We start from the raw sequence: 55460 nt of genomic DNA on the forward strand, positions 1-55460 counted from the left end.
CCAGCCGCTCATGGCCGCGAGTGTAGCAATGGGGGAGGGGGAGCCATTCCCCCCCGGCTCACGGTGGGGAGGGGTAGGGCCGACGGGCATGAGCGGTTAGAATGCCTAACGAGCGTTTGCTAGACAGATGGGTGGGACCTCCGCGCGGGGTCCGCGCCCCGTTCGCTCAGGAGGCCACGCATGATTCAGCCGTTCACGTCGGACCCACTGCGTTGGGTCGCTGAAGACGGCCAACCAATCGGCGAACTGCCCGCCCGCTTCACACCGGAGGTGCTGCGGCACCTGCACGGCGAGATGGTGCGTGCGCGGGAGTTCGATCGCAAACTCGTCACCCTGCTGCGGCAGGGCCGCACGACCTTCTACGCACAGTCGCGCGGCATGGAGGCGACCCAGGTCGGGCTGGCCCGGTCTATCCGCGTCGGCCACGACTGGGTGTGGCCGTATTACCGCGACCACGCCCTCGGGCTGGCGATGGGGGTGCCGCTGCTCGACCTCATCAGCCAGTGCCTCGGCACCAACTCGGACCCCAGCCGGGGACGCCAGATGCCGCATCACTTCGGGGCGGCGCGGCAGAACTTCGTGTCGGTCAGCTCCTCCATCGCCTCGCAGGTGCCGCCCGCCGCCGGAAACGCCCTGGCGCAGAAGTATCTGGGCGTGGACGAGATCACCGTCTGCACCTTCGGGGACGGGGCGACGAGTGAGGGTGACTGGCACGCCGGGGTCAACCTCGCCGCGACCGCGCAGGCCCCCTGCCTCTTCGTGTGCGAGAACAACCAGTGGGCGATCAGCACGCCCCTGCGAGCACAGACGGCGAGCGCGTCCATTCACGTCAAGGCGCACGCCTACGGCATCCCCGGCTACCTCGTGGACGGCAACGACATCGTGGCGGTGATGGAGGTCATGAGCCACGTCGCGGCGGAGGTGCGGGCGGGCCAGGGACCGGCCCTCGTGGAGTGCCTGACCTACCGGGTCGGCTCGCACTCCAACGCCGACGCCGACGCCGAGAAGAACTACCGCACCCGCGAGGAGGTGGACGCCTGGGTGGCCCGCGACCCGATCACCCGCGTGGAGCGGCTGCTGGAGCATCTGGGCGACCCCATCACCGCCGAGGAGCGTTCGGGACTGATCGCCGCCACCCACCGCGAGGTCGACGAGGCCGTGCGGCAGGCGGAGGCGACCGGGCAGCCCGACTGGCGCATCATGTTCGAGGACGTGTACGCGGACACGCCGGTTCACCTGCGCGAGCAGGCCGCCTTCCTCCGCGCTGAACAAACCGGAGCTGGGCAGACGGGGGGACGGGCATGACCGCCACGGAACCCAGACCCGGCGTGCAGGCGAGTGCGACCTCCGGCCCACGTACCCTAAACCTCATCCAGGCCATCACCGAGGCGATGCGCGAGGAACTGGCCCGTGACGAGCGTGTGGTCGTCTTCGGGCAGGACGTGGGCGCGCGGGGCGGCGTCTTCCTGGCGACGGCGGGCCTTCAGGCGGAGTTCGGGGAGCGGCGGGTCTTCGACACACCCCTCAGCGAGGCGAGCATCGTCGGCGCGGCGGTGGGAATGGCGGTGCGGGGGCTGCGGCCCATCGCCGAAATCCAGTTCGCGGACTACATGGGGCCGGGCTTCGACCAGATCGTCAGCCAGGCGGCCAAGATTCGTTACCGCTCGGGCGGGCAGTTCACGGCACCACTCGTCATCCGCACGCCGTCGGGCGGAGGGGTCAGGGGCGGACACCACCACAGCCAGAGTCCCGAGAGCTACTTCACCCACACGCCGGGCCTGAAGGTGGTGATGCCGAGCACCCCTTACGACGCGAAGGGCCTGCTCAGGGCGGCGGTGCGCGGCGGCGACCCGGTGATCTACTTCGAGCCGAAGCGGCTGTACCGGGCGGCGAAGGGGGAGGTCCCGGACGGCGACTACACCGTGGAGATCGGGAAGGGTACCGTGCGCCGGGAGGGGAGCGACCTCACGGTCATCGGGTACGGCGGCGTGATGCCCGACGTGGAGAAGGCCGCCGACGCGCTCGCCACCGAGGGCGTGCGGGCCGAGGTCATCGACCTGCGCTCCTTAATGCCGTGGGACCGCGACCTCGTGCTGCGAAGTGTGGAGAAGACGGGACGGGCCGTCCTCGTCAGCGAGGCCCCGCGCACGTCCAACTTCATGGGCGAGGTCGCCTACGTCATTCAGGAACAGATGTTCGACCAACTCCTCGCGCCCGTGATGCAGGTCGCGGGCTTCGACACGCCCTATCCCTACGTACAGGACCGGGTATATCTGCCCGGTGCCAACCGCATCGCGGCGGCCTGCGTGCGGGCGCTCCAGTATTAGCCGTGATATGAGACCCGATCTCCTGCGTCCCCTGCTCGGTGCCATCGGCATCGCCATCGGCTTTCTCGTGTACAGCCTCGCCTACCGGGCACCCGAACCCTGGCCCCGCCTCCTCGTCGGCGGCATGTTCGTCGGCCTGGGCGTGAGCGCCTGGCTCTACGCCCGTGGGGAACGCTGGATTCAGGTTCTCGGGGCAATCCTCTTCGTCTACGGCGTGCTCCGAATGCTGAGCGTCATTTAGAACATCCATACCCGAAGTGGTGGTCGTCAGGGCACCTGCTGACGGCTGACCGCTTCCCCCCGACACCGAGGTCCGAATGAAAGAAGTGCTGCTGCCCGAACTCGCCGAGAGCGTGGTGGAGGGCGAAATCCTGAAGTGGCTCGTGGCCGAGGGCGACCCCGTGGCCCTGGAGCAACCCCTGTGCGAGGTCATGACCGACAAGGTGACGGTGGAACTCCCCAGCCCCGTCGCGGGTGTGCTGCGCCGCCGCCTCGCGCAGGAGGGGGACGTGGTGGCCGTCCACGCCGTCATCGCGGAGATTGACGAGGAGGGGGCCAGCAGGGGAGGGGAGAGGCCGACTCCCGACGCGCAGACGACGAACACCCCCCTTCCCGTGCAGGCCGAGGAAGAACGCGCCCAGGTCATCGGGGACGCCGCCGACGGGGGAAGCATCGTGGAGGCGGGGCACCACGCCGCGCGCGGGGAGGACGACGCGAGCCTCTTCAAAGCGTTCGCCTCCGACGAGGTGGTGACGGTGCCCGGCCTGGGGAATCGGGGAGGGGCCGCCACGGCCACCCTCGCCCCTCCGATCCAAACTCCTCCCACCACACCTCAGAACGGGGGCCGGGTCCTCGCCGTGCCCGCCGCGCGTCAACTCGCCCGGCAACTCGGGGTAGACCTAGCCCAGGTGCGCGGCAGCGGCCCCAACGGGCGCGTGCGGGTGGAGGACGTGAACGCCCACGCTCAGGGCACGCAGGCGGCGCAGGCGAGTCAACGCATCACGCCCCCAGCTCCAGCTCAGTTCGCCGAAGTTCAGGCCCCACAAGCTCCTACCCCCGAATCCCAGCCCGTCCGTCCGCCCGCCCAGAAGGGCACCTCCGGCCTCCCCGTTCCCCCCGTCCAGTACCGCACGCCGAAGGGCTACGAGCACCTGGAGGAGCGGGTGCCGCTGCGAGGGATGCGCCGGGCCATCTCCAACCAGATGCAGGCGAGCCACCTCTACACGGTGCGGACGCTGACGGTGGACGAGGTGAATCTCACCCGGCTGGTGGAGTTCCGCGACCGGGTGAAGGGCGAGGCGCAGGCGGCGGGCGTGAGGCTCTCGTACCTCCCCTTCATCTTCAAGGCGGTCGCGGCGGCGCTGCGGAAGTACCCCAGCCTCAACTCCTCCTTCGACGAGGCGACGGGCGAGATCGTCACCAAGCGGTACTACAACCTCGGCATGGCGGTCGCCACCGACGCGGGCCTCACCGTGCCCGTGCTGCGCGACGTGAATACGCGGAGTATCTACGACCTCGCGCACGGGGTGACGGACCTCGCGGGGCGGGCGCAGGCGGGCAAGCTCACGCCCGACGAGCTGGCGGGCAGCACCTTCTCGGTCACGAACATCGGCTCTATCGGGGCGCTGTTCTCCTTCCCCATCATCAACGTGCCCGACGCGGCGATTCTGGGCGTGCACTCCATCCAGAAGCGGCCTATCGTCAATGAGCGGGACGAGATCGTCGTGGCCCACATGATGTACCTCTCGCTGAGCTTCGACCATCGCCTCGTGGACGGAGCGGAGGCCGCGCGCTTCTGCAAGGAGGTCATCCGGCTGCTGGAGAACCCCGACCGCCTGATGCTGGAGGCGATGTGATGAGGGCAGCGCCGCTGAGCTTAAATCTCTGACCAACGGGGCATCATGGGTGCGTCAGCTTGACACCCTAATGTGAACGTTCGTAGGCGTGGCCCTCTGCCGCGTCTTAGGATGAGTGACCGTGAGAAGACTGACCCTGCCCCACATCCTCGCGCTCCTGGCGCTGCTGACGCTCGCCGCCCCGGCGGGGGCGCTGAAGCTCATCGTCTGGGACCGCGAACTCCAGACGAAGCTGGGGTACGGGGAGACGACCGACAAGGGCATGACCGTGCAGCTCGTGAAGGATTACAACGGCCCGGTGGTGGCGCTGTTCTCCCGCGAGGACGACGAGAAGGCCGCCGGGCTGTTCCCCAGCGTGCAAAGCCGCTACGACGGCTTCCTCCGGGGCGGGCAGCTCACGCTGGAAACGCCGAATGGCAGCCTGAGCCTCGCCCGCTTCCTGAACGGCCTGAAACTCGACCTGCTCTCCCAGCCGAGCGGGCAGGCGCTGTCGCTGCCGGGCCTGCGCGCCGCGACCGAGCGGGCCGGGTCGGGGCCGGGCCGCCCGCTTCCCCCCCTTCCAGGAGGCCGCTGAATGCTCGCCCAGATTCTCGTCGTGGAGGACGACCCGCACCTCGGGCCGCTCCTCAAGGAATACCTCTCCGCCGACTACCTCGTGCAGCACGCCTCCACCCTGCGGGACGCGCAAGGCTGGCTGGGCACCCACTCCGCCCAGCTTATCCTCCTCGACCTCAACCTGCCCGACGGCGACGGCCTCGACCTCGTGCAGTCGCTCCGGCAGTATTCCAGCACGCCCGTGCTCGTGCTCTCGGCCAGAAGCGGCGTGCAGGAGCGGGTGGCGGGGCTGAACGCGGGGGCCGACGACTACCTCACCAAGCCCTTCGCCATGCCCGAACTCGACGCGCGGATCACGGCCCTGCTGAGACGCACCGCCGCCGGAACGGGCGTAAATCTGGGGAATACCAGCCTCTCGACGAGCAGCCTCCTGCTGACGGTGAACGACAAGAGCGTGAACCTCACGGAACACGAGGCCCGCATTCTGGAGCTGATGATGCGTACGCCGGAGCGGGTGTTCAGCCGTGCGGATATCGAGTCGCACCTGTACGGCTGGGAGACCCCCAACTCCAACTCCGTGGAGGTCCGCATCTCGCAGCTCCGCAAGAAGCTGGAGCAGGCGGCCTCGGACCTCCGCATCCGCACCATCCGCAACGTCGGGTATGTCCTGCAAGCCTGAGCCGACGTGTCCTAGACTTCGCCCATGACCCTTCTGCCCGCCCGCCCCGCGACTGACTGCCGGGGCGGGTGTGTCTTTGCTTATGGTTGGCGACTGGCGACGAGGGACCGACGACGGGGAAGTTTGAATCTACGTTCTGGGGACGCGACGCCCGCTCACCCCCTCCCAGCCTCCCCCCTCAAGGGGGAGGGGCAAAAGAACACGGCAGCCCTCTTGCCGTCTCGCTGGCGACTGGCGGCTGGCGGCTGGCCGCTCCCCGGAGCCACCCCATGACCCGCCCCGCCCCCCTCCGCACCGCCCGCGTCGCGTGGCGTCACAGCCTGCGCTTCCGGCTGGCGCTCGTCTATACCCTGGTGGCGCTGGCCCTCATCAGTGTGATCGGGCTGGGCGTGATGACGCTGCTGCTGCGGCAGATGGACACCCAGTTCCAGACGCGCCTGAACGAGCGGGCCGACAGTCTCGCCGAGGCGTTCGTGAGCCGGGGGCAGAGCCTGGGGAAGTCACCCGGCGGCACGGGCGTCTACACCATGATTGTGGACGAGGACGGGCGCGTGCTGGCCGCCACGCCCAGCCTGCGGCAGTACGAGGGGGCACCCTTTCCCTTCGAGGGGCAGGCGACGGTGCAACTCGGCGACTTCCCGGCGCGGACGACGACCCGGCTGTTGGAGGGCTTCGGGACGCTGTGGGTGGCCCTGCCCGAGGAGGCGCTGCTGGACGCCCGGCAAAGCGCCTTGAATGCCCTGCTCCTCGCGCTCCTCACCACGCCGGTCCTGATGCTCATCCTGGGATGGTGGGTGGGGCGGCGGGCGCTGGCGGACCTGGGGGGGGCCGCCGACCTCGCCGACCGGATCGATCCCACCCGCAGCCTCGCGGCGCTGCCGCTGCCCGCCCGGCAGGACGAGGTTCACCGCCTGCTCGCGGCGCTCAACCGCCTGCTGGTGCGGATCGAGGCGGGGCAGGCACGCGAGAAGCAACTGCTGGGGCAGATCGTCCACGAACTCGGCGCGCCCCTCACCGTCCTCAAGGCGAGCCTCGCGCGGGCCACCGAGCGGACGGAAGACCCCGAGGTTCTGCGGGCGGCCCTCGTCGCCGACGAGCTGACCTTCACCACGCAGGACCTGATGCAGCTCGCGCGCGGGCAACTGGAGATGAAGGTGGTCTGGCACTTCATCCCGGCGGCGACCCTGCGCGGGCGGCTCGACCGGCTGGTGCCCGGCACCACCTTCGCGGGCGACTGGGACGGCATGATCCTGTGTGACCCCGACCGGCTGACGCAGGCGCTCCGCAACCTCCTCGCCAATGCGCGCCGCGCCGCCGGGACGGAGGGGCAGGTGTCCGTCGCCCTGTGCGAGACCTCCGAGCACGTGACCTTCCGGGTGCGCGACTCTGGCCCCGGCCTGCCCCCCGAACTCGGCGAGCGCATCTTCGACCCCTTCGTGAGCGGCAGCGGCTCCAGCGGCCTCGGCCTGAGTGTGGCCCGCCAGATCGCGGCGCTGCACGGCGGCACCCTCGTCGCGGGAGGTGCGCGGGGAGGGGGGACCCTCCCCGGCGAGGCGGTCGGCGGTGCCCAGTTCACCCTCACCCTGCCCGGCGCGGCCCTCGGCGACGACGAGGAAGAGGAGTTCGGGGAGGAGCGGGAGGCGGTGGCGTCGCGGTAGGGCGAGGGTCGCCGGTCGCAGAACAGGACTTGCCAGAACAGGACTTGAAGGGGCGGAGCGTCCTCCCGATTCGGGAACGCTCTGCCGACTTCCGGAACGCCGCACCCCCCGAATCCCCCCGACGAATCTCTCCTCCCCAACGCGCCCGCCCCGTTATGCTGCCCCAGTGACCGCCGCCGTCCACACCTCCGCCTCCGAGTTGCGCGCCCTGCTCACCCTGCGCTTCACGCCACAGCTCGGACCGCGCCGCATCGAGAGCCTGCGGCGGCACTTCGGGAGCGCGGAGGCGGCGTTGCGCGCGCCCCTGACGACCCTGCGCGCGGTGCCCGGCCTGGACGCCAAGTCGCTCGCGGCCCTCGGCTCGGCGAAGGCGGGGGAACAGGCGGAGGCCGAACTGGACAAGGCGCGGGCGGAGGGTGTGACCCTGCTTGGGCGGGGGCTGGAGGGCTACCCGCCCGCGCTGGACGCCCTGGGGGACCCGCCGCCGGTCCTGTGGGTGCGCGGTGAGCTGCCCAGCTTCCCGGTCGTGCCCCGCGCCGTCGGCATCGTGGGAACGCGGGCGGCCAGCCCCCACGCCCTGAGCCTCACGCGCGCCGTGGCCGCCGACCTCGCGCGGGCGGGCGTGACCGTCGTGAGCGGCCTCGCGCGGGGCGTGGACACCGCCGCCCACGAGGCGAGCGTGGAGGCCGGGGGCGTCAGCGTCGGGGTCCTCGGCAGCGCCGTGAACCACATCTATCCGCGCGAGAACGAACGCCTCGCCGCGCGCCTCACCCTGATCAGCGAGTACCCGCTCGGCACTGGTCCGGCGCAGCACCACTTCCCGACGAGGAACCGCCTCATTGCGGCCCTGAGCGCGGGCACTCTCGTTGTGGAGGGCGAACTGAGGAGCGGCAGCCTGATCACCGCCACCCATGCCCTCGAATGCGGGCGCACCGTCTTCGCCGTGCCGGGCCGCGCCGGGGACCCCCGTGCCGCCGGTCCCCACCGCCTGCTCCGTGAGGGGGCCGTCCTCACCGAAAGCGCCGCCGACCTCCTCACCGAACTCGGCTGGGGCGAGGCTCCCGCCGCCCCCCTCCCCGACCTGCCGCCCGATCAGGCCCGCGTCCTCGCCGCGCTGACGGCCCCCGCCACCCTCGACGACCTGCACGCCGTGACGGGCCTGCCCCTGCCGGAGTTGCAGACGGCGCTGGTGATGCTGCACCTCATGGGGCTGGCCGAGGAGGTCGGGGGCCGCTGGGTGCGGCGGTAGGGGAGGGGAGACGATGCCGAGCAGCACCACCGGAACCAGCTTGGAGCGCCTCGCCGTGCGCGTCCTGCTGCGCCTTCAGGCCGAGCCGAACACGTACACCGCCCGCAGTCTCGCCCGCGTTTTGGGTGAGTCGCCCAACCGGGTCAACCGCGTCGTACAGGCCATTGAGGCGGAGATCGGCGTGGAACGCTCGGGACCGCACGGCACCCTGCGCGTCCTTCCGCCGGGGGAGGGGAGGGGCGAGGGCTAGAGCCTTCGGGCCTTTTCCTGGCGACTGGAAGCTGGCGACTGGCGACCCCTGCCCTACAAGTCGCTCGTCCCCGTCACACCGCCCCGCCCGTCCGTGATCAGGCCCTCCTCGTGCCCGCCCTCGGGGTCGAGCGGGGTGCCGGGAAGGTCGGGGGGAGTGTCACCCTCCTCGGGGGTCTCCGTGTCGTCCCCGAAGGCGGAGATGCCCTCGATGCTGCCCGCCTCGCCCGGTGCCCCCGCGTGCCCCGGCGTGTCCTCGGTGATGCCCGTCATACCGCCCGTCGCCAGCGATCCGTCGTCCGTCATCGCGCCACTCCTTTCAAAGCCGTACAACAAGTCCCTACAGTCAAGCTCCCCCAGCTTAGGGGCTGAAGGCACGCTCAGGCATGTTGGGGACCGTAATCCTTCTCCACACTGACGCGCGGCGGGCCGGGGAGTTGGACGCCCTCCCGCGCCTCGTCGAGCAGATCGTCCATCTGCCCGAGCAGCCCGACCGTCAGCGTTCCGCCCGTCCCGGTCAAGCCCGCCGCCGCCGGGTCGAGGACGACCGCCCAGCCACCACCCGGCCACTCCACCCGCGCCGTCAGCGCCTCGCCGCGTGTCAGGGCCGCGACCTCCAGATCGTCGAGGCGCACGCGGACACGACCGGAGGCGAAGCGGACCTTCAAGACGACCCTGCCATAGGGGACATGCTAGCGGCGTGGGATGCTGGGGCATGACCAAGACGACCTTGAGCGTCCTCGTGCTGGGTGGGACACAGTTTGTCGGGCGGCACATCGTGGAGGCGTTGCTGGCGGGCGGGCACCGAGTTAGCGTGTTCACGCGCGGGCGCACGCCGGACGAGTTGCCGGGCGAGGTCGAGCGGCTGCACGGCGACCGCGACGGCGGCACGGCGGGCCTCTCCGCGCTGGAGGGCCGGACCTGGGACGCCTGCGTGGACGTGAGCGGCTACATGCCCCGGCAGGTGCGCGCGAGCGCCGGGACGTTGCGGGAGCGGGTGGGCCGCTACGTGTTCGTCAGCACCGTGAGCGTGTACGCCGAGCAAAGCCGCCACCCCATCCGCGAGGACGACCCGCTCTTGCCGGAGGCCGGGGAGGACGTGACGGAGGTGACGGGCGAGACCTACGGGCCGCTCAAAGTCACCTGTGAGCGCATCGTCCGCGACACGTTCGGAGACCGCGCGACCGTCATGCGTCCGCAGATCGTGGCCGGGCCGCACGATCCCACCGGACGCTACACCCGCTGGGTGGACCGGGTGGCGGCGGGGGGTCTTTTCCTCGCGCCCGGAGACGGTTCGGACCACATGCAGGTCATCGACGCCCGCGACCTCGCCCGCTTCACCGTGACGGTGCTGGAGGAGGACGTGCCGGGCGTATTCAACCTCGCCGGGCCACGCCTGACCTGGCGCGAGTTCGTGGACGCGGCGCGGGAGGCCACTGGGTCGAACGCTCGGCCCGCCTGGGTGGACGTGGACACACTGGAAGCCCACGGCATCGGCTGGCGGGAGTTGCCCGCCTGGGTTCCTGCTAACGGTGAACAGGGCGGCCTCATGGACGTGGCGAACGAGCGGGCGCGAGCGGCGGGCCTCATCCTCACCGACCCGGTGACGACGGCACGGGACACGCGGGCCTGGAGCGCGGGCACGCCGCAGAAGACCTTTCTCACCCCCGAACGTGAGGCGGAAGTGCTGGCGGCCAGAGGCGAGGGGGCGGAGCAAGGCTGAGCCGTTTGTGGCTCTGGCATGAACCTGGGCTTCATCCCCGCTGCACGGGACCTTCGAGGAGGACGCGCGGAACGTTGATTTCCGGCGCTTAACCTGCGGGCATCAGGAAAGGCGAGCGTCGCCGACCTGCAAACCCCACCCGGAGGAGAACGACCATGACCCAGCCCCGCAAGACCGCCCTGACCACCGCCGCCCTGCTCCTGACCGCCGCGATGACCCTCGGTGCCGCCGGTGCCCAGACGATCACCGGGACGACGGGCACGGCGACCGCCCACCCGAACGTCCTCTTCCTGGCCGACACGGGCCGCGCGGGGGCGGTGGACGTGGAGGTGGACGGCACCCAGATTCAGACGAACGTGCGTGCCAGCGACCGCGCGAGCGCCCTGCGCCTGACCCCCGGCACCCACGCCATCACCGTGAAGGCGAGCGTCGGCGGCGCGACCCTGGCGACGACCACCCTGAACGTGATGGCGAACAGCCTCTACGCCGTGAGCCTCCAGAACGACGAGGACACGATGGGCTACGAACTTGCCCTCGCCAGCGGCGATACTGCGGTGAGAACGGCGGTGAACGTCCACTGAGCCGCTCCCACCCCATCCACCCCCCACCCCGTCCCGGACCACCCGAGGCGGGGCTTTTCATGTCGGCAACGGTTTATGAGGCGGATGACCTGCCCGGTCTTGAGCGGACTCTCGTGCAGGGGAGAGGAATGGGTCGCTAGGCTCTGGAGAGGCAAGCCGACCGCCCCTGGAGGAACCACCTATGCACCCACGCCCACGCCCCACCCTCGCCCCCCTCGCCCTCGGCCTCCTGACCCTGGGAACCCTGATCGGATGCGCGCCCGCGACTTCCACCCAGGCTCTCCCCGGACAGGCGTCCTCTCCCGCCGCCCGTACGGACACCGCGACCGTATTCTTCCGCTCCCAGACGCAGCGGGCGGGCGACGTGGACGTGGTGCTCGACAACCGTACGGTCCTCCTGCGGCAGGTGCGTGCCAGCGCCCCCTACCGGCCCATCAGCCTGCCCCCCGGACGCCGGACCCTCAGCGTTCAGAACTCGCTCAACGGCACCTTGCTGGCGGACATCAGCGTGGACCTTCGGGCGGGAGGCACCTACGGGCTGATCCTGGCGGTGGACGCCGTGACCAACGAGTACGTCCTGGTGTTGGAATAGGAGAGCTGGACTGGGAGAGCGGCACGGCGTCCGACCCCGTGACCTTCTCCTGACGGACCATGTACCCTCCCGTCGTCGCGCGGCCCCCTCCTCTTCGAGCGGGGCCGTTCTGCTGTTGTCTCCCAGCGGTGAGAAGGTAGGCCCGGCGGGAAAGCCCGAAAAAGGGCGGGTGGTATGCTGGCCCCCGTTCACTTGGGGGGAGGTGCCCGTTATCTCGCAGGAAATCTGGGCCGACGTGCTCGGGTACGTCCGCAAGAACATCACGGAAGTCGAATTCCACACCTGGTTCGCGCCCATGAAGAATCTGGGCGTGCAGGACGGCTCGCTGGTGCTGGGAGTCCGCAACTCCTTCGCGCAGGACTTTGTGCGGCGGCAGTATCAGGGGCTGCTGGAGGACGCATTGCGCAACCTCGGCGCGCAGAATCCGCAGGTGAGTTTTCAGGTGCTGCCCGCCGTGCAGGAGGCGATGATCCTGCCGCAGGACCCCCCACCACCACCGTCCCCGCCGGGCAGGCCCCCGCTCCGCTCCGGCGGCCCAGCAGCGCCCTCCCCCGGCGAGAACCGCAAGAGCCTCAACCCCAAGTACACCTTCGAGAACTTTGTGGTGGGGCCGAACAACAACCTCGCGCACGCGGCGGCGCTGGCGGTCGCCGAGTCACCCGGCAAGGCGTACAATCCCCTCTTCATCTACGGGGACGTGGGCCTGGGCAAGACGCACCTGATGCACGCGGTCGGGCATTACATGGCCGAGCGCTTCCCGGAAAAACGCATCGAGTACGTCTCCACCGAATCGTTCACGAACGACCTGATCAACGCCATCCGCGACGACCGGATGACCCAGTTTCGCAACCGCTACCGCTCGGTGGACCTGCTGCTCGTGGACGACATCCAGTTCCTCGCCGCGAAGGAGCGCACGCAGGAGGAGTTCTTCCACACTTTCAACGCGCTCTACGAGAGCCACAAGCAGATCATCCTGAGTTCGGACCGCCCCCCGAAGGACATCCAGACGCTCGCCGGACGCCTCCGCAGCCGCTTCGAGTGGGGACTCATCACCGACATCCAGTCGCCGGAATTCGAGACGCGGGTGGCGATCCTGAAGATGAACGCCGAGCACAACCGCATCGACATCCCGCAGGAGGTCCTCGAACTGATCGCCCGGCAGGTGACGAGCAACATCCGCGAGCTGGAGGGCGCGCTGATGCGGGTCGTGGCCTTCGCCAGCCTGAACAACGTGCCCTTCTCCCGCGCCGTCGCCGCCCGCGCGCTGAGCAACGTGTTCACGCCCCACGAGGTCAAGGTCGAGATGATGGACGTGTTGCGGCAGGTCGCCGGCCATTTCAACCTCCCGCCGGAGGTCATTCGCGGCTCCGGGCGCGTGCGCGACGTGGTGGTGCCGCGTCAGGTCGCCATGTACCTCGTCCGCGAGCTGACCAGCCACTCCCTCCCCGAGATCGGCCAGTTCTTCGGGCGCGACCACTCCACGGTGATGCACGCCGTCTCCAAAGTGACCGAACAACTGGGGCGGGATTCGGAACTGACCACCTCGGTAGATGCCCTTCGCCGCCAGATCAAAGGTGAGTCAGATGAGGAAAACTTTGCGTAGTTTCATACTTTTTTCCTGTCAGAACAAAATAAGTTCCAAAATCCGTTCCAAACACCTGTGCAAAGTTTCACGATCTGTGGATAACCCTGTGGATAACCTGTGGATAAGTGCCGTTTTCCTGTGGATAACCCTGTGGAAAACTAGGCCACTTATCCACAGGCTCCGGAGCCTGTGGATAACCCCCCGAGTTATCCACAGGTTATCCACAGGTTTTGGGGGTTATCCACAGCCCCCCTGTGGAAAACTTTTCGGCTCTGGGAGCGGATGAAAGCGACTTATCCACAGTTTCCACAGGACCTACTACTATTACTACTATCTTTTTATCTTTTACAAAACAGTTAAAAGATAAAAGATAGGAACCCACCCGGAGAGGGAAGCAGGAGAGAGGAAAGATGAGAGCGCACGTCACCAAGAAGACCCTGAGCGAGGGACTCGGCCTGCTGGAACGGGTCGTCCCCAGCCGCAGCAGCAATCCCCTCCTGACCTCGCTGAAGGTGGAGGCGTCCGACGCCGGACTGACCCTGAGCGGCACGAACCTGGAAATCGACCTGTCGTGCTTCGTGCCCGCCGAGGTGCAGGAGCCGCAAAGCTTCGTGGTGCCCGCCCACCTGTTCGCGCAGATCGTCCGCAGTCTCGGCGGCGAACTCGTGGAGTTGGAGATCACCGGAGCCGAACTCGCCGTGCGCGCGGGCGGCAGCGACTTCAAGCTCCAGACGGGGGACCTCGACGCCTACCCGCCCCTGAGCTTTCCCACCCACGCCGACGTGAGCCTCGACGCCGCCGAACTCGCCCGCGCCTTCGGGAGCGTGCGCTACGCGGCGAGCAACGAGGCGTTTCAGGCGGTCTTCCGGGGCATCAAACTCGAACACCGCGCCTCCGGTGCCCGCGTCGTCGCCTCGGACGGCTACCGGGTCGCCATCCGCGACTTCCCGGCGAACGGCGACGGCAGGAGCCTGATCGTGCCCGCCCGCAGCGCCGACGAACTCATCCGGGTCCTCAAGGACGGCGAGGCCCGCTTCACCTACGGCGAGGGGATGCTCAGCGTCACCACCGACCGGGTGAGGATGAACCTCAAGCTTCTCGACGGCGACTTCCCCGACTACGAGCGGGTGATCCCGAAGGACATCAAGCTTCAGGTCACGCTGCCCGCCACGACGCTCAAGGAGGCCGTGAACCGCGTGGCCGTCCTCGCCGACAAGAACGCGAACAACCGGGTGGAATTCCTCGTCTCCGAGGGCAAGCTCCGGCTCGCCGCCGAGGGCGACTACGGGCGGGCGCAGGACACGGTGGACGTGGTGCAGGGCGGCACCGAACCCGCGATGAGCCTCGCCTTCAACGCCCGGCATGTGCTCGACGCCCTCGGCCCCATCGAGGGAGAGGCCGAGCTTCTCTTCTCCGGCTCCACAAGCCCCGCCATCTTCCGCGCGAGCGGGGGAGGCGGCTACATGGCCGTCATGGTCACGCTGCGCGTCTAAGGGGCCAGCCAGGGGCAAGGAGGGGCATGTTTGCCCGTGGGTCTTGTGGAGGCTGGCACCTGCCGCCGGGAAGCACCCCGTTAGACTGGGTGTAAGCACTGCCGCGCTGAGGGCGCTTATAGTCTTCGGGGAACAGAGCGGCACAAGCCCGGCGGTTTGAACTCAGGGGAGGAAGGCAGCCATGAACATCGAGAGAGTGATCGCCCGTGAAGTGCTCGACTCGCGCGGAAACCCGACGGTGGAGGCCGAGGTCCACCTCGACAGCGGCTTTTCGGGGCGGGCCATCGTGCCCTCCGGGGCGAGTACGGGCACCCACGAGGCGCTGGAGCTGCGAGACGGTGACAAGCGGTACGGCGGCAAGGGTGTCCTCAAGGCCGTCCAGAACGTGAACGAGGCCCTCGGCCCAGCCGTGGTGGGGCTGGACGCCTCCGAGCAGGGTCTGGTGGACGCCGCGATGCTAGCGCTGGACGGAACGGGCAACAAGGGCCGACTCGGCGGGAACGCGGTTCTCGCCGTCAGCCTCGCCACCGCCCGCGCCGCCGCAAACGAGCTGGGCGTCCCCCTGTACCGCTACCTCGGCGGCAGCAACGCCAAGACGCTCCCTGTCCCGATGATGAACGTCATCAACGGCGGTGCCCACGCCGACAACTCGGTGGACTTTCAGGAGTTCATGGTGATGCCCGTGGGCGCGTCCTCCTTCCGCGAGGGGCTGCGCTACGGGGCCGAGACCTTCCACGCGCTGAAAAAGGTGTTGAGCGGGCGCGGGTACAACACGAACGTGGGCGACGAGGGCGGCTTCGCGCCGGACCTCAAGAGCAACGAGGAGGCGCTGGAGGTCCTGCTGGAAGCCATCCAGAAGGCCGGGTACGAGCCGGGCAAGGACATCTGCATCGCGCTCGATCCCGCCGTCACCGAGCTGTACAAAGGCGGCCAGTACCACCTGGAGAGCGAGGGGCGCACCCTCTCGACCGCCGAGATGGTGGACTTCTGGGCTGACTGGAGCAGCCGTTATCCCATTATCTCCATCGAGGACGGGCTGGCGGAGGACGACTGGGACGGCTGGCAGATGCTGACCCAGCGCATCGGCGACCGGGTGCAGCTCGTCGGCGACGACCTGTTCGTGACCAACCCGGAGCGGCTGCAACGCGGTATCGAGACGGGCGTGGGCAACGCGATTCTCGTCAAGGTGAACCAGATCGGCTCGCTCACCGAGTCGATGGACGCCATCGAACTCGCCAAGCGCAACCGCTACGGCACGATCATCAGCCACCGCTCCGGGGAGTCCGAGGACGCCTTCATCGCCGACCTCGCCGTCGCCACGAACGCCGGGCAGATCAAGACGGGCAGCGCCAGCCGCTCGGACCGTATCGCCAAGTACAACCAACTGCTGCGAATCGAGGACGCGTTGGGCGACGCGGCGGTGTATCTGGGACGCAAGGCGTTGAGATAGGGGGGGTAGGATTTAGGGATTGGGGGTTAGGAACATCTTTTCCTTAACCTCTAATCCCTAACCCCTTGCCCCGCGTGGAATCAATTCCAATTCAGGAAGACAGGTATCCCCACATGAAACACTTTGATAGGGCCACCAAGATCGTCGCCACCATCGGCCCGGCGAGCCGCAACCCGGAGACGCTGGGGCGGATGATGGACGCGGGGCTGAACGTGGTCCGCATGAACTTCAGCCACGGCGACCCGGAGGACCACCGCCAGACGTATACGATGGTGCGCGAACTCGCCGCCGAGAAGGGCCGGGCTGTCGGCATCCTGCAAGACCTTCAGGGACCGAAGATTCGGGTGGGCCGCTTCCGTGAGGGGGCGGTCACGCTGGAGACGGGGCAGCCGTTCACGATCACGATGGACGACGTGGAGGGCGACGCGCAGCGGGTGGGCAGCACGTACAAGGGGCTGGCGATGGACGTGCAGCCGGGCATGCTGCTGCTGCTCGACGACGGCAACCTCGCCCTGCGGGTAACGACGGTGCGTGGCAACGACGTGAATACCACCGTCGTGACCGGCGGCGTGCTGAAGAACAACAAGGGCATCAACGTGCCGCAGGCCGAGCTGACCGTGCCCGCCCTATCGGAAAAGGACGTGCAGGACATGGAGTTCGGGGCTGGGCTGGGGGTGGACTGGGTGGCCTTGTCGTTTGTGCGCTCGCGGGACGACCTGCTCCTCGCCCGGCACTACCTCGCGCGCTTCGGCAGCCGGTCCAAGCTGATGGCGAAGATCGAGAAGCCGCAGGCGGTGGACCGCTTCGAGGACATCCTGCGCGAGGTGGACGGCATCATGGTGGCGCGCGGCGACCTCGGCGTGGAGATGCGGGCCGAGCAGGTGCCGACGATCCAGAAGCGCCTGATCCGCCTGTGCCGCGAGGCGGGCAAGCCCGTCATCACCGCCACGCAGATGCTGGAGAGCATGATCAGCCTCCCCAGGCCCACCCGCGCCGAGGCGTCGGACGTGGCGAACGCGATCTACGACGGCACCGACGCTGTGATGCTCTCGGCGGAGTCGGCGGCGGGGCAGTACCCGGTCGAGGCTGTCGCCATGATGGACCGCATCGCCCGCGAGGCCGAGGGGAGCGAACACTACAAGCTCCTCCAGCAGCAACTCGTGATCGACACCGAACTCGCGCAGGACTCCATCGCCTATGCCGCGTGTTCCATCGGCGAGAAGCTGGAGATGCCCGCCATCGTCACCTTCACCAGTACGGGCGGTGCCGCGACCCGCATCGCCAAGAACCGCCCGCCGCTCGCCATCCTGGCCCTGACGCCCAACGAGCAGACCCGCAATCAACTCGCGCTCTCGTGGGGCATCGTGCCCATGCTCAGCGAGGACCCCCACGACACCGACGACATGGTGCGGATCGCCAACGACGAGCTGAAGAAGAGCGGCCTCGCCGACGTGGGCGACCGTTACGTGATCACGGCGGGCGTGCCCTTCGGCGTGCGCGGCACGACCAACATGCTGCGCGTGGAGAGATTGCGCGAGGAGGACCTGAGCGACCGGGTGTAACCCCGAAGGCTCAGGCCATCCTGAACCGTACCTCACCCAACCTGACCGGCCCACCACCCGCGTGTGATGGGTCGGTCAGATTTTTATCCACAGGGCGCGGACTTTTCCACACTCAGACTGTGGATAACTCTGAGGCTGGACGGCAGGAAACATGCGCCACGACGTTATCCACAGCTTTGGAGGTTATCCACAGCGTCCTGTGCATAACTTTTCGACTCGGCACGTCTCGTCTGGTGGCCTCTGATCCCACAGGAAGCCCAGGAAGGCCCCTCGGAGGGCGGGAGGCGTCAGGAACCTGGGACGAGGCGTGCGAAGCGGTCCTTGCCCTTCTGAATGACCGTGCCGCCCGCTTCCAAGCTCAAGCGACCCTGGGGTTCGAGGTACGTCTCGCCGTTCAACTTGAGGCCCCGGTTCCCGATGAGCTTACGCGCCGCCCCGAGGCTGGGTTCCAGACCAGCGAGGACGACCAGGCGGGCCATGCTCACCGTGCCGTCCTCGCCCAGTTCGGAGACGGGAACCTGCACGGTCGGGATGTTCTCGGGGATGCCGCCTTTGGCGACGGCCTTGAAACGCGACTCGGCGGCCTCCAGATCAGCATCCGGGTGGAATCCAGCGACCACCTCGCGGGCGAGTTCGCGGTGGGCGGCGACGGGGTGCCCGGCGAGGAGGTCGGTGATGCGCTCGCGCGGCAGGTCCGTCAGCAGCGTGAGGTAATTGTCCAGCAGCGGGTCGGGCACCTTCATCAGCCCGGCGAACATGGCGTGGGGTTCGTCGGTCAGCCCGATGTAGTTGCCGAGGCTCTTGGACATCTTCTCGGTGCCGTCGAGGCCGACGAGGAGGGGCAGGGTCATCACGACCTGGGCTTCCTGCCCGTAGTCGCGTTGCAGGGCGCGGCCCACGAGATTGTTGAACAGTTGGTCGGTGCCGCCGAGTTCCACGTCGGCATTGAGGGCCACCGAGTCGTACCCCTGCGTCAGCGGGTACAGGAGTTCGTGCATGGAGATCGGCGTGCCTGCACTCAGACGCTTGGAGAAGTCGTCGCGCTCCAGAATGCGGGCGACCGTGTAGCGGCTGGCGAGCTGGATGATGTCGGCGTATCCGAGCTTTTCCAGCCACTCGCTGTTGTAGCGGACCTCCAGCACCTCGGGTTCACTGCGGAGGATGAGCCTGCACTGTTCGAGGTAGCTGTGGGCGTTGGCGCGGGTTTCCTCCAGCGTGAGGGGCGGGCGCGTCTTGGACTTGCCGCTGGGGTCGCCGATCATGGCGGTGAAATCGCCGATCAGCATGATGACCCGGTGCCCGAGGTCCTGAAACTGCCGCATCTTGCGGAGGATGACGGCATGCCCGAGGTGCAGATCAGGGCGGGTGGGGTCCGCGCCGAGCTTGACGCGCAGGGGCTGGCCCGTCTCCCGGCTGCGCTCCAGCTTGCGCCGCAGGTCGTCCTCGCTCACGAGGTCCACGACACCGCGTTTGAGAATGGCGAGTTGTTCGTCTACAGGCACGTTCCGGCGAATCTCGTTCATGTCGGCTCCAGACAAAGAAAGCGGCGCACCGGGAAAGACCAGTGCGCCGCTTCGGGTTGGATTTCGGGCTGTGACTGACCCTACCCCACCGTGCGGCGGAGTGGATAGGAACGTCGGGTCAGACGCCTCATGCCGGGCAGTGTAGCAAGCCGTCACCCAGTCCGCGCGGCGTGGCCGCTACCCTGGCCGCGTGAAGACCATCTTTGAGCTGCGCGCGACCTTCCCCCGACCGGGCCGGGTGGAGTGGATCGGGCTGCGCGAGGCCCGCCGGGCACCCGTGCGGAGCGTGCCGCAGGCCGAGGCCCACCCCCTCGTCGGCCTCATCGGCGACCACGGCAAGACGCTGCCCACCCGCCTCCGGGCGCTGACGGGCGAGCCGGGGGAAACGGCAGCGCCCTCGCCCACCGCTCAGACCATCCCCGGCGGTCCCGGAAAGCGGCAGGTCACGCTGCTGCTCGCCGAACATCTGCCCGTCATCGCGGCGCTCTCGGGGCTGGAGGTGGTCACGCCGGAGATGCTGCGCCGTAACGTGCTCGTCTCCGGCCTCTCGCTCCTCGCGCTCAAGGAGGCCCGCCTCCAGATCGGTGAAGTTGTGTTGGAGGGGACGGGCGAGTGTCACCCCTGCTCGCGGATGGAGGAGGAGCTGGGGCCGGGCGGCTACAACGCCGTGCGCGGCCACGGGGGCATCACGGCGCGGGTGCTGCGGGGCGGCGTGATCCGGGTGGGGGACGAGGTGCGGCCTGTGACGTGAGCTGTCGTAGTGGACGTGCGGACGTTGTTCTGGCGGCAGGGGGTTAGAGGAACCGGGTCGAGGGCAACCCCTCCGCCCCTTCGGGGCACCTCCCCTTACAAGGGAGGCAAAACATCAGGCTCCCCTTGAGGGGAGCCGGCTGAGGGTTCGCACGCCGCGCACTTGAACCTGATCCATTCCCAGCCTTCACGACAGCCCTACTGAACGCTGTCGGCTGGCCACTCCTTCCACCCCTATCATGCTGCGGATGACCCCGCCCTCGTCCCAGCCGTCGCCCGGACGAATGCCGACCCCCGCCCTCGACGCCCGGCTGGAGGCGGTCCTGTCCCTCATCTCGGCCCAGGCCCACGCGGACATCGGCTCGGACCACGCGAAGTTGCCCATCCGCCTCATTCGGGAGGGGCGGGCGCGGCGGTGCGTGGTCGTCGAACTCAATCCCGGCCCCCTTGCCCTGGCGCGGCGGAATGTGGCCCGCGTCCGCCTCGGTGATGTGATCGACGTGCGGGGGGGTGACGGCTTCACGCCCCTGCGGCCCGGCGAGGTGGATAGCGCCAGCGTGTGCGGCATGGGGGCGGGCACGGTGGCGGCCATCCTGCGGCGGGCGGAGGAAAGGCTGCCGCCTGCCCTCGTGCTGCAATCCAACGACTCGGCGCGGCCCCTGCGGGTCTGGGCGCGGGAACACGGCTACCATCTCACCGACGAGCGCCTGATTCCGGGCTACTGGCCCTACCCGGTGCTGCGGCTTGTGCGGGCAGATGGCCCCGACCCGGCCTATACGGGTCTGCCCGAGGCTGCCGCGCTGCGGTACGGTCCCCACCTTCTGCGCTCGGGGACGGGTGTGGTGCGGCAGCTTGTGGAGGCCGACATCGCCCGCCTGACGCCCCTCGCCATGCCGGGCCGCACCGCTCAGACGGAAGTGGACGAGGCCTTGAGCGCCCTCGCCGTCCTGAACAGGGAATAAAAAAGCCGCCCTCGTGGGCGGTGATGGTCAGAAAGATAGCGTCTTATGCGCGGGAAGTCAAGTTATGCGTTTGTGCTTTGGGCAGAAACGTCAACGCTGCGTTCGACACGCAGTTTTCACCCCGCTCCATCCAGGCGGGAGGAAGGGACGGCTATGCAAGCCCGGATGCTCAGGCCTCCGCCCTGCCCAGCCTCTCCAGCGCGCGCCGGAAGGTGTTGAGCGTCCCCCCGTCGTACAGGACGAGGCGCACAGTCAGGTCGGGGTGGCGGGTGAGTTCGTCGCGGAGGGTCCGCAGGGTGACGGTGGCGGCCCCCTCCAGCGGGTAGCCGTAGACGCCCGTGCTGATGGCGGGAAAGGCGACCGAGGCGCAGCCGTTCTCCACGGCGAGGCGGACGCTGTGGCGGTAGGCACCCGCCAGCAACTCGGCCTCACCGTACCCGCCGCCGCGCCAGACTGGCCCGACCGCGTGGATGACGAAGCGGACGCCCTGCGCCTCCAGCCGGAAGGCGGGCGTGATGACCGCTGTGCCCGTCGGCGTGCCCCCGAGCGTGCGGATGGCGCGCAACAGCTCCGGCCCGGCGGCGCGGTGAATCACCCCGTCCACGCCCCCGCCGCCCATGAGTTCCCTGTTCGCGGCGGTCACGATGGCGCAGGTTCGCTCCCGCCCGATATCGCCCTGCACGAGGTCGAGCGGCATCTCAGCTTCCGACGACGCGGCCCAGGTCCTCGGAGGTCAGCGCGGTGCTGCGGACCGTCCCGGCGAGGTCGGCGGCGGCGTGGTCCTCCGGGGTCCACCGTTCGGGCGGAAGCTGCCTGGCCCGCTCGGCCCGCTGGACGGCGTGGAGTTCGGCCACCGCGCGGTCGAGGTCGTCGTTCACGACCACGTAGCGGAAGGCGTGCGCCTGGGTGATCTCGTCGCGGGCGCGGGCCAGCCGCTTTTCGATGCGTTCGGGCGTCTCGGTGGCGCGGCCCACAAGGCGGCGGCGCAACTCGGTGAGGCTGGGCGGCATGATGAACACGAGGATGGCCTCGTCGCCCATGCGGTCCTTGACCTGCATCGCCCCCTCGACCTCGATTTCCAGCACCACGTCCTGCCCCCGGCTCAGGGCCTCCTCGATGGGTTCGACCGGCGTGCCGTAGTGATTTCCGACGAACTGCGCGTGCTCTAGAAAGCCGCCGCGCCGCGCCTTGTTCAGAAACTCCTGTGGGGTCACGAACACGTAGTCCACCCCGTCGCGCTCGCCGGGGCGGGCCTCGCGGGTCGTCCACGAGGTCGAGTAGAACACGTCCTGCCCGGCCAGCCACCGCTCACGCAGGGTGCCCTTGCCCACGCCGGACGCGCCTGTGATGACCAGCAGCAGTCCCCGCTGGGAGGTGGGAGAAGGAGAGGCGGTGTCCGGGTCGGGGGTGGGAACCGTGTCGGGCGAGGCGGCCATACGTCCGGACAGCATACGGGCGCGGGGCGGGAGGGCGAAAGGGTGCCCCCCCCCGTTCCGCACCTGCTGGAAAGGTCCGCTCTGAGGGCACGCGTCTAGGGCGGCGGACACAGGCGGGGGTCATGCCCAGCGTCGGCGACGCATCAGACCTCCGGCAAGAGACGCAGAGGGCAGAAAACGGAAGGCCGACCGTGAGGGCCTTCTGCCTTCTGCCTTCTGCCTTCTGCCTGCTGTCTCCCCGGCACCCACGCCCGCAGGAGGCCGAAGGATTCTTCTGCCGAAAGGCCCTCAGTCCGCCGCCGTCTTCTTGCGCCTGCCGCCCGTCTCCGCGAACGTCTTCGCGCGGTTGTGGCCCAGGGTCTGCCCCTTGTCGAAGCTTGCCTGCATCCGTTTGCGGGTGTCGGCGGCGAGGGCCTTGAAGTCGAGCCGCCCCGACTCGAAGGCCTCCACGCTGGGTTTGACCGCCCGCGCCCGGCGGGTCGCCGCGAGGTCCTGATTCGTCTGGGTGAACCACGTCTCGAACTCGGGCGTGACCTCGAAGATCATGTCCTTCGTATCGCGCTGGTACGTGCTCCCGGCCCCGCGCCGGGCGAACTGCTTGGGCAGCGTGAAGCGTTCACGCAGATACGTCGCCTCGAACTGCCCCCGCCGCACCGCCTCCCGAAAACGCTTGAGAAAGGCGTCGCTACGTTGAAGATTGTCCAATTTGTTGATCTGCTCGCTCAGCTTCCGGTACGCCATGATTCTCCTCCCCTGTTAGAAGTATGAGGGATGGAAGATGGGGCTGTAAAGCCTGAAACGAGGCCGGAGATGCAAGACGTAGAGCGGGTTTTTCTTCATGAAGGGGCTTTTTTTGAAGAAGAGCCAACCTGGTCATTTCTTTTAACATTAAATCTTTCTTAGAACTGGGAGAGGTGGCGTCTCCCTCAGGCCTGCCCCGGCTGCGTCGCCTGCTGCGTCGCCTGGATGGCCGTCAGGGCGATGGTGTACACGATGTCGTCCACGAGTGCCCCGCGCGATAGGTCGTTGACGGGCTTTCTCAATCCCTGGAGCATCGGCCCGACGGCGACCACCCCCGCCGAACGCTGCACCGCCTTGTAGGTCGTGTTGCCGGTGTTGAGGTCGGGGAAGATGAAGACGGTGGCCCGGCCCGCGACGGGGCTGCCGGGGGCCTTCTGGAGACCGACGCTGAGGACCGAGGCCGCGTCGTACTGGAGGGGGCCGTCCACCGGGAGGTCGGGTCGGCGCTCGCGGACGAGGGTGGTCGCGGCCTTGACCTTCTCCACGTCCTCGCCCGCGCCGCTCTCGCCTGTCGAGTAGCTGAGCATGGCGATCCTGGGCGTGATGCCGAAGGCCCGCGCGGAGTCCGCCGACTGGATGGCGATGTCGGCGAGTTCCTCCGCGTTCGGGTTGGGATTGATCGCCGCGTCCCCGTACACGAGGACCTGCTCGGGCATCAGCATGAAGAAGATGGAGGAGACGAGCGCGGCACCGGGGGCCGTCTTGATGAGTTGGAGGGCGGGCCGCACGGTATTCGCCGTCGTGTGGATCGCCCCCGACACCAACCCGTCCACCTCCCCGAGCGCGAGCATCATCGTGCCCAGAACAACGGTGTCCTCCAGTTGCGCCTCGGCCTGCGGGGCGGTCAGGCCCTTGCTCCTGCGGAGTTCGACCATCGGGGGGACGTACTTCGAGCGGATGGCGTCGGGATCGAGGACCTCCAGCCCGTCGGGGAGGGTGAGGCCCTGCCCCTCCGCGACCTGCCGCACCCGCTCGGGCTTGGCGAGCAGGACCGGGCGCGCGATGCCCTTCTCCACGCAGCGGACGGCGGCGCGAACGGTGCGCGGCTCGTCGCCCTCGGGCAGGACGATGCGCTTATTCGCGGCGCGAGCCTTCTGGATGAGTTCGTAACGGAAGGCGCTCGGCGGCAGGCGGCGCTCGCCCTCGGCCTCCGGCCTGCGTAACCTCGTGCCCAGCGGCACGATGTCCAGCCGGTCGGCGATGAAGTCGAGGATGCGCTCCATCCGGTCGGTGTCGTCGTGGGGAACGCGGGGGTCCATCCGCGAGAGGCGCGAGGCCGTCTCGTAGGAGTTCGTCTCGGTCCGCAGCACGGGCAGGGTGCTCGTCAGGGCGGCGCGCGACAGCTTCTCGATGGACTCCTCGGGGCCACTGCCGGAGGTGAACAGCAGCCCCGCCAGCGGCACCCCGCTGAGGTGCGCGAGCGCCGCCGCCATCACCACGTCCTCGCGGTCGCCGGGCGTGACGACGAGCGCCCCCGGCCCGAACAGGTGGGCCATGCGCGGCACGGTGCGCGCGGTGACGACCGTGCTCGTGACGCGGCGCAACCTGGCCTCGCCCTCGTTCAGCACCTCCGCCCCCAGGTGCCGGGCCACGTCGAGGGTGCGCGGGGCGTTCAGGGTCGGGGACTGCGCGACCACGCCGAGGAGGGGCAGTTCGCCGCCCGCCAGGACCCGGCTGCGCGTCCGCAACTCCGCGAGCAGGCCGCCGAAGTCCAGCTCACGGGGCGCGAAGTTGAGCACGTACCCGGCGAGGCCCGAGCCGTCCGAGCGGCGGTAGCTCTGCGCGGTGATCTCCAGCTCGTCGGCGAGGGCGGCGGCCTCCACCCCGGCGAGGCTGGAGACGAGCACCACGTCGGCCTCCAGATTGCGCGCGAGGCTGGCGTTCAGCGCCCCCGCGTACACGTTGCGCTCGTTCAGCGCCAGCCCCTCGGCCACGAGCACGTCGGCCCCGCCCGTCACCCCCGCCGCCGCCTGCCGGGAGAGGGCGATCACGCTCTCCATCAGGTCCTCCTCGCCGCCCTGGCTGAGCTGCTCCTCGGCGGAGGCGAGGGGGATGGGGTCGGGGGCCGAGGCGTGCGCGAGCGTGCGCGCGAAATGCACCGAGTCGTCCGTCGTGCGCTCGTGCGTCTGCGCGATGGGCTTGAGAAAGGCGACCTTGAGGCCCTGCCGCTCCAGCGCGCGGGCAAGCCCCAGCGCCGTACTCGTCAGGCCGACGCCGTTGCGGGTGGGGGCGACGAAGAGGGTTTTCATGGGGTGGCTCCTTCGGGGGGCTTATGGGGTGTGGCTTGTGGAAAAAGAGTGGGTGGAAGACGTTGTTCCTACGGTCTACGCTCCACGCTCCACCACCCCAGCCGTCTCCCGCGCGATCATCAACTCCTCGTTCGTGTTCACCACGAGGGCGGGCGGGCTGCCCTGCGCCGTGATGACGCCGGATTGCCCACGTACCGCCCGCGCGTTGGCCTCCTCGTCCACCCGGAAGCCGAGGACGGCGAGGCGGGCGAGAGTGGCCGCGCGGACGCTGGCGCTGTTCTCGCCGATGCCGCCCGTGAAGACGAGGCCGTCCAGCCGCTCCAGCGCCGCCGTCATGCCCGCCACCGTCCGCGCGAGGCGGTAGACGAACACATCCACGGCGAGCCTCGCGCCCACGTGCCCACGTGCCGAAGCTTCCTCAAGCTCGCGCATATCGTTGGTGAGGCCGGAGAGACCGAGGAGTCCGCCCTCCTTGTTCAGCGCCGCCGTGATCTCCCCGAGGCTCAGGCCCGCCTGCCGGGCGAGGAAGTCGTGGAGGCCGGGGTCCACGTCGCCGCTGCGGGTGCCCATGACGACGCCCTCCAGCGGCGTGAGGCCCATGCTGGTGTCCACGCTGCGCCCGCCCCGCACGGCGGTGACGCTGCACCCGTTGCCGAGGTGGGCGGTGATCAGATTCACGTCTCCCAGGTCCCGCCCCAGCATCCGCGCCGCCTCGCCCGCGACGTAGGCGTGGCTGGTGCCGTGGAAGCCGTAGCGCCGAACCCCGTGCGCCGCGTACCACGCCTCCGGCACGGCGTAACGGTAGGCGACCTCGGGCATCGTCTGGTGAAAGGCCGTGTCGAAGACCGCCACGTGGGGCAACGCCGGAAAGGCCGCCCGCGCCGCCTCGATGCCCGCCAGATTCGCCGGGTTGTGCAGCGGCGCGAGGGGCACACACGCCCGGATGGCGTCCAGCACCTCCGGCGTGACGAGGGCCGGGGCGCTGAAGCGTTCGCCCCCGTGGACGACCCGGTGGCCGACCGCACGCACATCGTCCCGCACGCCGAGCGCGTCGAGTTCCGCGAGGATGACCCCAAACGCCTCCGGGTAGCTCCCGCCGGGCAGGGAGTGGGTCACGCGCTCGCCGCCCCTGTCCACCCGCACCGACGCCGCGCCCGACCCCAGCCGCTCCGCGAGGCCGGAGAGCCGCCCCTCACCCGTCTCGGGGTTTTGCAGGGCGAACTTGACGCTGCTCGACCCGCAGTTCAAGACCAGTGTCCACATAGGCGCATTGTCACCCACGAACTCCGGGAAACCGGGGTTGAGGGAAGGTTGGGACTTGGTGAGGTTGGTGCTGTCGGGCGGTGGCAGACCGGATTGAAAGACGGTCTACACGTCTTTTCAGCTTGGGCTGACGAGCAGGAGTCTTCGGAGGCCAAGCCCGCCTCAAGACGCTTGATATGAATCAGGAAGTAAGCGTGTTGGAGGTACTTTTTGCTCCCTCCCTCCTTGTGGGGGAGGGTTGGGGAGGGGGTGACGAGCACCGCTCGTCCTGCTGCCAGACGATAAAAGTGCTCCTCTTGCCCAATTTGCAATTCACATCAGGCGTTCAAAGAGTGGGAGCAAAGGAAGAAGGCGACTCGCCCTTTCCTCTATCTCGTCTTATCACCAGGTTGAAAGGGAGGGTGACGGTCCTTGTGGATTCGCTCTCAGCGCACCCGCACCGCCCGCCGCACCTCCGGCTCGCCCTCCACATGCTCCAGCCGCAGGATGGGCGCGTCCGGGTAGTCGGCATACAGGCCCTCGCCCCACTCGATGACGCTGAGGCGGCTGCCCGCGATCAGGTCTTCGAGGTCCATGTCGTACAGCTCCGCCGGGTCGCGCACCCGGTAAGCGTCCACGTGCAGGACGCGGCCCTCCTGCGTCGGGTAGGGGTGCATCAGGGCGTAGGTCGGGCTGGTCACGGGGTCCGCGAAGCCGAGCGCCGCCACCAGCCCGCCCGTCAGCGTGGTCTTGCCCGCCCCGAGTTCGCCCTCCAGAAACAGCACCGCGCCCGGTGACAGAGCACGGGCGAGCACGGCACCGAGGTCGCGTTGTTCGCCCGCGCCGTGCAGGAGCCGCACCTCGCCGGGCCGGAGGGGAAGGGGAGGGGTCACGCCCCCGAGTAAAGCAAACGGGCGGGGGCCGAGGTGCCTCGACGTGCCCGCCCTGCAGGGGAGGTGGCCCCTCCGGCTCAGTCCGCCGCGCCCCCGAGCCAGCCTCCGGCCTCCCGGTCGAGGGCCGCCGCGTCGCCAGCGTGGGCGAGACGCCAGGAGCTGTCGGGCCGCAGGATGGCCGCCCACACCCCTCGGTCGTCCTCGAAGCGCGCGTGCCGCAGCCCGAGGAGGGTCGCCTGGGCGAGCAGGGCCGCGACTCCCTGTGCTGTGGGGTCGTGCGGCCCGGAGGAGATCAGGCCGTCCTGAACGGTCCAGGTCCGGGCCGGGAGGCTGGGGAGGGGGAAGGCGAGGGCGGGCGCAGGTTGGGTGGGCGTTTGAGCAGGGTCTTCCCCGAAGACGCTCCCGGCCCCGTCCCCCAGCCCCCCGAAGTCGAACACGTCGAGCAGGCCGCTCAGGGCGTCGGCCCCGAAGGTGGCCGTGACCTCCTGGGCGGCGCGGTATTCGGCGTGGGCCTCGGCGAGCAGGGCCTCGGCCTCCTCCAGCGTCTGGGCGTACCGCTCGCGGGCATCCCTGGACATCGGCCCGAGGCGGCGCTGGGCGCGCAGGGTGTCGGCGTGGCGACCGAGACGCTGGGTGGTCTCGCCCGCGAGGTGGCGCACCGTATCGTACTCACGGATCACGTGGTCGGCGCGGGCGTCGAAGTCCTCGCGCTGCCGGGCGGCCTCGCCCATGCGGCGCTCCAGGGCGAGCCACAGGGGCGCGAGGTCCACCTCCTCGCCGCGCCCCAGGGCCTCGCGGACGGCATTCAGGCCGGGGGCGAGTTCCGCCGCCGCGCCGGGCACGTCACGGGCGGCGCGCTCCACCTCCGCGAGTTCGCGCTGGGCCGCGAGCAGGCGCTCGGCCACCTCCGGGGAAGCCTCCAGCGCGTCGAGGGTGGCGTGGAGGTCGCGCAGCTCGTCGGCGGCGAGGCCCCCCCCGGAGAGCGTGAGCCGCGCCACGTCGAGCGCCACCCGCGCCTCACGCAGGGCGGGCTGGTCGGGCAGGGCGGAGAGCCGGGCCTCGGCGTGGGCGAGGTCGGCCGTCTGAGTGGTGCGGGCCTCCTCACGGGCGGCCTCCAGCGTGGCGCGCCAGGCGTCCACCGTCCCCGCCTCCAGCGCCCCGGCCCCGTGGCTCTCCCGCAGGCTGTGTTCCTGGGCTTCCAGGTCCGGGCGGGTGCGAAGCAGCGGGCCGAACTCGCGTGACAGGTCGGCGAGGAGCCGTCCAGCATGTTCCTGCTCCAGCGCGAGGACCCGCGCCTGCGCCTCCGGGTCGGGGGCGGCGGGGGTGCCCGGCCCGGCGAGCGGCTGCACGAGAGACGACTCCAGCCCCCGGCGCAGGGTGAAGGCGATCGTGCGGGCGCGCTCCACCTCGGCGGGGAGCAGGGTGCCCTGGCGCTGGGCCTCGTCGATCTGAAGGGTCAGGTTGTCGAGGCGGCGCACGTCCTTGCCGCCCATGCCCTGCACCCGCGCGAAGGTGGCCCGCAGCTCCGCGAGGTCCTGCGCCTGGGTGACGAGGCCCTCCTCCAGGCGGCGCTCCATCAGCGCGATGAGGTCCTGGCCCTCGCGGACCAGCGCCCCCGGATCGCGCCCGGCGTCCTCCTCCTGCCGGGCGACCCCCAGCACGCCGCGCAGCCGCTGGGTCTCGGGCCAGTCGAAGTACAGCGAGAAGCGCCGCACCCCCTCCTCCAGCACGGTCAGGGAGCTGCCGGGCGGCGGGGTGGGGCCGCTGCCCTCACGGGCCACCCGGTGCAGCTCGGTGATGACCTCCGACACCCGGCGCTTGGCGAGGGGCGCGGGCACGCTGAGCTGAAGCCGCTTGAAGACCTCGCGCTTGAGAATGTCCTCCAGGGCGGCGGCGTCCAGGGTCCGCACGGTGAGGTTGCGAGACTGCGCCCCGTCCTGCAGGAGGCGTTCCAGGACGCGTGGGGACACGAGGTCGCCGAGCAGCCGCGTGGGGAGGTGGTACAGCCCGCTCTCGGCGCTCACGCTCATGACGGCTCCTCATCCCAGTCGAGGCTGGTGGTGTTCGCGGGGGTGCCCGCCGAACCGCCGCCCAGCAGCCCGAACTGCACGCACAGCCCCCGGAAGCCGAAGGCCGCCAGCCCGATGCCGAGCGCCGCCGTGACGGCCCACAGCGGCGCGCCGTAGGCCCCCTGCGAGAGGGTGAGGGTGGTCGCCCCGGCGAGGAACCGGGTGCCCGTAATATCGCCCAGCCAGCCCACGAAGCCGAAGGCCCCCTCCAGGAAGACGGGCAGCAGCAGCAGCACGAGCGCCGCCGAGATCGCCCGCCACGAGGGGTTGCGTCCCCCGAAGGCGAGGTTGAGCAGGTACAGCGGCACGAGCGCGAGCAGCGCCAGCCCCAGGAACACGGCGGCCCGCAGCCCACCCCCGAACAGCCGCGCGGCCCCCGCCGAGAGCGCGTCGAGGCGGCTGGGCCGCTCCCCGGCAGCCTCGCGCTCCAGCGCCCCCAGCCCCGCGATGAGGGCCTGCACGTCCTCCGGGCGGGGGGAGCGGTGGGCCGCGGCGGCGGCGAGATTCCCCGAGAATGCCTCGTACCCGCTCGCCGCGCGCATCCGGTCGGGCACGGCGGTGAGGGCGGCTCCAGCGCGTCCCAGCGCCTCCCGCGTCCCCGCGCCGTCCCCGTGCCCGGCGGCGGTCAGGGCGCGTCCCAGCGCGGCGTAGGCGGCGTCCACGCCCCGCTCGCCCGTGGGGATGGGGTTGGCTGGTTGAACCTCGGTCGTCGGCGACTCGGGTTGAGCCGCAGGGGAAGGGGGGGTGGCCGGAGTCGTCTCCCCGACCTTCTGGGACTGGGTGGGGGAATCCGGCACCGGGGCCGTCACCGTGGGCGGGGTGGCGAGCGACCGCGACACCGCCCCCGCGCCCTGCCGCAACGTCCGCAGGGAGGCCGCGAGGGCGGCGGTGTCGCCCGCCGTGAGCTGGCGCAGGGCCTCGTCGAAGGCCGCAACCCGCAGGCCGCCCGCGCCGCCCGCGTCCTGCACCACGGTGAACCAGCCCGCCGCCCGCGCGAGGCTGAGGTACGCCGCCGGGGTGCGCCGCGCCGGAGTGGCGCTCAGGGCCGCGCCCACCTTCGCCGCCGCCGCCCGTTGGAGCCGCCACGCGACGCGCTCAGGCCGCCCCGCCGCCGCGTCCCGCGCGAGGGCCGAGGCCGCCTCACCGCTCAGGCCGAACTCGCGCCCGAGAAGCCGGACCTGGGGGGCACCGTTCGCGGAGGCCTCCATCAGCCGGGTCATGGTCTGGTCGTAGAGGGCCTTACGCATCAGCCCGCGCGCGAGCAGCACCTGCGCCTGCACCTCGGCGGGCGTGCGGGCGAGTGCGCCGCGTGCCCCGTCCAGCGCGGTCTTCAGGCCCGCCGTGAGCTGCCGGTTGTGGAGGGTGGGGGCCAGCGCCGCGTAGGCGGTCTCCGCCCGGTCGAGGGAGGTCAGGGCGCGTTCGGCGCTCGTCGGGCGGGCCTCGGCGGCGGCGTCCAGGCTCGCGGCCAGGGCGCGGTACGCCCCGAGGTCCTGTGCCCCCGCCGTGCCCGCCGCGAGGGCGGTGAGGAGGGCGAGGGTTGCGGCCCGGCGCTGATTGGGACGATTCATGAGGCCTCCCGAAGATGCTGCAACTCCGCCAGGAGCCGCCCGACATTGACGCCCGGCCCGGCCACCACCGCCACGAGGAACGTCCCCAGGGGCCGCATGGCGACGGTGCGCCCGCCCAGGTCGGCGGACATCAGCCGCAGGGCACGTTTCTGGAAGAGCATGGCGGTCGCGGCGACCACCCCGCCCAGGCTGGCCGCGCCGGGGAGCGCCCGCTCGCGCAGCACCTCGCCCGAGGCGCGGCAGATCAACACGCCCTGCACGCCCGTCATCCGCGCGAGGTGGGAAATCAACGCGTCCTGGTCGGCGGGGTCGCCCAGCGCGTAGGCCCGCGTCTCCGGGGGCGCGAGGTAGTCCGGGTCGTCGAACTCGAAGTCGTCGGCGTGCAGGCCGGGGCCGCTGTCGGGGCCGTCGCCCTCGCCGTCGTCCCAGCGGGTGAGGTCAGTGCCGGGCGGCTCGTCCCAGGTGACGGCGGGCGACGCCGGGCGCGGCGTGGGGGCCGGGGCCGACTGCCGGGCGAGTTGCTGGGCGAGTGCTCCCAGCTCGGCGCGGGCCTGGGCGGCGGGCAGCACGCCCGACAGTCGGCCCAGCAGCGGGCCTTCGATGACGCGCTGCATGTCGCGGGCGCTGATCCCCTCCGGGGCGAGGCCCTGATCGCGCAGCGCCCCCCGCAGCAGGGTGTCGGCGGCCCGTTCGGACACGAGGCCGGAAAGGGCGCGCACAGTCAGGTTGTACACGGAGTTCGTCATGGCAGACCTGCGGCGAGTGTAGGGGCGCGGCGCTTACACTTTTCTCTCACCCCTCTTTCCGGGTGTTGGTGGGGGAGGGTCGCCAGTCGCCAGAACCCCTGTGTGGTCTAAGCTCGCCCCATGCCGCCCATCCTCTACCGTGTCCGTGCGGAGGTCGATTTTGCCGGGTTGGGCCGTCTGCGCCGGGCCGCATGGGGTGGGCACGACGACGGGAGCGGGTGGCCCGCCGTCCTCGCCCGCAGTCTGACGTGGGTGACGGCGCACGACGGGAACGAACTCGTCGGCTTCGTGAATGTGGCCTGGGATGGGGGCGTCCACGCCTTCCTCCTCGATACGACCGTTCACCCGCAGGCTCAGAGGCGCGGGGTCGGGACCGAGCTGGTCAGACTGGCGGCGGAAGCGGCCCGCGTGGGTGGTGCCGGGTGGCTTCATGTGGATTTCGAGCCGCATCTGGCGGAGTTCTACGCGGGCTGTGGATTTCAGCCGACGGGCGCGGGCTTGCTCCAATTGACGTAGGCCGTCCGTTCCGGGCTGCGAGGGGAACAGGCCTCGCCGATGGCTGTTTCTGGCGATTGGCGACTGGCCGCTGGTGACTTCCCGTCAACCGTCCCACCCGCCGCCGACCCGTGCCCCTATCATCCCCCCATGACCCCTCTCCCCAGCAGGCCCCCGGTGGGCGACCGACACGGCGGGCCGCGCGACGGTGCCCGTGACAGCACCCATGACAACGCCCGTGACAAGGGCCGGGAGGTGCAGGCGATGTTCGCCTCCATCGCCCCGCGCTACGACCTGCTCAACCGTGTGCTGAGCCTCGGCGTGGACCGGGGCTGGCGGCGGGAGGCGGCCCGCGAGGCGCTCGCCCTCGGCCCCGCACGAATTCTCGACGTGGCGACGGGCACGGCGGACTTCGCGCTCGAACTCAAGGCCCGCTCACCCGGCAGCGAGGTCGTCGGCAGCGATTTCGTGCCGCAGATGCTGGAGATCGGGCGCGCGAAGGCCCGCGCGAGGCGGCTGGACGTGCGGCTGGAGGAGGGCGACGCCCTGAGATTGCCCTACCCCGACGCCAGCTTCGACGCCGTGACCTGCGCCTTCGGCTTCCGCAACTTCGCCGACTACGGGCGCGGCCTCGCGGAGATGTGGCGGGTGCTGACCCCCGGCGGTCGCCTCGTCATTCTGGAATTCCCGCCGCCCCGTCCGGGCCTCTTCGGCGGGGTGTTCCGCCTCTACTTCCGACATGTGTTGCCGCGCATCGGGGCCGTCATCAGCGGCAACGCGGGCGCGTACACCTACCTTCCCGAAAGCGTCCTCGCCTTTCCCGATCCCGAGCGGCTGGCGGCGCTGATGCACGCGACGGGCTTTCGCACCCGCTACCGCCTGCTGACGTTCGGCATCGCGGCAATTCACGTGGGGGACAAGGGGTAGGCGTGTGGAGCGGGTCCCGGTTTGAGTTTTACACGATTACAAAGTAATGTAGTCCATGCGAAAGCTGCTGACGCTCGCCCTCAGCCTTCTTCCTGGTTGTGCCAACGCTCAGCAGGAAGACCCGCTCGCGCCGCTGCTGGAGTTCGCGCGGCGGCAGCCGGGGGACGTGGCCGTCTTCACCGCCGCTGTGCGGGCGGACGGCACCCCCGACCCCACCAGACATCGGCTGAGCTGGAATCCCACCCAACCCATGCCCCTTGCCAGCACGCGCAAGATCGTGGTGCTGGCCGCCTACGCGCGGGCGGTGGAGGCGGGGCGGCAAGACCCCCAGGCCCCGGTGCAACTCTCGGAGTGGGAGACGTACCTCGTGCCCGGCACCGACGGCGGCGCACACGCGGCGAGCCTCAAGGCGCTGGGCATCCCCGCCGACGCGTTGGGCCGGGCACGGGACGGTTCACAGACGGTCCCGCTCGATACCCTCGCCCGCTTCATGATCGAGACGAGCGACAATGCCGCGACCGATTTCCTCCTCACGCGCCTGGGACCGGACGCCATTCCCGAGACCATCCGCGCATTAGGATTGACCGCGCAGGAGAACTTCGGCCCGTTCCTGGGGCTGATCGGAAATTGGAGTATGCCGGACGCCACGACCGTCTACGCGCGGCAGTCAGTGGCGGCCCGTGTCGCCCAGGACTGGGGATGGGCGCGGGTTCTGCGGCAGGACGCACGGGCACGCGACACCCTCACCGAACGGCCCACCTGGCCCTCCGTCGCCCAGCAGGCGGCTCTAGCGGACGCGACCGACGCGCGGGGAACCGTGAACGATTACGTGGGCCTGATGGCGCGCGTGCTGACGGGCACGGGTCTGTCTCCCGCCGTGAGGGAGACGATGGCCCGGCACCTGGGCTGGCCGCTGCGGGTCAACTCCGACATGGCCCAGGCGTTCACGGCCCTCTACGCCAAAGGGGGCAGCCTGACGGGCGTCCTGACCAACACCCTCGCCTTCCAGCCGAAAGTCGGGCCGCGCGCCGGGGAGCGGCTGGTCGTCGCCGTCTTTCTGCGCCGCATTCCCCTGAACGAGTACGGGCGGCTCCAGAAGAGTCTGGAGGAAGCCATGTTGCGCGTCGCCATCCAGCCCGCCGAGACTCAGCGCCTGCTGGACGCTTTGCGGGGCCGCTAGACTCGCCGCGATGACCGCGCCCCCCGACCTCGAAGACCGCCTGCGTGTGCTGGAGGAGCGCGTGGAGGCGTTGGAGGGGCAGCGGACCGACCCACCCACCCCATCCCCCACTCCCGGCAGCGACTTCTGGGCGCTGGACACCCTGACCACCCGCCATCCCCAGGGCGCGGTGCTGTTCTCCGGCCACGCGAGGTTGCCCACGGGCGAGCGCTACGGCTGGCAGGACACCGCCCTCACGCCCGACCTGCTCGCCGCCGACTGGGGAGGGGCCGCGCCCGCCCTCGCCGCGCTGGGGCACCCGCTGCGGCTCGCGCTGCTGCGCGCCGTGCTCCACGGGCAGCGGACCACGGCGGAGTTTCAGGCCCGGCCCGACCTCGCGGGGGCGGGCAAGCTCTACCACCACCTGCGCGAGTTGCAGGCCGCCGGGTGGCTCAGTCCGCAGGGCCGGGGCCGCTACATGGTGCCCGCCGGGCGCGTCGTGTCCTTGCTCGTGATCCTGCGCGCCGCCGGGCTGTCCGGGTCGGGGGAAGGGCGGGTGGAGGAGGGGGAGGCGCATACCTCGGAGCGTTGAAGGTTGAATAGGGCCGTTTCCGGCGTTCTAGGTTGACTGGGAAAAACAACGTCCTGAGCCGCCTTATCTGGAATCAGCCGGAAACTCGGGTGCGGCACTTGACGGCCCGTGCATACCACGCTATCTTTTTCTTATCACCGCCCGAGAGGCGGTTTTTTTATTTCCCGCTCTATCCTGTGGGCCATGCGGACGTTTGAGACGGTCTACGGCGCGGAGCAAGCCCTCGACTGGCTGTGTCTGGCTCCCCACCCCGACGACGCGGAGATTGGGGCGGGCGGCACCCTGATTCGGCTCGCGCGGGCGGGGCGGGCGGTGGGCGTGCTGGAGCTGTCGCGTGGCGAGCGGGGCACCCAGGGCACGCCGGAGGAGCGCGCGGCGGAGTGCGAGGCGGCGGCGGCCATCCTGGGCCTCGCGTGGCGCGGACAGCTCGGCCTGCCGGACGGCGAGCTGCGGGACACCCCGGAGGGAGCACACGCCCTCGCCGGGGTGCTGCGGGCGCTGAGGCCGCGCGTCCTCGTCGTGCCGCACCACCGCGACCGCCACCCGGACCACTTCGGGACGTACCACCTGGCGAGGCGGGCGCTGCACCTCGCCGCCTTGAGGAAGGCCGACCTGGACGGCGAGCCACACCGCGTCTCCCGCGTGCTGCTGTATCAGGGGAACGGCGACATCACCGCGAACGTCCTCGTGGACGTGGGCGACGTGCTGCCCGAGTGGGAGGCCGCCATCCGCGCGCACGCCAGCCAGTTCGCGGGCGGCCACGTCTCGGAGACGGTCACGCCCGAGGTCGTGGAGCGCCGCCGCGCCCGCATGACGTACTGGGGCACCCTCGCCCGCGTGCGCTCCGCCGAGGCCTTCGAGAGCGAGGAGCCGTTGCTGGTAGCACCGGAGGAGTGGTGAGGGGGAGGGGGTCAGCCGTCAGCTTTCAGCGATCAGCCGGGGAGGGCTTCAGCTTGGGCCTTCTCCCCTAACGCCTCACCCCCAACACCTCATCCCTCTGCGGCAGCGCGCGGGCCACCGACCGCCCCGGCCACAGGTAGTACGCCTCCGCGAGCAGAAAGACGGCGGCCCCCAGCGTGAACACCCCCGCCGGGCCGAAAGTTGCCCAGGCCACGCCTCCCAGCACAGGCCCGACGGCGTAGCCCAGCGCCTCCACCGCCATCACGGTGCCCCAGGCGGCGGCGCGGTGGGACTCGGGCAGCACCCGCGCGACGAGGCCGTTCCAGCCCACCACGAAGGCCCCGTACCCGACGCCGAACAGGGGGGCGAGGAGCCACAGCCGCGCTTCCGCGCCGGGCAGGGCCGCCGTGCCGAAACTCAGGGCGAGCAGCAGCAGGCCGGGCGCGAGGGCACGCCGGGGATGCGCCCCGTCCGCCACCCGCCCCGAGACCCAGAAGGCCGCCCCGAACACCGCCAGCGCGAGCAGCCCCGGCCCCATCAGGTCGCCCAGCCCCAGCCCCAGCCGCGCTAGCAGCGGGTAGAACACGGTGACGAGCAGCCCCGGCGCGAGCGTCTGCGCGAAGGCGGCGGGCAGCAGCACGGCCACACGCGACCAGCCGCGCCACACCGACGCTCCGGTCAGGCCCGACCCGCCCCCCTCCAGCCGGGGCAGCCGCAGCCGCCACAGGCTCAGCGCGAGGGCGAGGGCCAGCCCCTGCGCGACCAGCAGGAGGGTCCACGCCGCGTCCGGGTACGCCTGCATCAGCGGCCCGACGCCCAGCACGCCGCCCAGGATGGCGGGGGCGACGCTCAGGCTGGACACCGCCAGCGCCCGCGCCGTGCGTCCGGGCCGGGCCAGCGCCTGCGACGTGCTCATCAGGCCCGGCCACAGGGCGGCGTAGGCCAGCCCCCACGCCGCGCACCCCAGCACCCCCCACCCGGCGAACGGGACGAACCGCGCCCCCAGCACCGCCCCCAGCCCCAGCACCGCGCCCAGGGTCAGCACGCGCCCCAGTCCCCACCGCTCCGTCACCAGCCCGGCGGGACCTTTGGCGAGCGCGTCGGCGAGGTAGTGCACACCGACCATCAACCCGACCACCGCCGCCCCCAGCCCCAGCCCCGGCCCCGCCACGGGCAGCGCCGACACGAAAAAGCCCGTCCGCACGAGTTCCGAGACGACCAGCAGCGCGAGCAGCCGCAGCATGGTCGAGGGCCGGGTCCACAGCATCAGGGCCGATTGTGTCATACCCGCCGCTTCCGGCAGTGATGAGTGATGAGTGATGAGGGGCGTTGAGGCTTCGGGAGGGTCGCCAGTCGCCAGCTTCCAGTCGCCAGAAGGGCAGCCCGGCTGTTTTGCTCCTCCCCCCTTGCGACGCTTGATGTGCAAGAGCAGGCAAGCGTGCCAGCCACGCTCTTTGCTCCCTCCCTCCTTGTGGGGGAGGGTTGGGGAGGGGGGTGACGAGTACCGCTCGTCTTCTCGCCAGACAGCGAAAACGCCCCCTTCCCCAATCCGCAATTCACACCAAGCGTTTGCGGAGAAGGCCGGGTGGGGGATGGCGAGCACCGCTCCCCCTCTCCCGTCCGCCACTTGACGGACGCCCATGCTCAGCCGCCGCGCTAGCCTCCCGACATGCTGCTCACCCTCACCGCCACACGACCCGGCCCGGACGCGCCTCCGGCGACCGACCTCGGCTTCCTGCTGCACAAGCACCCGGACCGCGTGCTGGAGCGCGCGTTGCCTTTCGGTCGCTCCACCGTCTTCTACCCGGAGGCGACGCCCGAGGTCTGCACGGCGGCGCTGCTGCTGGAGGTGGACCCGGTGGCGCTGTCGCGGCACACCCGCGCCGGGGACGGTGCCCCGCTCGAACCCTACGTGAACGACCGACCCTACGCGGGCGGCAGTTTCCTCGCCGTGGCCCTGCGCGACGCCTTCGGCACGGCGATGACGGGGCGGAGCAAGGACCGTCAGGAGTTGGCGGACGCGCCCCTCCCCCTCGTGGCCGAGCTGCCCTGTGTCGCCTCGCGCGGTCCCGCCGACCTGCCAGCGCGGCTGTTCGGGCCGCTGGGGTACGCGGTGGAGGCGGAGGCCATCCCCCTCGACCCCCTCTTCCCGGAGTGGGGCGCGCGGCCCTATGTCCGGCTGCGGCTGAGCGGTACGGTGCGCCTGCGGGACCTCCTCGCCCACCTGTACGTCCTCCTGCCCGTACTGGACGGCAAGAAGCACTACTACCTCGACGACGCGGAGGTGGACAAGCTGCTGCGGCACGGCGCGGGCTGGCTGGACGCGCACCCGGAGCGGGACCTCATCGCGGGCCGCTTCCTGCGCTTCCGCGACCTCGTGCGGCGGGCGGAGGCGAGCTTCACCGTGGACGTGACCGAGGAGGAGACCGTACCCCGCGACCCCCGCCCCCGCCTCCACGACGAGCGGCTGGACCGGGTGGCGGAGGTGCTGCGGTCCAGCGGTGCCGCCCGCGTCCTCGACCTCGGCTGCGGGGAGGGCAAGTTGCTGAGGCGTCTGCTCGCCGTCCCGCAGTTCCGCGAACTCGTCGGGCTGGACGTGAGCGCCCGCGCGCTGGAAATCGCCGCCGAGAAACTGCACCTGCGGGAGCGCCCCGAACTCGCCGCCCGCGTCCGCCTCCTGCACGGCAGCCTTACTTACCGCGACGCCCGCCTGCGCGGTTTCGACGCCGCCGCGCTCGTGGAGGTCATCGAACACCTCGAACCGCACCGCTTGAGCGCCCTGACGGCCAACCTCTTCGGCGACGCCCGGCCCGGAACCGTGGTCGTGACGACGCCCAACCGCGAGTACAACGCCCTGTTCTCCGCTAAGCACGGTGGGGAAGATGCGGGCATGAGGCACGCCGATCACCGCTTCGAGTGGACGCGCGCCGAGTTCCGCGCGTGGGCCGATGCGGCGGCAGGCGCTCACGGCTACACGGTCCGGTACGAGGACGTGGGCGACGTTCACCCCGAGTTCGGCCCGGTGACGCAGATGGCGGTGTTCGAGAGGGCGACTCCGTGACCCTGCCGCCCGTGCTCCCCGTGGGCACGAGCGTCGTCACGCGCCTGCCCGTGTCGGGACACCCGGCGGGGGCCGTCGCTGTAGTCGTCCGCTCGCCCCTCGACCCCGACCACGCCTACCGCGTCCGCTTTCCCGACGGGACGGAGGCGACCCTGAACCGGGGCGGCCTGACCGTCCGGCGACATGAGAAGAACGCCCTGCCGCACGCCGAGCGCGATTTCATTCCATTCATTCAATACCGCTGCGTGGTCGGTAGCCGGGCTTTTGGCCTCGACACGGAGGCAAGTGACACCGACCTGCGCGGCTTCTACCTGCCCCCGGCGCGCGAGCATTGGGGCCTCGCGGGCGTGCCCGAGCAACTGGAGTTCGGCGAGGAGGTGTACTGGGAGGCGGGAAAGTTCGTCGCCCTCGCGCTGAAGGCTAATCCGAACGTGCTGGAAGTGCTGCACAGCCCCCTCGTACAGACGGTGACACCTCTGGCTCAGGAGTTGCTGGACATCCGCGAGGCGCTCCTGAGCCGCCTCGTCTACCAGACGTACAACGGGTACATGATGGGCCAGTTCAAGCGGCTGGAGGCCGACCTGCGGCAGCACGGCGAGGTCCGCTGGAAACACGCCATGCACCTGCTCCGGCTGCTCCTGAGCGGCATTGCGGTGCTGGAGCGGGGAGAGGTCCTCGTTCATGTGGGCGAACACCGCGCCACCCTCCTCGCCGTCAAGCGGGGCGAGGTGCCCTGGCCCGAGCTGGAACGCTGGCGGCTCTCTCTTCACGCGAGGTTCGACCGCGCGTACACGGCGACGACCCTCCCCGAACGCCCCGACTACGCACGGGTGGAGGCGTGGCTCCTGCGGGCGCGGCGGGCGGCGCTGGACTGGTGACGGCGATGATCTTTCCCCCACAACTTGTTGATGCCGTTCACGCCTACCCGCATCCCCTCGTCTTCGCCACGGTCAGCGGCGCGCACCTCTACGGCTTCCCGAGCGTGGATAGCGACTGGGACCTGCGCGGCGTCCACGTCCTTCCCCTGCGGGATGTGCTGGGTCTGGAGACGCCCGAGGAGACGCACAGCCTGGAGCGCGACGACGGGACCGTGGAACTCGACCTCGTGACGCATGACGCGCGCAAGTTCGCCCGGCTGCTCCTCACCCGTAACGGGTACGTGCTGGAGCAACTGCTCTCGCCGCTCGTCGTCCACACGATGCCCGCCCATGCGGACCTCGCCGCCCTCGCCCGGCGGTGCGTGACCCGGCACCACGCGCACCACTATCTCGGCTTCACCCGCAACCAGTGGGAGATGCTGGAGCGGGAGGACGTGCCCCGCGTCAAGCCGCTGCTCTACGCCTTCCGCACCGTGCTGACCGGGCTGCACCTCCTGCGAACGGGGGAGGTGGAGGCGAACCTCGAAGTCCTGAACGCCGAAGCCCGCCTCCCCTTCCTCACCGACCTGATGACGTTGAAGCGGGAGGGGCGGGAGGGCGAGCCTCTGCCCGAAGCTCCAGCCGTATACCAGGCCGAGCATCTGCGCCTCGTGCGGGAGTTGGAGGAGGCGCGGCAGACGACACATCTCCCCGACGCCGTGCCTGACGATGTGGCCCGCGCAGTGAGCGAGTGGGTGGTGGGGGTGCGGCTCAGCTCCCCGGCGCGGTGACGATGCTCAGACCCGGTACGCCCGCGAAGTCGGCGGCGTTGTGCGTGACCAGCGGGCAGCCGACGGCGAGGGCGGTGGCGGCGATCCAGGCATCGGCGGAGTCGATGGGGCGGCCTGCCTTCATGGCAGCAACCCGAACGGCGGCCCAGCGGGCAGACAGGGAAGCATTGGAGTGAATGACGCCGAAGGGGGACAGGAAGTCGAGGAGCTGTTGGGTCCTGCGTGCGCCCCAGCAATTCTTGAGCGCCCACTCGCTCAACTCCGCCAGCGTTTGAAACGAGATCAGACCCCTGTACGGGGAGATGAGGTGGGCTTAGGCGGGGCCGCGCGTGTCGCCCTTGAAGATGTAACTGAGAACGTTGGTGTCGATGACGACGAACGGCGCTGCGGACGGCTGTATTCCATCTGGCTCGTCGATCACGCGGACTTGCTGACGCGAGGAGTGACCTGACGCAGAGCCTCACGAACGGCCTGCTTCTCGGCCTCCCGCTCAGCCCAGAAGCGGTCATTCTCGGCGCGTTCCTCTTCGGTCCAGTCGGGCACGAGGGCGAGCAACTCCTCGGCGTCGAAGGGACGGGCACCGGAGAGCTGGGCTTGCAGGGCGGGGTCGATTCCCGCGTCCACCGTGGGAGAGGTCTGGTGATGCAACACGTCCTCCACAGTCATTCTCACGCCGGTCAGTTCTTCCAATCCGCTCAGCAATTTGTCTAACGTCTCCAGCGTCACCGCTTTGGCCCTGCCGTTCACGATGTCGTACACCGTGTTCTTGGACAGCCCGCTCACCCGCGCGAGGGCCAGGGGCGTCTTGCCGTAGTGCCCGAGGGTTTCGCCCAACTTCCAGCGGGTGTGTCGGGTCCCGGTCATGGGGCCAGTGTACCCCTGTGGTTGACCAGTGAAAGAGGAAAAAAGGAGTAGAGGACTGGGAAGAGGCAGAGTTTACGCGTCCCCTCCGCCAATCTGCCCATGCCCGCCCCGCCGCCATGTGCGAGCATCGGCGCTTGAGGTCCCTGCCCATGCACATCCCGCTCCCCGAACTCGCCCTCGTCGCCCTCGTCGGCGCGTCGTCCTCCGGCAAGTCGTCCTTCGCGGCGCGGCACTTCCTCCCGACCGAGGTGCTGAGCAGCGACCGCTTCCGCGCCCTCGTGAGCGACGACGAGAACAGCCTGGAGGCGACGGGGGACGCCTTCGACAGCCTCTTTTTCTTGGCGGGGAAGCGGCTCACGCGTGGGAGGTTGACGGTCGTGGACGCCACGAGCGTGCGCCCGGAGGATCGTCGGCGGCTCATCGACCTCGCCCGCGCCCACGACGTGCTGCCCGTCGCCATCGTCCTCGACCTGCCCCGCTCTGTATTGGAGGCCCGACACGCGGCCCGGACCGACCGGAGCTTCCCCGCTTCGGTGATCGGGCGGCAGGTCTCCGAGTTGCGGCGCACCCAGCGCGGTCTCCAGAAGGAGGGTTTCCGCCACGTCTGGACGCTGAGGACGGAGGAGGAGGTGACGGCGGCGACCGTCTCGCGCGTGCCCCTGTACACGAACCGCAAGGAGCTGACGGGGCCGTTCGACTTCATCGGGGACGTTCACGGCTGCCTGCCCGAACTGCGCGAACTGCTGGGACGGCTGGGTTACACGCTGGAGGGCGAGACCGTCACCCCGCCGCCCGGTCGCACCGCCGTCTTCGTGGGCGACCTCGTGGACCGGGGGCCGGACAGCGCGGGCGTGCTGCGGCTGGTGATGGGGATGGTCCGCTCCGGCGCGGCCCTCTGCGTCCCCGGCAACCACGACGACAAGCTGGGGCGGGCGCTGGGCGGCAAGGCGGTCAAGGGGCTGCACGGGCTGGACGGGACGCTGGCGCAGTTGGAGGTCGCCGGGCCGGAGTTCCGCGCCGAGGTCCGGGCCTTCCTCGACGGCTTGGTGAGCCACCTCGTCCTCGACGGCGGGCGGGTGGTCGTCGCGCACGCGGGATTGCCGGAGCGGTATCAGGGGCGGTCGTCGGGGCGGGTGCGGTCCTTTGCCCTCTACGGCGACGTGGACGGCAGCACGGACGACCTCGGCCTTCCCGTGCGGCGCGACTGGGCGCGGGAATATCGGGGGTCGGCCTATGTGGTGTACGGGCATACCCCGGTCGCCCAGCCGAGGTGGGTCAACCGAACCCTCAACATCGACACGGGCTGCGCGTTCGGCGGTTCGCTCACCGCGCTGCGTTACCCGGAGATGGAGACGGTCGGCGTGCCCGCCCACGCGCAGTACGCCGTGCCCGCGCGTCCCCTCGCGCCACCGGAGGAGACGCGGGAGCTAGGCGGTGTGCCCGACCTCGCCGCGCTGACGGGCAGGGCCAGAATCGAGACGCGGACCTTCGGCGGCGTGGCCCTGAAGGAGGGCGAGCGGGCGGCGGCGCTGGAAACTTTCGGGCGCTTCGGCGTGGACCCCGCGTGGTGTCCCTTCCTCCCCCCCACGATGAGTCCGGTGGAGACGAGCGGGCGGGCGGAGTTTCTGGAATATCCCGCCGAGGCGTTCGCGTACTTCCGCTCCCAGGGCGTCGCGCAGGTTGTGTGCGAGGAGAAGCACATGGGGTCGCGCGCCGTCCTCGTGCTGACGCGGGATGAGGAGACGGCCCGGCGACGCTTCGGCCCGGAGGGGCTGGGCCGGATTTACACCCGCACCGGACGCCCCTTCCTCAAGGACGACTGGGAGGCCGACGTGCTGACCCGCGCCCGCGCCGCCGTCACCCGTGCCGGGCTGTGGGAGGAGCTGAACACGGGCTGGCTCGTCCTCGACGCCGAGATTCTGCCGTGGAGCCTCAAGGCGGAGGAGCTGATCAAGGGGCAGTACGCGGCGGTGGGTGCGGCGGGGAACGCGACCCTGCCCGCCGCCGTGGAGGCGCTGGAGAGGGCGCGGGCACGCGGTCTGGAGGTGGGCGACCTGCTGACCCGCACCCGTGACCGGGCCGCCGACCTCACCGCGTACCGGGCCGCCTACCGCGCCTACGTCCGCCGGGTGGAGGGGCCGGGGGATGTCCAGATCAGGCCCTTCCACCTCCTCGCGTCGGAGGGGACGGTCCACATGGACAGGGACCACCTCTGGCACCTGGGCACGCTGGGGCGGCTCGCGGACGCCGACCCCACCCTCTTCGGGCGCACGGCCCACCGCCTCGTCACGCTGGGCGACGAGGGGAGTGAGGCGGAGGCGACGGAGTGGTGGCTCGCCCTCACGGCGGGCGGTGGCGAGGGCATGGTCGTCAAGCCGCTGGCCTTCCTGGACGCCGGGAAGCGCACCCTGCAACCCGCCGTCAAGGTCCGGGGCCGGGAATATCTGCGGATCATCTACGGCCCGGAGTACACGCGCCCGGAACACTTGGCGCGGCTGCGTTCCCGCTCGCTCGCCGCCAAGCGTGGGCGGGCGCTGCGGGAGTTCCACCTGGGGCTGGAGGCGCTGCACCGCTTCACGGAGGGGGCGGGCGTGGGCCGGGTCCACGAGTGCGTCCTCGGTGTGCTGGCGCTGGAGAGCGAGCCGATAGACGCGCGGCTGTGAGGACCTGACTGGAAGAGCTTCTTATCCTGGCGACCTGCCGACATACGGCGGTGAAAGAGCACCTCAACTCATGGACCTTCAAGAACCGCCGATGCCGTGCCCCCTGCCGTGGAGAGCGGCAAAGTTCAGCGCCGTGTCGTCCAGAACGCACATCGGGGCCAGTGTTCTTCCCGTCGTAATGTAAGGCGTCTTGAGTCTTCCAACTGGCCTCCACGCCGAGATAAAGAAAGGGCGCACCGAACCTCGATTCGATGCGCCCGGCCAGACCCCGCTATTCGACGGTCACGCTCTTCGCCAGGTTCCTCGGCTTGTCCACGTCCCGGCCCAGCGCCGTCGCCGTGAAGTAGGCGAGCAGTTGCAGGGCGACCGCGTTCACCACCGGGCTGACCGCCTCGTGCGCGCGGGGCACGTACAGCACGTCGTCGGCGTGGCGGGCGTTCCCGGTGTCGCCGTCGCTGAGCAGGGCGATGACCCGGCCCGAGCGGGCGCGGACCTCCTGAACGTTGGAGATCGTCTTCTCCAGCAGCGGACTCTCGGTGGCGATCACCACGACGGGCAGTTGGTCATCGATCAGGGCGATGGGGCCGTGTTTCATCTCGCCCGCCGCGTAGCCCTCGGCGTGGATATAGCTGATCTCCTTGAGCTTCAGCGCCCCCTCGAAGGCGGTCGGCGCGTTCACCCCGCGTCCCAGGAAGAGGTAGTCGCGCGCCCCGGCGTACTTCTCGGCCACGGCCTTGATCCGCTCCACCCGCTCGGGAGAGAGCGCCTCCTCCACGAGGCGGGGCAGCTCGCGGGCGGCGTGCAGGAGGTCCTGCGCCTGCGCCTCGCCCAGCGTGCCGCGTGCGCGGGCCAGCCACAGGGCGAGCATCAGCATGGCGCTCACCTGCGCGGTGTACGCCTTCGTGCTCGCCACGCCGATCTCCGGCCCGGCGTGGATGTACAGGGTGTCGTCGAGTTCGCGGGTCATGGAGGACCCCTTGGCATTGATGACCCCGAGAGTCCTCGCGCCGTGCTTCTTCGCCTCGCGCAGGGCTTCGAGCGTGTCGATGGTCTCGCCCGACTGGCTCACCACGATGGCGAGGGTGTGCTCGCTCACGAGGGGCGAGCGGTAGCGGTACTCCGAGGCCACGTCCACCTCGACCGGGATGCGGGCGAGTTGCTCGATGAGGTACTCGCCCACCAGCCCGGCGTAGTAGGCCGTGCCGCACGCGATGATCGAGATGCGCTTGAACGAGGACGGGTCGAGGCCGATGTCGAGGTTGACCTCCCCCGTGTCGTCGTGGAGGCGACCGATCAGGGTGTTCGTGAGGGCGGTGGGCTGCTCGTAGATCTCCTTGAGCATGTAGGTGTCGAAGCCGCCCTTCTCCGCCGCCTCGGCGTCCCAGTCGATGCGGTCGATGGGACGCTCCTGCGGATTGCCCGCGAGGTCCGTCACCCGGAAGCCGTCATCGTGCAGCACCACCATGTCCCCGTCGTGGAGGAAGACCATGTTGCGCGTGTAGGGCAGCAGGGCGGGCACGTCCGACGCCAGGAACATCTCGCCCTCGCCGACGCCCATCACGAGGGGGCTGACGGTCCGGGCCGCCACGATCTCGCGGTGGTCCACGTGCGTGACGACGAGGCCGTAGGCCCCGCGCACCTGCGTCAGGGCCGCGCGCACCGCCCCCTCCAGGTCGCCTGAGTACGCCTCCTCGATGAGGTGGGCCAGCACCTCCGAGTCCGTCTCCGACTTAAAGGTGTGGCCGCGTGCTTGCAGCCCTTCTTTCAACGAGAGGTAATTCTCGATGATCCCGTTGTGGATGATGACGATGCGCCCGTCTTCCGTCGCGTGGGGGTGCGCGTTCGTGTCGTTGGGCAGGCCGTGGGTCGCCCAGCGCGTGTGCCCGATGCCGAGGGTGCCGGGAAGAGGCGAATGGGCGAGTTCGCCGCTGAGGTTGGCGAGCTTGCCCGCCTTCTTCTTGACCTCGATGTGAGCGCCGTCCGCGACCGCCACGCCCGCGCTGTCGTAGCCGCGATATTCGAGCTTGGCGAGGCCGGAGATCAGAACGTCCTGCGCCTGCCGACTGCCGATGTATCCGACGATTCCGCACATACATGCTCCTCGACCCACACCCGGCGCTCAGGCCGGGGCGGGCGGTGTCTGAGTCGATTTGTTCGCACCGCGCGGCCTTATCTCCACGTCACCGTGGGGTTTATCGCCGCGCTTCACTCCGTGGGGAGTCGGGGAGGCCCGTGCCGGGCCTGGAGGCATCCGCAGAACGCTCGCTCACCTCCACCTCGTCTTCTGCCTCCTGGGGAGACAGACCTTGCGCTTCCCGGTTGTGTGAACCGGACACCAGACGGTTCGGGCGAAAGCTTATCACCCGGCTTGAGTGAGATGTGCAAGATGCTCAGATAGGGTGGGGGGACCGGTGGGGGGTCAGCTCCACCTGCGCGCGTACGCTTCCACGTCGAACTTGCGGTTCAGGCCGCTCGCGGCGAGGTAGCGCACGGTGCCGAAGATGGGCCGCCGCGCCCACGGGCGGTCGTGCAGGCCGAAGACCCAGCCCACGCTGACGTAGGAGTTGGCGTCGCGGCCATCCAGCTCATAGCGGTTGTTCAGCCACAGGGTCGTGTCGTAGGCCTCCTGGGGCGTGGCGCTCCACTCCAGAATCTTCTTGCCCCAGTACATCCGCATGGCGTTGTGCATCCGGCCCGTGCGGACCATCTCAGTGTGGGCGGCGTTCCAGTAACGGTCGTGGGTCGCGGCGGCGTCGAACTCCTCCCGCGTGTAGAGGTGCGGGCGCGGGTCGGCGGCGTGGTCCTCCAATGCCTGCCGGGTCCACGTCGGCAGCCCCTCGTAGCGGTCGTAGGCGGAGTTGAACTCGCAGTAGTTGAAGCTGAGTTCGCGCCGGACGATCATCTCCTCCAGGAAGGTGTCGAGGCCCGGCCCGCCGTCCGAGTGCTCGCGCGCCGCGAGGGCCGCCGTCAGGGGCGAGATGTGCCCGTAGTGCAGGTAGGCGCTCAGGCGGCTGCCCCCGTCCGCGTTGGGGTCGCGCCGCCCGGCGTCGTAGCGGGGGAGCAGGCGGGTGACGAAGTGCCCCAGCCGCTTCAGGGCCGCCACCTCGCCCCCCTCCTCCTCACCGGGCGGAACGCTGTTGTCCACACCAAGCGCCCGCACGGTGAGCGCGGGGTCGCTCACGTCCAGGCCGGGGTCCCAGTCCGGGTGTCCCTGCGCGCCCTCCTGCACGTCCACGGGCACGAGGAAGCGTTCCAGATGACGGTGAATCTTGGGGCGAATGGTCCGCGCGGCGAACTCCTGCTTGTCGGACACAGTGTTGATCGGCACCACCGCATCGGACTCCACCTGCACGAAGGGCACTTCCAGACGCTGGGCGAGGTCCGCCCGCCACTGTCGTCCAGGTCGCAGATAGCCTCGGTCGGTGACGACGAGACAGGCATCCTGGGCCGCCCCCAGCACCTCGTCCGGCGTGTTCCCAATCCGTATCGAGAAGGGGATGCCGCGCGCCTTCAGGCCCTCCCGCACGTCACGCAATCCCTCCAGCAGGTACTGGAAGTGGCGGGCGTTCGCCTCCGGATAGCCCGGATTCAGGCCGAAGACGGCGGCGAGGGGCACGCCCAGCCTGCGGGCCTCCCCCACCGCGTATTCGAGGGCGTGGTTGTCGTGCGTCCGCACGCTGGACTGCACCCACAGCAGCACGAAGCCTCCCCGCCCCGGCTCGCCCGGCCTGAGCACCCGCACCCGTTCCGGCTGGATCATGGCCGCTTTCTAACGCACTCGCGCTCGCGCAGACGGTGGGGAATCTGGCCCTTTGTGAATGGAAGCCTTTCGCATATGTCTTCCGAGTCTTGATTGAGGGTGGAGAAATAAGCGTCTCAGACGTTCGGAACCGCTCACACCCCAACCCTCCAGGGCCGGCCCTTGACGCCCGGTGCATACCGCGCTATCTTTTTCTCATCACCGCCCGAGAGGCGGCTTTTTTATTGCCCGCCGCCATCTACCCCTCCGGCAACCGCCGCACGGGCAGCCGTACCCAGCCCCGGCGCGACACCCAACGCAGGAGCAGCACGGTGGCGGCCCCGCTGAGTTGGGCCTGAAAGGGTGTGACGTGCGGGTACAGCAGATACACGGCCACGGCCCCCCCGGCGGCGGCGGTCGCGTAGAGCTGGTCGCGGCGGTACATGACCTCCGGCACCACGCCCGCGAGCAGATCGCGGATGATGCCGCCGCCCACGCCGCTGAGCATCCCCGCAAAGGCCACGCCCAGCGGCCCCAGCCCGAGGTTGATCGCACCGAGCGCCCCCGACGCCGCGAAGAGGCTCAGGCCCACCGAGTCGAAAATGCTCAGCGTCCGCTCGAAGCGGGCGAGCCGCTCCCCGACGGCGAAGGCGAGGACGGCCCCGGCCAGCGCCACCCACAGGTACGTCTCGTCGCGCAGGAAGAGGGGCGGCGTCTGCGCGGTCAGCGTGTCGCGGATGGCCCCGCCCCCCACGGCGGTCACGCATCCCAGCACGAGCACCCCGAAGAGGTCGAAGCGTTTGCGAACCGCCAGCAGCGCCCCCGACATGCTGAAGGCGAGGACGCCCAGCAGGTCGAGCAGGTGCAATCCCTGTTCCAGCGTCACGTCCGGGAGGGCGAGGTCGAACACGCGCGCACTCTAGAGCGGGGTGAGGAGAGCGGGCCAGCCGGGGGCAACCCCTCTGCTGCGCAGCTCTGCGAGTCCGTCCCTGCGGGGCACCTCCCCTTGAAGGGAGGCAGAAAGCCGTTCAGGCTCCCTTCAAGGGGAGCTGTCAGCGAAGTTGACTGAGGGGTCGCCCGCCGCCTCGCCTAACAGCAGCCGATCACAGCCCTTGCTGCTGGCCCCGCCGGGCCGAAGCGACCCACTCTTCTCTCTCCGGTATGCCGTGCTATACTCCCCGCTGTTGTCTCGCGCCCGTAGGCCGAGAAGATGGCCCCGGCGGACGGGTTTCTGCCCCAGTTCCAAACGCCGCGCGGCCCCACCGAGGAGAAAGATCATGGCGAAGCACCCCGTTCCCAAGAAGAAGACCAGCAAGAGCAAGCGCGACATGCGCCGCAGCCACCACGCGCTCGTGGCTCCCAACCTGACCGAGTGCCCCCACTGCCACGCCAAGAAGCTCAGCCACCACATCTGCCCGAGCTGCGGCTATTACAACGGTCGCCAAGTCCTCGCGGTCTAGGCGGGAACCCGCATAGGTGTAAGCAAGGCTCCCCACGTGGGGGCCTTTTCGCTTTGGTGGGGCCGCGTTCTCCGGAGACTGAAGAGGCGCAGTGCCGTTCCAGACGGGGGAATCGCCCATTCCCCAGAGCCCGGGTGCATACCTTGGCGGCCAGCGCATACCACGCTATCTTTTTCCTATCACCGCCCGAGAGGCGGCTTTTTTATTGCTCGTTTTATTCCCCGGCGGACGCCGATAAACGCCCCTTCACCGGAGTCTCGCCCGGCGGCCCACGCTGGCGGAGCACGCTGGCCCCATGAGCGACGATCAGAAGCAGGGGTACGATCCGGCCAACACCTCGCCCGCCGAGGGCCAGAGCCACGAGATTCCCGACGCGGCGCGCGGACAGGACCCGGATATCGACCCCGCCGACAAGGACGCCGCCGAGGGCGACCGGGACGAGGTGGAAGACAGCGCCACGCCCTCGTCGTGACCGAACCACTGCTGGGAGCGCCCGACGGGGAACGGCCCCTGAACGTGACCCGCCCCGACGTGGAGCGGACCGCACTCCTGGACTGGATGTTCGGGCTGTTGCGCGAGGAGTACGGCGAGCGGCCCATCTACGCCCGCCGCGAGGCGATGCACGAGCTGATCAGCACGATCCTCTCCCAGCGCACGACCCACGCCGACGAGGAGGCCGCCTATCAGGAACTCCTGACGCTCGGTGACTGGGACACGATCATTGAGGCACCGACGGAGGCTGTGGCGCACGCCATCCGGCGCAGCAACTACCCGGAGAGCAAAGCGCCGCGCATCCAAGCCACGTTGCGGGCCATCCGCGAGCAGCGGGGCGGGTACAATCTCGACTTCCTGGCCGAGATGCCCGTGAAGGACGCGATGAAGTGGCTCACCGACCTGCCCGGCGTGGGCGTGAAGACGGCGAGCCTCGTGCTGCTGTTCAACTACGCGCGGCCCGTCTTCCCGGTGGACACGCACGTTCACCGCATCAACACCCGCGTGGGGACGATCAAGTGGGTGGGCGAGCAGGCGGCGTACCGGGCACTCCTGAAGCTCCTTCCACCCGACCCGCCTTACCTGTACGAGTTGCACGTCAATCTGCTGCGGCACGGGCAGAAAGTCTGTACGTGGACCCGCCCGAAATGCCCTGCCTGCATCCTGCGCGAGCGTTGCGACGCCCACGCAATCTACGGGAACAACGTGCCGAGCTTCAGCGAGAAGCCGGGGAAGTCCTCGTAGTCTGTTGTTTCTGCTCAACCGTTTTTTGCGAGGGTGTCGCGGTACTCCGAAATCATGACTCCAACCCAGACTGATCCATCGCGCTCAAGCAAAACGTCCACTTCAATTTCATCACCGTGAGCAGTGACAACCATGCCTGATTCGACCTGAGAGAACTTGGTCAAGTCTTCAATCGAACCGTTGGTACTCAGACACAGACAGTTTTGCTCGTCCCTGTTGTTGAAATCAACCCAGATTCTCGGCTTCATCGGAGTTTCAGCCTCTCTCCCGCTCCCGCAACACGAGCTGCACCAATCCGAGCGTCACGAGTTCGGCCTCCTCCGGGCGCACGGGGCGCAGTTCCTCCACCACGAAGCGGCGGGAGAAGACGCTTCGGCGCTTGCGGATGCGGAAGGCGGGCTGCCCCCCCGCGTCCGTGACCGTGTACGTCGGGTTCACGAGATAGTCGAAGCCGAGGGCGATGAGGTTGCCGATGAGGGGAACGGCGTCCAGCACGCCCTCCACGAGGCTCATCCACGGCTGATCGTCGCGGATGGTGAACTCGGTTCGGTCGTCCGGCCCGAGCAGGTCGTACCCCGCTGCCCAGAGGGTCCGGATGCCGTGGGCCTGAAGCGCCCCGACCTCCGAGCCGTCTACCCGGCGAATCTCGCGCCGCGCCCGCCAGTCGAGCGCCCCGGCCATCAGCCCGCGCGCCCGGATGCCGTGCGTCTGCCGCGTGCGGCCCTCGTCGGCGTACACGCGCACCTCGTCGCGGATGCTGAAGAGCTTCTCCTTGACGACCGCGATAAGTTGCCCGTTCGCGTCCGTCACGCGCAACTCGGTCAGGAGGCTGAACTTAAACTCCAGCGTCAAGGGAAAGGTGGGATTCACGCCACCGGGTACGGAGTCAGGCGAGGTCCGGTTCCCACACGTCGAAGCGGGTGCCGGGAAGGACGCCCGCCGACTGCGCCCACACCGGCGCGGGCTGAGCCTTACGCGCCTCGGGCTGCACGGTCGCCACCCGCACGGCACCCGACCCGCAGGCGACGGTCAGGCCGCCCTCGTCCACCCGCAGCACCTCGCCCGGCTCGCCCTCCCCGTCCGCGACGCTCAGGCCGCCGAGCTTGAGGCGCGCGCCGTTCAGGAACGCGGTTGTCTGCGGCCACGCGGCCACGCCACGGGAACGGTTCACCACCGCCCGCGCGCCCTCGCGCCAGCGCACGAAGCCGTCCTCCTTCACGAGCATGGGGGCGTGGGTGGCTTTGGAGTCATCCTGCGGCGTGGGGGTGAGGTCGGGCAGCCGCGACAGGGCCTCCACGATCAGCCGCGAGGCCTGCGCGCTCAGGGCGTCCGCGAGTTCGAGGCTCGTCCACTCCGGCGCGATAGGTAGGTCCTCTTGCAGCAGAATTGGGCCGGTGTCCATCCCCTCGTCGGTCTGCATGATCGTCGTGCCCGTGACCGCCTCGCCCCGGATGAGGGACCACTGGATCGGCGCTGCGCCCCGGTAGGCGGGCAGAAGGCTGGTATGCGTGTTCAGGAAGCCGAAGCGGGGCACGGACAGGAGCGGGCCGGGCAGAATCTTGCCGTAGGCGCAGGTGACGGCGACCTCCGCGCCACTCTCCCGTAACCGGGTCTCGAACGTGACGTTCCCGCGCAACTTCTTCGGCTGGGCCAGAGGGAGGCCGAGTTCGGTGGCCCTGGCGGCGACGGGCGGCGGCGTGAGCTTCAACCCCCGTCCAACGGGCTTGTCGGGCTGGGCGACGACGAGGACAATTTCAAACTGCGCCTGAATGGCCTCCAACACGGGGAGCGCGAAGGCGGGCGAACCGAAGAAAGCGACGCGGGGGGAGGTCAACCCAGCCCCTCCAACGTGTTCAGGTACACCCGCGCCCGGCCCTTCAACTCCGCCAGATATTCGACGTACTCCTCGGTCACATATCCGGGCAATCGGTCGAGGTAGTACAGCCCGTGCAGGTGGTCCGTCTCATGCTGGAAGATGCGCGCGAGGAAGGCGTCGGCCTCCACGCTCCACCGCTCGCCGCCCAGGTCGGTGTAGGTGACGCGGACCTCGCTGTGGCGGGGCACGTCGGTCCGCTTGATGCCGGGGATGCTCAGGCAGCCCTCGCCGAACGCGGTGTCCACCCGGTCCGAGAGGGCTTCCACCATCGGATTGAGCATGACGAACTCGCGCAGCGCCCGCGCCCTCAGCGGCTTGCCCTCCTCCGTGTCGTCGTCGTACTGGACGGCCACGAAGAGTTGGAGGGGCAGCCCGACCTGCGGCCCCGCCAGCCCCGCGCCCCGCGCCTCGTACATCGTCTCCAGCATCGTGCGGGCGACCTCGCGCAGGGATTGGGGGGCGAAGCCGGGCACCTGCACCGGGGCCGCAAAATCCTCGATGGGCCGCGCCCGCCCGCGCAGCACCGGGTCGCCGTACAGCCGGATGGGGTAGATGCCCGCTCCCGTCATTTCGCCTTTTCCCGACCCGTCTCGGCCAGCGTGCTCAGGTACGCCTTCGCCTGACGCTGCATGGACGCCAGCGCCTTGCGGTGGTCCTCCGTGATCTCGGGAGGCAGGCGGTCGAGGAAAAAGATGCCGTCGAGGTGGTCGGTCTCGTGCTGGAAGACGCGGGCGAGGTAGTCCTCGGCGTCGAGGGACCGCTCCTGCCCGTCGAGGTCCGTGTAACGCACCTGCACTCCACGTGCGCGGGCCACCCCCTCCTCGTAGATGCCGGGGATGCTGAGGCAGCCCTCCTGGTAGGAACGGTCCTTTTTCTTGTCTGTGACGGTGAGGACCGGATTGATCATCACGAACTCGCGCAGGACCCTTGAGCGCAATGGAGCGTCGCCCCCTTCGTTCTCCTCCTCGTCGTCCTCGTACTCCACCGCGACGAACATCCTCACGGGGAGGCCCACCTGCGGGGCCGCCAGCCCGACGCCGCGCGCCTCGAACATCGTCTCCAGCATGGTGTTCGCCACCTCGCGCACGGTCTGGGGACCGTGGCCGGGCACGGTGAGCAGGTCGGTGGGGGAGACGGGTCGCGCCTTACGACGCAGCACGGGGTCGCCGTACAGGCGGATGGGATACACGCGCGGGGCCTCGGCCATAGTGCCCCCGTTTTACCAGAGGGCCAGCGGGGTGCGCCGATGTGGCTGCACCTTTGGGGGAGGGCGGCCAGCCGCCAGCTTCCAGCGGCCAGCAGGTCCAGCAGACAGGGGAACAGGCCCCCCGAACATCCCGGACGGGCACAGGACCTTCTCACGTCACCCCCACCGCGTCCCCCTAGCTTCGGGGCAGGAGGTCTCCCCCATGCCTAAGCGTTCCGCTCTCGTTCTGACCGCCGCCCTGCTCGCTGGCTTCGCCACTGCCCAGACGGCTTCTCCCTCCACCGCCCCCACGACCGCACCCACGACCACGACGGCTCCCACCACTCCTTCCACGGATGCCGCCGGAGCCGCCGCCGAGGCCCGGCAACTCGCCGAACGCGCCCGCGCCACCTATCCGCAGGGCAGCGCGAACATCGACCAGACGCTGTGGAAGCAGGCCGCCGCCGCCGCCGACCGGGCCGTGGCTCTTGCGCCCGAGAATCCCGAATATCTCCGGCTACGTGCTCAGATTTACACCGAGGTCGGCTTCTGGCGTCAGGCGCAGCTCGCCTGGAACGCCTACTTCCGGGTGGCCCCCAGCACGGCGGGGAGCGAGGAGAACCGGCAGGCCGCCAATGTGGAGTACAACCTCGGCTACGCGGCGTACACCCGCAACCAGCCGGGCGACGCCGCGCGCTTCTTCGCCGCGTGCCTGGAACTCGACCCCGCCAGCGTCCCCTGCACGACCTGGGCCGCCCGCACCGCGCTGGAGGCCGGGAACTATGACCAGGCCCAGACCCTCTACAACCGCGCGCTGAGCCTCAACACGGGCGACCGGACGCTGACGTACTTCCGCAACCTCGCCCAGAGCGCCGGGCGCTACGGCCCCGCCGCCACCCGCGCCTTCAGCCGCGCTTACGCCGACCTGGAGGCGGGCCGGAGGCCCCAGGCCCTCGCCGGATTTCAGGAGGCCGCCCGTAGCGCCCCGAACTTCGCCGAGGCGTGGCGGGAGGCCGGGCGGCTCGCGCTGGAACTCGGCAACGCGCCCGCCGCCCTCGCCGCCTACCGGGGGGTGACGGCCCTGCCCGACGCGACCGCCAGCGACCGCTACAACCTCGCTCTGGCGCAGGAGGGTGGGCAGTACGGCCTGAACGCTGTCCGCACCTACCGCGCCGCCTACGCGAGATACACCGCCGGGGACAAGGCCGCCGCTGAGGCCGGATTCCTGGAGGCCACCCGCCAGAACGCGCAGTACGCCAAAGCCTGGGCCTGGCTGGGCCGCACCCGCTACGAGGCGCGCAACTTCACGGGTGCCGCCGACGCCTACGCGCAGGCCGTGAGGCTGGACCCGAACGACAGGGCGAGCGCGTATTACCTGCGGTTGGCGCAGCAGGGGAAGTAGGGGTTAGGCGTTAGGGGTTGGGGGAGAGGGAGAAAAGGTCGTGCAGGGCCGTATTCATGCGGTGGAGAACAGGTCTTCTCACCTGAGTTCACGCGCCCATCAGCTTCGGCACATACGCTGGGGTCATGCGCCTTTCCTCCCTGCTTCTCCTCCCCCTCGCTCTGACGCTCGCGGCGTGTGGTTCGCGTGGTGTCCAGGCCCCTGACTCGTACGACCTGAGCGGCACCATCGGCGGCGACTGGGGCACGGACGCCCGCCTGCGCCTCGCGCTCGTGGGGACGGGCTTCCCGAACGCCATCACGAACGACGGCAATCAGCCGCAGAACGTGGTGTCCACGGGCGTCAACGCGTGGTCCTTCGGCTTCGACCTGCCCAATATCCCGAGCGTGGCGGGCGTGTATCAGGTCGTCGTGTACAACGACGCCAACAACACGGGCGGCTACGATGTCAGCGA

The 55460-nt window shown here is 69.9% G+C and carries 56 protein-coding genes (2 of these 56 only partly in view); 32 read left to right on the forward strand and 24 right to left on the reverse strand.

Going from position 1 to position 55460, the window contains the following annotated elements; all coding sequences use genetic code 11:
- On the reverse strand, positions 1–12 hold the 5' portion of the coding sequence (gene mnmG / locus V3W47_RS02070; protein ID WP_331823483.1) for a tRNA uridine-5-carboxymethylaminomethyl(34) synthesis enzyme MnmG. Its footprint begins 1797 nt before the window's first position; only the first 12 of its 1809 coding nucleotides appear in the window; its start codon is at positions 10–12; its stop codon lies beyond the left edge, outside the window.
- Between the two features lie 168 nt (positions 13–180).
- Here mnmG and V3W47_RS02075 point away from each other — a divergent pair, with 168 nt between their 5' ends.
- From V3W47_RS02075 to V3W47_RS02115, 9 genes are all read left to right on the forward strand, one after another.
- Complete coding sequence (locus V3W47_RS02075) at positions 181–1305, forward strand: thiamine pyrophosphate-dependent dehydrogenase E1 component subunit alpha (RefSeq protein ID WP_331823484.1); 1125 nt, start codon at positions 181–183, stop codon at positions 1303–1305.
- Positions 1302–2327 (forward strand): alpha-ketoacid dehydrogenase subunit beta, encoded by a 1026-nt coding sequence (locus V3W47_RS02080; RefSeq protein WP_331823485.1) that lies wholly within the window; start codon positions 1302–1304, stop codon positions 2325–2327. The genes V3W47_RS02075 and V3W47_RS02080 overlap by 4 nt, the downstream gene beginning before the upstream one ends.
- A gap of 7 nt (positions 2328–2334) precedes the next feature.
- Entirely contained in the window at positions 2335–2568 is a 234-nt protein-coding gene (locus V3W47_RS02085) for a hypothetical protein (protein ID WP_331823486.1), read from the forward strand.
- A 76-nt stretch (positions 2569–2644) separates the two neighbouring features.
- The gene (locus V3W47_RS02090; protein ID WP_331823487.1) at positions 2645–4183 is read left to right on the forward strand and encodes a dihydrolipoamide acetyltransferase family protein; all 1539 of its coding nucleotides are present in this window, start codon (positions 2645–2647) and stop codon (positions 4181–4183) included.
- A 121-nt stretch (positions 4184–4304) separates the two neighbouring features.
- Positions 4305–4757: a hypothetical protein gene (locus tag V3W47_RS02095; RefSeq protein WP_331823488.1), complete on the forward strand. Its 453-nt coding sequence runs from the start codon at positions 4305–4307 to the stop codon at positions 4755–4757.
- The gene (locus tag V3W47_RS02100; RefSeq protein WP_331823489.1) at positions 4758–5417 is read left to right on the forward strand and encodes a response regulator transcription factor; all 660 of its coding nucleotides are present in this window, start codon (positions 4758–4760) and stop codon (positions 5415–5417) included.
- A 269-nt stretch (positions 5418–5686) separates the two neighbouring features.
- Positions 5687–7075, forward strand: coding sequence for a sensor histidine kinase (locus V3W47_RS02105; protein ID WP_331823490.1), 1389 nt, complete (start codon positions 5687–5689; stop codon positions 7073–7075).
- Positions 7076–7241: 166 nt separating this feature from the next.
- The gene (dprA, locus tag V3W47_RS02110; RefSeq protein ID WP_331823491.1) at positions 7242–8324 is read left to right on the forward strand and encodes a DNA-processing protein DprA; all 1083 of its coding nucleotides are present in this window, start codon (positions 7242–7244) and stop codon (positions 8322–8324) included.
- A 13-nt stretch (positions 8325–8337) separates the two neighbouring features.
- Positions 8338–8574: a hypothetical protein gene (locus V3W47_RS02115; protein WP_331823492.1), complete on the forward strand. Its 237-nt coding sequence runs from the start codon at positions 8338–8340 to the stop codon at positions 8572–8574.
- A gap of 53 nt (positions 8575–8627) precedes the next feature.
- On the opposite strand, the gene V3W47_RS02120 is transcribed toward V3W47_RS02115, so the two are convergent.
- Together V3W47_RS02120 and V3W47_RS02125 are read right to left on the reverse strand one after the other, a co-directional pair.
- Positions 8628–8879: a hypothetical protein gene (locus V3W47_RS02120; RefSeq protein WP_331823493.1), complete on the reverse strand. Its 252-nt coding sequence runs from the start codon at positions 8877–8879 to the stop codon at positions 8628–8630.
- Between the two features lie 74 nt (positions 8880–8953).
- A complete protein-coding gene (locus V3W47_RS02125; RefSeq protein WP_331823494.1) occupies positions 8954–9241 on the reverse strand; it encodes a hypothetical protein in 288 nt (95 codons plus the stop codon).
- A 47-nt stretch (positions 9242–9288) separates the two neighbouring features.
- Between V3W47_RS02125 and V3W47_RS02130 the strand changes: the two genes are divergently transcribed.
- The 7 genes from V3W47_RS02130 (at position 9289) to pyk (ending at position 17559) form a co-directional block, all read left to right on the forward strand.
- Complete coding sequence (locus tag V3W47_RS02130; protein ID WP_331823495.1) at positions 9289–10296, forward strand: NAD-dependent epimerase/dehydratase family protein; 1008 nt, start codon at positions 9289–9291, stop codon at positions 10294–10296.
- A 155-nt stretch (positions 10297–10451) separates the two neighbouring features.
- Positions 10452–10877 carry a DUF4397 domain-containing protein gene (locus V3W47_RS02135; RefSeq protein WP_331823496.1) on the forward strand — a complete coding sequence of 142 codons (426 nt, stop codon included), beginning with the start codon at positions 10452–10454 and terminating at the stop codon, positions 10875–10877.
- Positions 10878–11058: 181 nt separating this feature from the next.
- The gene (locus V3W47_RS02140; RefSeq protein WP_331823497.1) at positions 11059–11469 is read left to right on the forward strand and encodes a hypothetical protein; all 411 of its coding nucleotides are present in this window, start codon (positions 11059–11061) and stop codon (positions 11467–11469) included.
- Between the two features lie 211 nt (positions 11470–11680).
- Positions 11681–13072 carry a chromosomal replication initiator protein DnaA gene (gene dnaA / locus V3W47_RS02145; protein WP_331823584.1) on the forward strand — a complete coding sequence of 464 codons (1392 nt, stop codon included), beginning with the start codon at positions 11681–11683 and terminating at the stop codon, positions 13070–13072.
- Positions 13073–13464: 392 nt separating this feature from the next.
- On the forward strand, positions 13465–14547 hold the full coding sequence (gene dnaN, locus V3W47_RS02150; RefSeq protein ID WP_331823498.1) for a DNA polymerase III subunit beta: 1083 nt from the start codon (positions 13465–13467) through the stop codon (positions 14545–14547).
- Between the two features lie 181 nt (positions 14548–14728).
- Positions 14729–15997 carry a phosphopyruvate hydratase gene (gene eno / locus V3W47_RS02155; protein WP_331823499.1) on the forward strand — a complete coding sequence of 423 codons (1269 nt, stop codon included), beginning with the start codon at positions 14729–14731 and terminating at the stop codon, positions 15995–15997.
- Between the two features lie 113 nt (positions 15998–16110).
- On the forward strand, positions 16111–17559 hold the full coding sequence (pyk, locus tag V3W47_RS02160) for a pyruvate kinase (protein ID WP_331823500.1): 1449 nt from the start codon (positions 16111–16113) through the stop codon (positions 17557–17559).
- A 287-nt stretch (positions 17560–17846) separates the two neighbouring features.
- On the opposite strand, the gene tyrS is transcribed toward pyk, so the two are convergent.
- Positions 17847–19082 carry a tyrosine--tRNA ligase gene (tyrS, locus tag V3W47_RS02165; RefSeq protein WP_331823501.1) on the reverse strand — a complete coding sequence of 412 codons (1236 nt, stop codon included), beginning with the start codon at positions 19080–19082 and terminating at the stop codon, positions 17847–17849.
- A gap of 190 nt (positions 19083–19272) precedes the next feature.
- On the opposite strand from tyrS, the gene V3W47_RS02170 reads away from it, so the two are divergent.
- Together V3W47_RS02170 and V3W47_RS02175 are read left to right on the forward strand one after the other, a co-directional pair.
- Positions 19273–19833: an MOSC domain-containing protein gene (locus V3W47_RS02170; protein WP_331823502.1), complete on the forward strand. Its 561-nt coding sequence runs from the start codon at positions 19273–19275 to the stop codon at positions 19831–19833.
- A 283-nt stretch (positions 19834–20116) separates the two neighbouring features.
- Positions 20117–20794 (forward strand): tRNA (adenine(22)-N(1))-methyltransferase TrmK, encoded by a 678-nt coding sequence (locus V3W47_RS02175; RefSeq protein WP_331823585.1) that lies wholly within the window; start codon positions 20117–20119, stop codon positions 20792–20794.
- A gap of 169 nt (positions 20795–20963) precedes the next feature.
- Here the strand turns inward: V3W47_RS02175 and V3W47_RS02180 are convergent, their stop codons facing one another.
- The 9 genes from V3W47_RS02180 to V3W47_RS02220 all read right to left on the reverse strand — a co-directional run bounded on the left by V3W47_RS02180 (position 20964) and on the right by V3W47_RS02220 (position 31798).
- Entirely contained in the window at positions 20964–21491 is a 528-nt protein-coding gene (locus V3W47_RS02180) for a macro domain-containing protein (protein ID WP_331823503.1), read from the reverse strand.
- 1 nt (position 21492) lies between these two features.
- On the reverse strand, positions 21493–22230 hold the full coding sequence (gene gmk / locus V3W47_RS02185; RefSeq protein WP_331823504.1) for a guanylate kinase: 738 nt from the start codon (positions 22228–22230) through the stop codon (positions 21493–21495).
- 288 nt (positions 22231–22518) lie between these two features.
- Positions 22519–22971, reverse strand: coding sequence for a hypothetical protein (locus V3W47_RS02190; RefSeq protein WP_331823505.1), 453 nt, complete (start codon positions 22969–22971; stop codon positions 22519–22521).
- A 185-nt stretch (positions 22972–23156) separates the two neighbouring features.
- Positions 23157–25280, reverse strand: coding sequence for a phosphate acetyltransferase (pta, locus tag V3W47_RS02195; RefSeq protein ID WP_331823506.1), 2124 nt, complete (start codon positions 25278–25280; stop codon positions 23157–23159).
- 75 nt (positions 25281–25355) lie between these two features.
- Positions 25356–26543 carry an acetate kinase gene (locus V3W47_RS02200; protein ID WP_331823507.1) on the reverse strand — a complete coding sequence of 396 codons (1188 nt, stop codon included), beginning with the start codon at positions 26541–26543 and terminating at the stop codon, positions 25356–25358.
- Between the two features lie 425 nt (positions 26544–26968).
- On the reverse strand, positions 26969–27415 hold the full coding sequence (tsaE, locus tag V3W47_RS02205) for a tRNA (adenosine(37)-N6)-threonylcarbamoyltransferase complex ATPase subunit type 1 TsaE (RefSeq protein ID WP_331823508.1): 447 nt from the start codon (positions 27413–27415) through the stop codon (positions 26969–26971).
- Between the two features lie 77 nt (positions 27416–27492).
- Entirely contained in the window at positions 27493–29445 is a 1953-nt protein-coding gene (locus V3W47_RS02210) for a hypothetical protein (RefSeq protein ID WP_331823509.1), read from the reverse strand.
- Entirely contained in the window at positions 29442–31052 is a 1611-nt protein-coding gene (locus tag V3W47_RS02215) for a hypothetical protein (protein WP_331823510.1), read from the reverse strand. The genes V3W47_RS02210 and V3W47_RS02215 overlap by 4 nt, the downstream gene beginning before the upstream one ends.
- Complete coding sequence (locus V3W47_RS02220) at positions 31049–31798, reverse strand: roadblock/LC7 domain-containing protein (protein ID WP_331823511.1); 750 nt, start codon at positions 31796–31798, stop codon at positions 31049–31051. The genes V3W47_RS02215 and V3W47_RS02220 overlap by 4 nt, the downstream gene beginning before the upstream one ends.
- Positions 31799–31918: 120 nt before the next feature.
- On the opposite strand from V3W47_RS02220, the gene V3W47_RS02225 reads away from it, so the two are divergent.
- From V3W47_RS02225 to bshB1, 5 genes are all read left to right on the forward strand, one after another.
- Entirely contained in the window at positions 31919–32314 is a 396-nt protein-coding gene (locus tag V3W47_RS02225) for a GNAT family N-acetyltransferase (RefSeq protein ID WP_331823512.1), read from the forward strand.
- Positions 32315–32443: 129 nt separating this feature from the next.
- Positions 32444–33220: a bifunctional demethylmenaquinone methyltransferase/2-methoxy-6-polyprenyl-1,4-benzoquinol methylase UbiE gene (gene ubiE / locus V3W47_RS02230; RefSeq protein WP_331823513.1), complete on the forward strand. Its 777-nt coding sequence runs from the start codon at positions 32444–32446 to the stop codon at positions 33218–33220.
- Positions 33221–33275: 55 nt separating this feature from the next.
- A complete protein-coding gene (locus tag V3W47_RS02235; protein WP_331823514.1) occupies positions 33276–34400 on the forward strand; it encodes a serine hydrolase in 1125 nt (374 codons plus the stop codon).
- A 10-nt stretch (positions 34401–34410) separates the two neighbouring features.
- A complete protein-coding gene (locus V3W47_RS02240; RefSeq protein WP_331823515.1) occupies positions 34411–34971 on the forward strand; it encodes a hypothetical protein in 561 nt (186 codons plus the stop codon).
- A 183-nt stretch (positions 34972–35154) separates the two neighbouring features.
- Positions 35155–35871 carry a bacillithiol biosynthesis deacetylase BshB1 gene (gene bshB1 / locus V3W47_RS02245; protein WP_331823516.1) on the forward strand — a complete coding sequence of 239 codons (717 nt, stop codon included), beginning with the start codon at positions 35155–35157 and terminating at the stop codon, positions 35869–35871.
- Between the two features lie 67 nt (positions 35872–35938).
- Here bshB1 and V3W47_RS02250 read toward each other — a convergent pair whose 3' ends face one another.
- Entirely contained in the window at positions 35939–37138 is a 1200-nt protein-coding gene (locus V3W47_RS02250; protein ID WP_331823586.1) for an MFS transporter, read from the reverse strand.
- 402 nt (positions 37139–37540) lie between these two features.
- Between V3W47_RS02250 and V3W47_RS02255 the strand changes: the two genes are divergently transcribed.
- The 3 genes from V3W47_RS02255 to V3W47_RS02265 are packed head-to-tail and all read left to right on the forward strand — an operon-like array spanning position 37541 to position 40580.
- A complete protein-coding gene (locus tag V3W47_RS02255) occupies positions 37541–38932 on the forward strand; it encodes a 3' terminal RNA ribose 2'-O-methyltransferase Hen1 (protein ID WP_331823517.1) in 1392 nt (463 codons plus the stop codon).
- On the forward strand, positions 38929–39810 hold the full coding sequence (locus tag V3W47_RS02260) for a DNA polymerase beta superfamily protein (RefSeq protein ID WP_331823518.1): 882 nt from the start codon (positions 38929–38931) through the stop codon (positions 39808–39810). Before V3W47_RS02255 ends, V3W47_RS02260 begins: the two co-directional genes overlap by 4 nt.
- The gene (locus V3W47_RS02265) at positions 39771–40580 is read left to right on the forward strand and encodes a nucleotidyltransferase domain-containing protein (RefSeq protein WP_331823519.1); all 810 of its coding nucleotides are present in this window, start codon (positions 39771–39773) and stop codon (positions 40578–40580) included. The genes V3W47_RS02260 and V3W47_RS02265 overlap by 40 nt, the downstream gene beginning before the upstream one ends.
- Here the strand turns inward: V3W47_RS02265 and V3W47_RS02270 are convergent.
- Positions 40561–40884, reverse strand: a complete 324-nt coding sequence (locus tag V3W47_RS02270; protein ID WP_331823587.1) for a PIN domain-containing protein — start codon at positions 40882–40884, stop codon at positions 40561–40563. The genes V3W47_RS02265 and V3W47_RS02270 overlap by 20 nt on opposite strands.
- Before the next feature lie 113 nt (positions 40885–40997).
- Entirely contained in the window at positions 40998–41444 is a 447-nt protein-coding gene (locus tag V3W47_RS02275; RefSeq protein ID WP_331823520.1) for a helix-turn-helix domain-containing protein, read from the reverse strand.
- Between the two features lie 149 nt (positions 41445–41593).
- On the opposite strand from V3W47_RS02275, the gene V3W47_RS02280 reads away from it, so the two are divergent.
- Complete coding sequence (locus V3W47_RS02280) at positions 41594–44107, forward strand: polynucleotide kinase-phosphatase (RefSeq protein WP_331823521.1); 2514 nt, start codon at positions 41594–41596, stop codon at positions 44105–44107.
- Positions 44108–44378: 271 nt separating this feature from the next.
- On the opposite strand, the gene glmS is transcribed toward V3W47_RS02280, so the two are convergent.
- From glmS to V3W47_RS02295, 3 genes are all read right to left on the reverse strand, one after another.
- On the reverse strand, positions 44379–46199 hold the full coding sequence (glmS, locus tag V3W47_RS02285) for a glutamine--fructose-6-phosphate transaminase (isomerizing) (RefSeq protein WP_331823522.1): 1821 nt from the start codon (positions 46197–46199) through the stop codon (positions 44379–44381).
- Positions 46200–46526: 327 nt separating this feature from the next.
- Complete coding sequence (locus tag V3W47_RS02290) at positions 46527–47867, reverse strand: deoxyribodipyrimidine photo-lyase (RefSeq protein ID WP_331823523.1); 1341 nt, start codon at positions 47865–47867, stop codon at positions 46527–46529.
- A gap of 238 nt (positions 47868–48105) precedes the next feature.
- Positions 48106–48756, reverse strand: a complete 651-nt coding sequence (locus V3W47_RS02295) for a trimeric intracellular cation channel family protein (protein WP_331823524.1) — start codon at positions 48754–48756, stop codon at positions 48106–48108.
- A gap of 367 nt (positions 48757–49123) precedes the next feature.
- Between V3W47_RS02295 and rpmF the strand changes: the two genes are divergently transcribed.
- The 3 genes from rpmF (at position 49124) to V3W47_RS02310 (ending at position 50542) form a co-directional block, all read left to right on the forward strand.
- Entirely contained in the window at positions 49124–49306 is a 183-nt protein-coding gene (gene rpmF / locus V3W47_RS02300) for a 50S ribosomal protein L32 (protein ID WP_034386345.1), read from the forward strand.
- Positions 49307–49601: 295 nt separating this feature from the next.
- Positions 49602–49778, forward strand: a complete 177-nt coding sequence (locus V3W47_RS02305) for a hypothetical protein (protein WP_331823525.1) — start codon at positions 49602–49604, stop codon at positions 49776–49778.
- Positions 49775–50542: a monofunctional DNA glycosylase gene (locus V3W47_RS02310; protein ID WP_331823526.1), complete on the forward strand. Its 768-nt coding sequence runs from the start codon at positions 49775–49777 to the stop codon at positions 50540–50542. The genes V3W47_RS02305 and V3W47_RS02310 overlap by 4 nt, the downstream gene beginning before the upstream one ends.
- Positions 50543–50556: 14 nt before the next feature.
- Here V3W47_RS02310 and V3W47_RS02315 read toward each other — a convergent pair whose 3' ends face one another.
- The 5 genes from V3W47_RS02315 to def (V3W47_RS02335) are packed head-to-tail and all read right to left on the reverse strand — an operon-like array spanning position 50557 to position 53625.
- Complete coding sequence (locus tag V3W47_RS02315; protein WP_331823527.1) at positions 50557–50790, reverse strand: hypothetical protein; 234 nt, start codon at positions 50788–50790, stop codon at positions 50557–50559.
- Positions 50791–50797: 7 nt separating this feature from the next.
- On the reverse strand, positions 50798–51412 hold the full coding sequence (locus tag V3W47_RS02320) for an LURP-one-related/scramblase family protein (RefSeq protein ID WP_331823528.1): 615 nt from the start codon (positions 51410–51412) through the stop codon (positions 50798–50800).
- A 16-nt stretch (positions 51413–51428) separates the two neighbouring features.
- On the reverse strand, positions 51429–52376 hold the full coding sequence (gene fmt, locus V3W47_RS02325) for a methionyl-tRNA formyltransferase (RefSeq protein ID WP_331823529.1): 948 nt from the start codon (positions 52374–52376) through the stop codon (positions 51429–51431).
- Complete coding sequence (gene def / locus V3W47_RS02330) at positions 52373–52987, reverse strand: peptide deformylase (protein WP_331823530.1); 615 nt, start codon at positions 52985–52987, stop codon at positions 52373–52375. Before def (V3W47_RS02330) ends, fmt begins: the two co-directional genes overlap by 4 nt.
- Positions 52984–53625, reverse strand: a complete 642-nt coding sequence (gene def, locus V3W47_RS02335; protein ID WP_331823531.1) for a peptide deformylase — start codon at positions 53623–53625, stop codon at positions 52984–52986. Before def (V3W47_RS02335) ends, def (V3W47_RS02330) begins: the two co-directional genes overlap by 4 nt.
- Positions 53626–53827: 202 nt before the next feature.
- On the opposite strand from def (V3W47_RS02335), the gene V3W47_RS02340 reads away from it, so the two are divergent.
- Both V3W47_RS02340 and V3W47_RS02345 read left to right on the forward strand, forming a co-directional pair.
- The gene (locus tag V3W47_RS02340) at positions 53828–55006 is read left to right on the forward strand and encodes a tetratricopeptide repeat protein (RefSeq protein ID WP_331823532.1); all 1179 of its coding nucleotides are present in this window, start codon (positions 53828–53830) and stop codon (positions 55004–55006) included.
- A gap of 125 nt (positions 55007–55131) precedes the next feature.
- Positions 55132–55460 carry the 5' portion of a hypothetical protein gene (locus tag V3W47_RS02345; RefSeq protein WP_331823533.1) on the forward strand. The gene runs 199 nt beyond the window's last position, so the window shows 329 of its 528 coding nt (coding positions 1–329); it begins with the start codon at positions 55132–55134; the stop codon falls past the right edge of the window.

It is taken from the genome of Deinococcus sp. YIM 134068 (assembly GCF_036543075.1).
Taxonomy (GTDB): Bacteria; Deinococcota; Deinococci; order Deinococcales; family Deinococcaceae; genus Deinococcus; species Deinococcus lichenicola.

Excerpts from the sequence above, each read along its gene's own strand:
- V3W47_RS02180 (WP_331823503.1), bottom strand. The coding sequence starts at position 21,491 with ATGCCGCTCGACCTCGTGCAGGGCGATATCGGGCGGGAGCGAACCTGC.
- pta (WP_331823506.1), bottom strand. The coding sequence starts at position 25,280 with ATGAAAACCCTCTTCGTCGCCCCCACCCGCAACGGCGTCGGCCTGACG.
- V3W47_RS02275 (WP_331823520.1), bottom strand. The coding sequence starts at position 41,444 with ATGACCGGGACCCGACACACCCGCTGGAAGTTGGGCGAAACCCTCGGG.
- V3W47_RS02315 (WP_331823527.1), bottom strand. The coding sequence starts at position 50,790 with ATGAAGCCGAGAATCTGGGTTGATTTCAACAACAGGGACGAGCAAAAC.
- gmk (WP_331823504.1), bottom strand. The coding sequence starts at position 22,230 with ATGGCCGCCTCGCCCGACACGGTTCCCACCCCCGACCCGGACACCGCC.
- def (WP_331823530.1), bottom strand. The coding sequence starts at position 52,987 with ATGACGGGAGCGGGCATCTACCCCATCCGGCTGTACGGCGACCCGGTG.
- V3W47_RS02220 (WP_331823511.1), bottom strand. The coding sequence starts at position 31,798 with ATGACGAACTCCGTGTACAACCTGACTGTGCGCGCCCTTTCCGGCCTC.
- V3W47_RS02280 (WP_331823521.1), top strand. The coding sequence starts at position 41,594 with ATGCACATCCCGCTCCCCGAACTCGCCCTCGTCGCCCTCGTCGGCGCG.
- V3W47_RS02115 (WP_331823492.1), top strand. The coding sequence starts at position 8,338 with ATGCCGAGCAGCACCACCGGAACCAGCTTGGAGCGCCTCGCCGTGCGC.
- def (WP_331823531.1), bottom strand. The coding sequence starts at position 53,625 with ATGGCCGAGGCCCCGCGCGTGTATCCCATCCGCCTGTACGGCGACCCC.
- V3W47_RS02250 (WP_331823586.1), bottom strand. The coding sequence starts at position 37,138 with ATGCTGTGGACCCGGCCCTCGACCATGCTGCGGCTGCTCGCGCTGCTG.
- dnaN (WP_331823498.1), top strand. The coding sequence starts at position 13,465 with ATGAGAGCGCACGTCACCAAGAAGACCCTGAGCGAGGGACTCGGCCTG.
- V3W47_RS02100 (WP_331823489.1), top strand. The coding sequence starts at position 4,758 with ATGCTCGCCCAGATTCTCGTCGTGGAGGACGACCCGCACCTCGGGCCG.
- V3W47_RS02340 (WP_331823532.1), top strand. The coding sequence starts at position 53,828 with ATGCCTAAGCGTTCCGCTCTCGTTCTGACCGCCGCCCTGCTCGCTGGC.
- pyk (WP_331823500.1), top strand. The coding sequence starts at position 16,111 with ATGAAACACTTTGATAGGGCCACCAAGATCGTCGCCACCATCGGCCCG.
- rpmF (WP_034386345.1), top strand. The coding sequence starts at position 49,124 with ATGGCGAAGCACCCCGTTCCCAAGAAGAAGACCAGCAAGAGCAAGCGC.
- glmS (WP_331823522.1), bottom strand. The coding sequence starts at position 46,199 with ATGTGCGGAATCGTCGGATACATCGGCAGTCGGCAGGCGCAGGACGTT.
- V3W47_RS02235 (WP_331823514.1), top strand. The coding sequence starts at position 33,276 with ATGCGAAAGCTGCTGACGCTCGCCCTCAGCCTTCTTCCTGGTTGTGCC.
- V3W47_RS02140 (WP_331823497.1), top strand. The coding sequence starts at position 11,059 with ATGCACCCACGCCCACGCCCCACCCTCGCCCCCCTCGCCCTCGGCCTC.
- V3W47_RS02080 (WP_331823485.1), top strand. The coding sequence starts at position 1,302 with ATGACCGCCACGGAACCCAGACCCGGCGTGCAGGCGAGTGCGACCTCC.
- eno (WP_331823499.1), top strand. The coding sequence starts at position 14,729 with ATGAACATCGAGAGAGTGATCGCCCGTGAAGTGCTCGACTCGCGCGGA.
- V3W47_RS02130 (WP_331823495.1), top strand. The coding sequence starts at position 9,289 with ATGACCAAGACGACCTTGAGCGTCCTCGTGCTGGGTGGGACACAGTTT.
- V3W47_RS02200 (WP_331823507.1), bottom strand. The coding sequence starts at position 26,543 with ATGTGGACACTGGTCTTGAACTGCGGGTCGAGCAGCGTCAAGTTCGCC.
- V3W47_RS02135 (WP_331823496.1), top strand. The coding sequence starts at position 10,452 with ATGACCCAGCCCCGCAAGACCGCCCTGACCACCGCCGCCCTGCTCCTG.
- tyrS (WP_331823501.1), bottom strand. The coding sequence starts at position 19,082 with ATGAACGAGATTCGCCGGAACGTGCCTGTAGACGAACAACTCGCCATT.
- V3W47_RS02090 (WP_331823487.1), top strand. The coding sequence starts at position 2,645 with ATGAAAGAAGTGCTGCTGCCCGAACTCGCCGAGAGCGTGGTGGAGGGC.
- V3W47_RS02240 (WP_331823515.1), top strand. The coding sequence starts at position 34,411 with ATGACCGCGCCCCCCGACCTCGAAGACCGCCTGCGTGTGCTGGAGGAG.
- V3W47_RS02175 (WP_331823585.1), top strand. The coding sequence starts at position 20,117 with ATGCCGACCCCCGCCCTCGACGCCCGGCTGGAGGCGGTCCTGTCCCTC.
- ubiE (WP_331823513.1), top strand. The coding sequence starts at position 32,444 with ATGACCCCTCTCCCCAGCAGGCCCCCGGTGGGCGACCGACACGGCGGG.
- V3W47_RS02075 (WP_331823484.1), top strand. The coding sequence starts at position 181 with ATGATTCAGCCGTTCACGTCGGACCCACTGCGTTGGGTCGCTGAAGAC.
- V3W47_RS02085 (WP_331823486.1), top strand. The coding sequence starts at position 2,335 with ATGAGACCCGATCTCCTGCGTCCCCTGCTCGGTGCCATCGGCATCGCC.
- bshB1 (WP_331823516.1), top strand. The coding sequence starts at position 35,155 with ATGCGGACGTTTGAGACGGTCTACGGCGCGGAGCAAGCCCTCGACTGG.
- V3W47_RS02210 (WP_331823509.1), bottom strand. The coding sequence starts at position 29,445 with ATGAGCGTGAGCGCCGAGAGCGGGCTGTACCACCTCCCCACGCGGCTG.
- V3W47_RS02215 (WP_331823510.1), bottom strand. The coding sequence starts at position 31,052 with ATGAATCGTCCCAATCAGCGCCGGGCCGCAACCCTCGCCCTCCTCACC.
- V3W47_RS02105 (WP_331823490.1), top strand. The coding sequence starts at position 5,687 with ATGACCCGCCCCGCCCCCCTCCGCACCGCCCGCGTCGCGTGGCGTCAC.
- V3W47_RS02255 (WP_331823517.1), top strand. The coding sequence starts at position 37,541 with ATGCTGCTCACCCTCACCGCCACACGACCCGGCCCGGACGCGCCTCCG.
- V3W47_RS02190 (WP_331823505.1), bottom strand. The coding sequence starts at position 22,971 with ATGGCGTACCGGAAGCTGAGCGAGCAGATCAACAAATTGGACAATCTT.
- V3W47_RS02225 (WP_331823512.1), top strand. The coding sequence starts at position 31,919 with ATGCCGCCCATCCTCTACCGTGTCCGTGCGGAGGTCGATTTTGCCGGG.
- V3W47_RS02120 (WP_331823493.1), bottom strand. The coding sequence starts at position 8,879 with ATGACGGACGACGGATCGCTGGCGACGGGCGGTATGACGGGCATCACC.
- V3W47_RS02290 (WP_331823523.1), bottom strand. The coding sequence starts at position 47,867 with ATGATCCAGCCGGAACGGGTGCGGGTGCTCAGGCCGGGCGAGCCGGGG.
- V3W47_RS02305 (WP_331823525.1), top strand. The coding sequence starts at position 49,602 with ATGAGCGACGATCAGAAGCAGGGGTACGATCCGGCCAACACCTCGCCC.